Origin of the sequence: Trichocoleus sp. AS-A1 (genome assembly GCF_039962015.1) — a bacterium.
GTDB lineage: Bacteria > Cyanobacteriota > Cyanobacteriia > Cyanobacteriales > FACHB-T130 > FACHB-T130.
Window position 1 is genome coordinate 1 of record NZ_JAMPKG010000031.1, and the last position, 57,671, is coordinate 57,671.

A 57,671-nucleotide genomic window follows, 5' to 3' on the forward strand; every position below is an offset into this window, starting at 1 on the left:
CCGAGCTGCTATGGATAATAATTACATGCTCAAGATTTTGGCTGCTTGTTTAACCCAAATTGATCAGAACTCTCAACCCGCTTGTCAATAGCATTTGAGATGCGCTTGCCCTGTTGGTGATGGTTAGATAGTTGAGTAAGTTATTTAAATTTGCTGCACAAAATTTTAATAAATATAAGAGATTTTGAGTAGAGCATTTTTGTGCCATGCTCCTACAGGAAATGCCGGGTTCCTTACCTCAAACCGGACTTTCCAATTTATAAGATGCCTAGCATTTTTTCTGTGTCTGGCAATGTCACTGATGCCTTTCTAGTTTAAGTTTCACTTTCCTCAGTCTCTATCCATGAGGTTGTCTGTGCTGTTGTTGGCTGTAGCGGAGGCTTTGGGGTAAGTTCTGTTTCTCTTTTAATAACTCTCATTGGCTGCAAAGAAATGGCTGATGCGAGTAGAGCGGGCACTCCCACAAGCGTTGTCATGAGCAACGAAGTCAAAAGCGATTCTCCTGCATTTTTAGGTTTCTGTTCGGAGTGATTTTCTAATAAGATTTCGACCTCTGTCAGATTTTGTTGAGGTATCTTGAAAAGTAGCTGTTTGACTACTTTTCCCAGTAAGATAATGGGTAAAGTAATGAGTGCTGCGGGCAGAACTACCAGCCACACAAGTAAGCCGGAAATTAACCAAAATACAGTCGAATATACCATTTCTGAAAGTTTATGCATTGCCCTAGCCTTGCCCTCCATTGGTTGCCACACAGCTAACTCATGAGGAATCGTTGTTTGGCAGGAATTGCCTTTTTGCCTAAGCTTATAATCGGGTAGTATCGTCGCCGCACTTCGCCTCGTATATTTCAATTTTAAGGGTACGGCAATCAGGTACCCCTACTTTTTGGTTGAGTTGTAAATTGAGAAGTCAGACTTTGACGTACAATACTTCCCGATTCCAAGCTGATTCTGCTTGTCAGAGCGATCGCTCGTTCTCGATCGAAGATGATGTAGACAAAGCCGAAGCTTTCATGCCATTTGTTCGCACTCTTGGGCGTCGTGCCCATGCTGCGAGAAAACTACTATCTTATGGCATGAGTGATTATTGTTGATGGATTTGTATTAAAACCTAATTTAGTTGCTAGAAGCGATCGCAACTTTTGAGAGGATGGGGGATCGTAATCTCGATCGGCGTTGAGGTGGTAGACACGTCCCCATCCCCTAGAATCTATTTAACTTTGTACAACTTAACTTTGTACAACGCCAGAATTTTAGGCTTTTACTGCCAGCGGTAACACCTGATTGAGTTTGCCACTGCGGTAGCCTTCTAAATCGAGGGTGACGTAAATAAAGCCGAATTCTTGAAAGGCGGAAACCAGGGTGGATAAATCGGTGGTAAGAACAAATTCTTTAATTTGTTCTGACGGTAACTCGATTCTGGCGGTATCACCTTCGGAACGAACGCGGAGATTTTTTAATCCTAATTTACGCAGATAGATTTCTGCGCGTCCGACTCGTTGCAGCTTGCTGACGGTGATTTCTTCGCCGTAGGGGAAGCGGGAACTTAGGCAAGGTTGGGCGGGTTTATCCCACCAGGAAAGTCCGAGGTGTTGAGAAAGTTGGCGGACTTCAGCTTTGGTAATGCCTAATTCTGCTAAAGGCGATCGCGCACCCCTCTCTTTTGCCGCTTGAATTCCCGGACGATAATCCCCCAAATCGTCGGCGTTCACGCCATCTACAACATAGGGATAACCCAGTTGAACTGCCAGGGGTTTAAGGTTGTCGTGAAGTTCGCTTTTACAAAAATAGCAACGGTTGACAGGATTCGAGGTGTAATTAGGATTGTCCATTTCGTGCGTTTGTATCACTTGATGGGCAATTCCAATCGCGGCTGCTTGGATTTGGGCGTCTTCGAGTTCTTCCGGGAGGAGGGAGGGAGAAACGGCGGTAACGGCTAAAGCGCGATCGCCCAAAACGTCGTAAGCTATCTTGGCAACCAAGGTACTATCGACGCCCCCAGAATAGGCAATTAATGCCCGATCCATTTCTGCAAAGAGGGTTTTTAGTTGCTCAAGTTTCTGCTTTATCATGGTTTGTTTAAAATCGAATCACAGAGGACGCAAAGGTGCTTCAGGCGCTTCCGGTGCAGAGGAGATGGGGAGAAGTTTTTCATCCTTCCCTCAGTCCTCAGTCCTAAGTCCTCAGCACTCTCCAAATGGTGCAGAGGAGATGGGGAGAAGTTTTTCATCCTTCCCTCAGTCCTCAGTCCTAAGTCCTCAGCACTCTCCAAATGGTGCAGAGGAGATGGGGAGAAGTTTTTCATCCTTCCCTCAGTCCTCAGTCCTAAGTCCTCAGCACTCTCCAAATGGTGCAGAGGAGATGGGGAGAAGTTTTTCATCCTTCCCTCAGTCCTCAGTCCTAAGTCCTCAGCACTCTCCAGATCGTAACGAATTTCAAGCTTTATTCAATTCGTCTGGTGGCTGGATCGGTAAGTGTAAAGTAAAGCAGCTGCCTTGTCCCAGTTCTGAATCTACGGTGATATTGCCGCCATGAAGGAATGCCAGTTTGCGGGATAAAGCTAAGCCGAGACCCGTTCCTTCATATTGACGATTTAAACCACTATCTATCTGTAGGAACGGTTCAAAGAGGTTGGCATGATTGGCTTCGGCGATGCCAATTCCAGTGTCAATCACTGAAAATAAGATGGCGTCTGCGGTTTTTTCCACTTTCAGCGTAACTGAGCCAACTTGTGTAAATTTCACCGCATTAGAGAGCAGGTTGACTAAAATCTGCCTCAAGCGGTGATGGTCGCCTAGGCAGGTGGCGATGTCTGGGGCAATATCTACAATTAATTGCAATCCTTTGTTTTGCGCGCGTTCACGCACGACTGAAATAGACGCCTGACACACTTCCTCCACTAACAAGATTTCTAGGCTGAATTCTTCTCGACCGGCATCAATCATGGATAAATCTAAAAGGTCGTTAATCAGTTCCAATAAATGTTCGCCACCGGATGTAATGGAAGTGAGGTATTCTTGCTGTTTGTCATTGAGCGGTCCCACAATTTGATCGACTAGCAGGCGAGAAAGCCCCAAAATGCTGGTCAGAGGAGTTCGCAGTTCGTGGCTCATAGTAGCGATAAATTCGCTTTTGGAACGATTCGCGGCTTCTGAAAGTTGTTTTTCTTTCTCTAATTCTTGGGTACGTTCTTTGACGAGTTGCTCGCTTGCTTCATAGCTTTGGGCATTGTAAAGCGCGATCGCAACTTGGTTAGCAATCCTTTCGAGCAGATGAATTTCGTCTTCGGTGAAAGTCCGGTAACGGGTTATAGATTGTAACGAAATCCCACCAAAAAGCTGACCGCGAATAAAAATCGGCACTCTCAGCATAGACAGGATTTGTAACTGTTGAATTTGCTCTTGGCGGGTGGAAGAAGAAGGAACCTCTGCGAGTTTGGGAGCATGGAAAACCCGCTGAACCGAATACTCGGAGGCAGGATCTAATACATCGCGGTTTTCCGATAGAGGAAATCTGCGGTTCAACAGAGAAACCACTTGTTCGCTGACTCGCCATTCTTTGAGAATCTTAATTTCCTCTGGTTCTAAGGCAAAGATAGCGACTCGATCAACGCCGAAGAACTCTCCACTTAGATTCACAATTTCCTGCAAAATATATTGTGGATCGAGGCTGGAATTTAAGCTCTGACAGATATTATTTAACAATCGCTCCCGCGTTGCTTGTTGTTGAACTTGAGCGAACAGCTGCGCTTGGTGGATGGCGATCGCGCATTGATCCGCGATCGCACTTACCAAAGCGATTTCATCTTCTGTCCATTGCCGTTCGCTAACACATTGATGCAGGCTAATCCCCCCCACCAAGGATTGCTGATACAACATCGGCATCGTCAGCATGGAGCAAACTTCATACTCTCTGGCTAATTCTTGCAGTTTGAGTGGGATGCGGTCGTCAATTTGGTTGAATATCAGCGGCTCACCTTGAGCAAGGGAGGAATGGTAATAGGAGTAGAAGCCGCAATAGACGCCAATCAGGCTATGCCTTTGAGGGGTAGATTCGCTAGCAAGGCAAGCCTGCATTTGTTGATTGGGATCGGGCAGAAAAATTAGACACCGACTGAGGTTGAGCGCTTCGTGCAGCAAATTGACGGTGGTTTGCAGCACTTCCTCCAGAACCAGCGTTTCTCGCATTGCTTGCACAATGCGGTTGATAATTGCCTCTCGCTGAGCTTGCTGCTGAATTTTGACAATGCGATCGCGCTCGATTCGGTGTTGTTCAAATTCGTGGAGCGATCGCATCAAAATCTCTGGCAGATGTTTCATCTGTTCTGAGCCAACATCGGCGATTTCAGCTTCCGGCGCGATCGCTATCAAAGGAATAAACTGCCCGGATTGTTGGACTAACTCTAATGCTTCTAAGGAGCTTGGGACATCTGTGAGGGGGTGAGAAGGGGAATTTTCTAGTTTTCCCTGCCTCCCAGCCTTCCTATCTGTCATTGAGCTAGCATCCCCGCTCCCCTGGACTGACAACACTGCATCGTAGGTGTTTTGCTGCAATTGTTCTCGACAAGCGGCAGATGTAGCGGCAATTTCGTAAGTAAAATCAATGTCCGCTTCCCGCAGTGGATTTGTAATCAGCCCGACATCCGCGCTTGAAGCTATCACGATCAAGAGGCGGAGGGCATCTGGGGACGGAGCTTGTTGCAGTTGTGGCATCACGAGGCGAAGTACGAGCTGGAAACAAGGAGTAACGGACGAAGGATTAGGGACGGGTTTGCTTCTTTTACTTTCGCGCTTCTTCTAGCTAGTTTGTATCGCGAGGCAGCTCAAAACTCACGTCGCGAAAAAATTATGATAGCGATCGCTAAGAGGAGGACGGTATACACCAAACCATACAAAGCATCGGTTAAAAGCGCCGAGGAAGAAGGCAAAAGACCATAAACCGCCTGATTTTTGAGGTCTAGCCGAGATAAATCTGGCAGTACCACATATAAAGCATTTACGATCCGTTCGATGTCTACATTCCGACTTAATTTTCCCAGCTCTACTAAATCTCGGCTGGAATGTCCCATCAAATACACTGCAAATGTAAACAAGGTCGCTAACAGCGAACTTGTAAAGACGCCAAACATCAACGCGACAGCAGTCAGTAAAGATAGCTTAAAAAACAAGTACAGCGCCGAAATCAGAATGCTACCTAGCGGGTAAGAAATCTTACTTAAACTGAGGATGCCAAGATAAATTGCCGTCATAGCTGCGATCGAGACGCCTAAAACGGCTGATAGCCCCAGATGTTTGCCAATAATAAATTCGGCGCGACTGAGCGGTTTGGGAATTAACACTAAGACAGTGCGCTTTTCGATTTCTTTGTTAATCAATCCAGTCCCGACAAATACAGCAACAATGGTTCCCAGTACATCCATTGCTGCTAATCCAACATCTTTAAGAATTTTATCTTCTGTTGTTGCTGCCACTTCCGGCAATAGTCGCCAAGCCACCACCATTAACAGCGCAAACAAACCGATGATATAGAGAACGCGATCGCGGATGACTTCCCGAAACCCATTCACTGCGATCGCCCAAATTCTCTTTAAACTCTCGATCGCTGCCCGAAACACATTTATTTTCCTCGATTTTACTGTGCTTAAACTCATCGTCCTTCTAAATCATCATTGATGATTTCTCTCAACGATTTATATTTTATCCTTTGCACGAATACAAAATAAATTTTTTGTTACTAATAGTTAATTTTTATGCGATCAACTATCTTCCACGAGCAGCCACTTCCTAGCTCTATTGATAACTTTTAGAGCGAGTCTTCATCATTCATAGCTTTTTAGTTCGCTGATAGGCTGACAATTGACTTGTGCAACCGCAATATTTTGTGCTGCTGTCTGGCTAGGCGTCGTCCTTGCTCCAGTTACTATTGGTTGATAGCTTTGAGTAATTTGACAGTTTTTTTCAACATAATAGGCTTCGGTTTGCGAACGAGGACCTTGCCAAATTGCGCGTAATTGTAAATTGTATCCTGAGTTAATCGAACCAATATTATAGGTATAACGCCACCAAAAATCTTCTTCCACAAGCGGAATTTTTTTTGCGGCTTCTGCCCGAATTGCTTCTATACGCGGTTGAGGTTCTAGCAGCCATCGCTCCACTTCCGACCAAGGTTTATTTTCTAATTCTTGTACGATCAAAGGTTCCATAAATTCTAAAATAACCGTACCTCTAAGAGTCCTTGTTGATTGAGATGCTGATTGGGATACCATCGTGGTTTTCCCAAAATGATCCGACAGCAAGGTAGGATATTGTTCTAACCAATCTTGACTAATAAAATAAAATTGAATCCAGCAGCTAATTACCATATTGCTGCCAATCAAAATAACACTTCTTTGACGAAATTGCAGCGCCGGTACTTTTAATTTAAATCTTTCATCAAAAAAGGTTGGAAACACAGCAATTACTGATGAAAGCGTAGGCCAAACTATTAAAGCAATCGGTGGGATACTCCCAGTCCAATCGCCAAATAAAAACATACAGATTAAGGCACCCGTAATCCAAGGACCAATCGGAATACCCCAAATTTTTATTGGATTCTCTGTTGTAGCCCAGCTCACTCCAATAATTAAAAATAACCAACCGCAATGAGTGATAATATCATGTACTAAGTCAGTTGCAAAAAATGACATCACCCAAGAAAAGAAACTGAGATAAATAAACGTTTTCCAGGAATAAGCACGGGAAGGAGCTAGGGATTTCCATAATACTTTAAAAGTATTAATTAAGTATTTGAAAATAAAAAAATCAAGAATCGATGCCATATTCTTTGTAAGTCTTTATTAAGTTAAGCCTAACTTGATAAATTGGTCGCAACTAAAATTTAAATTCATCTATCAAAAAATGATTAACTCAAAAAATGTTTGTAGTTTAACTAAATTGAGTCCGAATAAATAGAAGCAACACGAATCCCCCAAAACTGTAGATATTAGCCTGAAAAATAGTATTAGTTAAAAGAGGGTTGGAATTAAAAGTAAGAAGTCGAAAATCTTGTAGGTTGAACTTTTCTTGGTTTTGTCTTTCCCCATAAGACGGTGTTTCCAGTAACATTTGTAAAAGTTCTAATCCTTTTAGTTTAACGATAAAGGTGGCAAAGAAGACAACAAAGCCACTTAAGATTAGTTCTGTTACAATATTGGACGACTGAGCAAATGGAAAGAATCGATCAAAAAAGATATAACTGATTAACTGAGATTTCAGCGATCGGGGAAGCCAAGGATGTACGTAAAAGAAAACTACCCAACCCAAAATCGTTGAAAATAAATTAATCGAAATGGCATAGTCAATGCTTCTTCTTTGACTAAGATTTAATTGTCGGTATAAAATGAATGATTCAATCGCAATTCCAACCAACAGCAATAAAAATTGAAATAAAATCGTTTGAAGCGGGAAAACATTTGCAAGCATAAGGTTGTCTCTCTAACACCTGTTTAATTAAGTTTAGACGTAAATTTTGATGTTGTTGATGGCAGCTTGCTCTTTAGTTCTATTATCCTGCCAACTTGGGAATATCAAGAAATCTTTTATGTAAAGAAAGCATATTTGAAATACTCATAAATTAAGTAGAGGGGTGGGTAGTTTAGCGCGAGAAATAACTCAGTAGAAGAGAAAAAAGAACTGATAACTGAATGATGGACAATTGACTCCCTATCCCCTACTACCTATTTCTAGTCTCAACTTTAGCTTTTGTGGAACGGCTACTCTTGATTCTTTTCACTTTACCCTTCTAAGCTGCTATTGTTAACAGTTTGTGACAGCTAAGATTCATGAGAATTATGAGTAGAATGGGGATCGGCATTCGCACGGCTCAAGTGCGTTCTGAGCGTCTCGTCGGTCAGATTCATGTTTACGATGGGGCGGGGAAGGGAAAGTCCCAGGCAGCGCTGGGCGTGGTGTTACGCTCAATTGGGCTGGGAATTAATACTGATTTAGCAACGAGAGTGCTGCTGTTGCAGTTTCTCAAAGGGCCAGGACGCTCCTACGATGAAGATGGGGCGATCGCAGCCTTGCAACAAGGCTTCCCTCACTTGATTGACCAAGTTCGCACAGGGCGGTCAGAATTTTTTGGTGCGGAGGAAATAACGCGCTTTGACCGACAGGAGGCGCAGCGCGGTTGGGATGTGGCAAAAGGCGCGATCGCATCTGACCTCTATTCTGTCCTAGTTCTGGACGAACTGAACCCGTTACTGGACTTGGGTTTGTTGCCAGTGGAGGAAGTGGTTCGGACGCTCAAGCATAAACCGCAGGAGTTGGAAGTAATTGTTACAGGTCGGGCTGCCCCCCAACAACTGCTAGAAATTGCGGATTTGCACTCTGAGATGAAGCCGCACCACCCGATTACCGAAGGTAGGGACGGGGTTTCCCTGCCTTTACAGGGGATAGAAATCTATACGGGTGCTGGTAAAGGCAAGTCTACTAGCGCATTGGGTAAAGCATTGCAGGCGATTGGGCGCGGGATTAGTCAGGATCAGTCGCACCGAGTGCTGATTATGCAGTGGCTCAAAGGTGGGACTGGATATACTGAGGATGCCGCGATCGCAGCTTTGCAACAAAGTTACCCAAACTTAGTCGATCATCAGCGCTGCGGACAAGATGCGATTGTCTGGCGCGGACAACAGCAAGAACTAGATTATGTGGAAGCTGAACGCGGTTGGGAGATTGCTAGGGCAGCGATCGCGTCTGGGCTTTATAAGACAATTATCTTAGACGAACTCAATCCCACAGTTGACTTAGAACTGCTGGATCAACAACCAATCGTAGACGCACTGCTACGCAAACCCCGCGACACGGAAGTGATTATCACGGGGCGCTGTCTAAATCGTCCGGCGTATTTTGACCTTGCCAGCGTCCATTCAGAGATGATTTGCCATAAGCATTACGCTGACAGAGGGGTGGACTTGAAGCGTGGCGTAGATTTTTAGAGTTTCAGCGATCGATCGATACAAATGTAACCTGCTCCCGGCAGGTTTCGTTTGTGTGCTTGCTGTCGCTGTACGGTTTCAACCGCCCGTCCGGAGCATGATGTGAGGCAAATCTCTAGGAGGAATTGTATAAAGAAGTTCACCAATGCAACTATCCATAGGAGTATTCTAGAAAAGAAAATAATTTAGTTAGCACTCGCATGACTTTCGGCAACGAGAGTTAACACCTCCGGAGTCTTCCCATGTTCGTACCCATTTCCCTAGTCATCACGGCATACAACCGGGAACTTTATCTTGCTGCCACGATTGAAAGTATTCTGGCGCAGACTAGGCAAGACTTTGAGCTACTGGTGTGGGATGACGGTTCTACAGATAGAACTGTAGAAATTGCCCGTGACTACGAAGCCCGCGATCGCAGAGTTCGGGTAGTTGCAGCAGAACATCAAGGACGAGTCAGCGCCTTGCAAGCAGCGATCGCGCAGACTACCGGCACCTACATCGGTTTGGTAGATAGTGACGATTTGCTTGCCCCCACAGCAGTGCAAGAGACAGCAACCGTGCTGGAGGCGAACCCGGAGGTAGGTTTTGTCTACACCGACTACATTGACATCGACCAAAGCGGCAAAGTCATCGACTACGGGAAGCGCTGTCGCATCCCCTACTCCAAAGAGCGGCTTTTGCTCGATTTTATGACCTTTCACTTCCGGTTGATGCGTCGCAGTTTCTTCGACCAAGTGGGGGGAATCGAAGAGTCCTTCGACTACGTTGAAGACTACGATCTGTGCCTGAAACTGTCAGAAGTTGCCGAAGTGCGGCATATCAACAAGCCACTTTACTACTATCGTTGCCATCAGGCGAGTGACTCGCACACCTATACCAAGCAACAGGCGAAAAACGCCTGCAAAGCGATCGCACGGGCACTGCAAAGGAGAGGATTAAGCGATCGCTTTTCGGTAAAACTGCATATCCTCAGCCATTTTCCCTTCAACTCCAAAGTCCTATTAGTTCGCAAAAAGCAATCAATTCTCAATTACCAATTCTCGATTACTAATTCTCGATTACCGATTGCCAAAAACATCGCCTCTTGCCTTCTCGCCCTCACCTGTAGCCTTTCGCCAACTTTTGCCCAAGCACAATCAATTACCACCGCACCTGGCGGCACCAACACCAATGTCACCACCTCTGGCAATCAATTTAATATTACTGGTGGAAAACTTTCAGCCGATGGAGGAAATCTTTTCCACAGCTTCAACGAATTCGGCTTAGAACAAAATCAAATTGCCAACTTTCTCTCTAACCCATCCATTCACAATATTTTGGGTCGCGTCACGAGTGGCAACCCTTCTATTATTAACGGACTTATCCAAGTTTCCGGCAGCAACTCCACCAACTTATACTTGATGAACCCGGCTGGCATTGTGTTTGGTTCGGGTGCCAGTTTGAACGTACCAGGAAGCTTTACCGCCACCACCGCCACCGGAATTGGGATTGGTGACAATTGGTTCAATGCCTTCGATCCTAATAACTACGCCAACTTGGTAGGCACGCCCAATCTCTTTGCCTTTACCACATCCCAGCCGGGTAGCATTATCAACGCTGGGAATTTAACGGTGGGAGAGGGAAAAAATCTCACTCTCATCGGCGGTACTGTCGTCAACACCGGAGAACTCAAAGCACCAGGGGGTAATATCACCGTAGCCGCCGTACCGGGCAACAAGACGGTGCAGATATCGCAAGCGGGAAATGTGCTGAGTTTAGAAATTAAGCCATCCGCCTTACCCTCTACCTTCAACGCCCAGCTACCAAATCCTCCCTCCCTACCGCAATTACTCACGGGTGGAGGCGTCGCTAATGCCACCAAAATGACCGTCAACAGTGCGGGACAAGTGGTGCTAAGCGGATCGGGTATTACCATTCCCACAGAACCGGGAACTGCAATTGTCTCTGGGAAGCTGGATACCTCCAATACTCAAGCTGGTATTGGTGGCGCAGTAGCTGTATTGGGTAATCAAGTTGGTTTAGTTGGGAACGCCAGCGTGAATGCCTCCGGAGATGCAGGCGGCGGTCAAGTATTGATTGGCGGAGATTATCTGGGTAAAGGCAGCGTACCCAACGCTGCTTTCACCTTTGTCGGCGCAGATGTGACCCTCAATGCCGATGCCATTACTAATGGCAATGGCGGTAAAGTCATTGTCTGGTCAGATCAAGCCACTCGTACCTATGGCACCATTAGTGCCCGTGGCGGCGCACAAGGCGGTAACGGCGGGTTTATCGAAACTTCTGGTAAAGTTTACCTGGATGTCACCAAAGCTGCGGATGCCAGCGCCCCTAAAGGTCTTCCCGGCACTTGGTTGCTCGATCCCTCGAATATCACTATTATCAATGGCGGCGGTTATAGCGGTAGCTTGGACAGCTTTTCACCAAATTTCACGGCTACTACCGACAATTCCACGGTTAGTAATGGCGCAATCAACAACGCCCTTAGTATCGGCAATAGCGTCATCATCTCCACCAATAATCCTTATGGCACCCAGGTGGGGAATATTACTCAGAATGCTGATGCAACGATTGGCGGGGGATATGCTTTTGGGGGTCCTGTCACTCTTACTCTTGCGGCAGCCAATGATATTACCCTCAATGGCTCAATTGGCGGTAATGGCTACGCGCTAAATGTCGTGCTTCAAGGTCAAGGAGGTGCGGGAACTAGAGCAAACAATGTAACAATTAATGCTCCCATTAACACGAATCGCGGTAACTTCAGTAGCCTGAGCAACACTTTCAACAGTAGCGCTACTACCATTACCACCCAAGGTGGGAATATCAACATTGATGCTACTGGCAACATTACTACAGGCTTCCTCAACGCCAGTGCTACTTTTTCTACTTTTTTTAATGGTGGAAATATTGACCTGATAACGAGTGCAGGTGGCAAGATCGCAATTGGAGGCGATCTCAATTCCTCTGGCGGTGCTTATGGTTCTGGATACGATATCACTCTCACTGGCGATGTCTTGCTCAGTAACAATGCCACATTCACCACAATCGGTGGTACTGGTTATGGTTATGGTTCTGGTTATGGGGACGGTGACATCGAAATCACCGGAACGGTCAATGGCACGGGTGCAGGCGGTCAAAATCTGACGCTGAATGCAGACACGGGTAACATTACATTCGGAAACGCTGTCGGCAACATTACACCTATTGGCAATTTGAGCGTCAATAGTGCCTCCAATGTCACCCTGAATGGCAACGTCACCACAAGCAGCGGCAGCATCATCAGTTTCAATACTCCCGTGACGCTGAATAACAATGCAACCCTAACCGCAGACGAGATTAACTTTAATGGGGCAGTCAGCGGTGCGGGACACCAAATTGGACTGGCACCCGCAACAGCATCGAAAAATATTCAGGTTGGGAATGCGACTCCTGTAACCGATAGTTTGAATCTGACCGCCGCAAAGTTGGGACAATTGCAAGATGGCTTTAGCTCTATTACAATTGGACGCCTTGACGGCAGTGGTGCCATTACAATCGACAGTGCAGGTGTCACCTTCAAAGATCCTCTCACCGTTCAAGCACCCTCTGGCTCAGTGGCGGTTAATGGAGCCATTACAGGCACGGGGGACGCCTCCATCACCCTTGATGCTGGATTAACCACCCTCAACGCAGATATCGCTACCGCCGATCAAAACATTACTATCAACGGCGATACGCTTCTGGGTAAAGACATCACCCTCAGTACCGGCGCTCAAGCGGGTGGTGATATTGCTCTCGGTGGTAAGACAAACGGAACGGGCGCAGGGGGGCAAAACCTCACTTTAACTGCCGGTACCGCCAACATTCAAATCGCTGATGCAGTGGGCAACAGCACTTCCATCGGAGCTTTAACTGCTAACACCAGTGGCTTCACTAGCTTGGATGGCAGCGTCAATACAGCCAGCGTGACGATACAGGGGAGTAGCGTCATCGGCGGGAATGTCACCACCAGTGGAATTCAAAACTATGGCGGCGATGTTTACCTCGTCGGTCAAAACCCGATAGAACTCAGTAGTAGCGCTGGCTCGATTACCTTTGGCGGTATCCTCGCTAATAGCGGCAATGGTACCGACCTAACTATCAGTGTCAGCAGTGATGTCACTTTCCAGGATGCAGTGGGAGGAAATGGTTATTTTCTAGATAATCTGACAGTAAATAGCGGCAACAATGTCATCGCAAAAGATATTACGGCTACCGGGATCAAAATAACAGCGAACAATAGTATCAGTACAGGTTCGCTCAATACTAGCAAGACGACGGGAAATGGGGGAGCGATCGCTCTTACTGCTAAAAACAACCTTGCCACTGCTAACATCGACTCTCATTCTGATAATGGGGTTGGCGGAAATATTACCCTCATCAGCCAAACAGCCGCGATAAAAACCGGAAATTTAACCGCATCAGGCACCACGAAAGGCGGGAATATCTTTGTATCTGCCATTGACAGCATTACAACGCTGGGAATTAATTCCAGCGCTAGCTTCGGAGATGCTGGTAATGTCATCCTTGACCCCGAAAACGACATTCAAATTAGCTTCATTAATGCCCAAGGCGGAACGGGAGGCAAAGGGGGCATCGTTGACATTACCACCGAAAGTCTGTTTCGAGCTACGGGCACCTTCACTGACCAAAATGGGCAAAAAGCAAGTATTTCCGCCGCTGGGGGTGCTGGTGAAGGTTCCATCATCCTGCGCCACGGAGGCGGTTCCAAAAACGTTCCCTTCGTTGTCGGCAACGCTAGTAATAACGGCACAGCCGGAGTATTAACAACTGGGTCAGGCAATACAATTGCTTCAGGATCTTTCCCCGGCAGCTATACTCAGGGCAAGATTCAGCTCATTACTGCCGATCAAGCCGATCAACCTGATACACCGTCTTCACCGAGCCCCCTGCCAGAGGAAATCAAGCCTCCACAGGAAACGCTAACGCCCCAATTGTCGGTGTCTGCCAGTTCGGCTCTCGCGGAAGTTGACACCTTGTTCGCTGACCTAGACGAACCGTTCACGCGCCAGTTTGAGCAATATTTTAGTGGAAGTGCGGATACTCCGATTAGAACCCTCACCGAAGCCCGCGATATTCTTCAAAACATTGAAAAATCGACTGGGGTAAAACCGGCACTTATCTACATCACTTTTGTTCCTGCCACGGCGGCACCTCCTTCAGCTACCGATAAGACTCTATTACCTGCAACATCGCCAGAATCAGACATCCTTTGGCAGTTTAATCCCCAAGGCTTTGCCCTCAGTCAAGCATCCCCGCAACCCGCCGCTACTCCCGCTACCAGTCTTCCCGCCCAAGACAATGACCAACTCGAATTAGTTGTCATCACTGCCAAGGGTCAACCAATTCGCAAACGGGTGCAGGGGACAACACGCGAAGAAGTTCTCACAGTCGCTAAACAATTCCGCAGCGAAGTTACTAACCTTAAAAAACTCAATGGCTACCTGGCACCATCTCAGGAACTTTATCAGTGGATGGTGGCACCTTTAGAAGCCGATTTACAAGCTAGAGGTATCCAAAACCTAGTATTTCTGATGGATACAGGTTTGCGATCGCTGCCAATGGCTGCCCTCCACAATGGTCAACAGTTCCTGGTGGAAAACTACAGCATCGGCATGATGCCCAGTCTCAGCCTCACCGATACCCGCTACGTGAATATCAAAAACACTCAAGTTTTGGCAATGGGCGCGTCAAAGTTTACCGAACTGAATTCCTTACCAGCCGTGCCGATTGAATTATCTATCATCACTCCGACGCTGTGGTCGGGGAAATCTTTCCTCAACGAGAAATTTACGCTAGGAAATCTCAAGGCACAGCGTCAGCAACAGCCTTATGGAATTATCCACCTGGCGACGCATGGCGAATTTAAACCTGGGAAAATCGAAAACTCCTACATTCAGTTATGGGATACCAAGCTACGACTCAACCAGCTGCGCCAATTGGGCTGGAATGACCCGCCAGTGGAATTGTTGGTACTGAGTGCCTGTCGCACCGCACTGGGAGATGAACAAGCAGAGTTAGGCTTTGGGGGCATAGCAGTGCTGGCAGGGGTGAAATCAGTTGTAGCCAGTTTATGGTATGTCAGCGACGAGGGAACTCAAGGATTGATGGCGGATTTCTATGCCCAATTGAAGAAAGCCCCGATCAAGTCAGAAGCTTTACGGCAAGCGCAGATAGCAATGCTCAAGGGGCAGGTACGCTTGGAGGCGGGCGAACTGCGCCTCCCCACAGGAAACATCAAGCTGCCACCCGAACTCGCCAACCGGGGCGACACGCAGCTAACGCATCCTTACTACTGGGCAGCTTTCACGATGATTGGCAATCCTTGGTAAGAGGAGTAAGGGGTAAGGACTGAGGACTGAGGGCTGAGGACTGAGGACTGAGGGCTGAGGGCTGAGGCAGAGAAAATCGTACTTGCATTCAGCCCTTCGCATTCGTAACTGATTTGGAAACTCTATTTTTTTCTACGTTTCTATGCTTCCTATAGCCCAGACAGCGCACGACTAAGCGAATCCGCGCCGCTATCGGCTTCGCCAGAGGTTACGGGTTCGCCCTCCATGCACTGGTATTCTCATGGAAAACACAAGGAAGGCGACAATCAAACCCGGTGACTTCGCCCGTCAACAGGTAACTGTGAAGTGTTGTTTGTTTTAGAAGCCGCTGGTTCCCCTTTCAGCTTTTTGAAGCTTAGTTATAAAATACTTTCACGCAATGGCAAAATTAGCACTTGCTAATTTAAGTATTGCTACCAAGCTTTAAATTGGTGGTTTCGGCTATTTTAGGAACAGTCTCCAACGTATATCAAACTTAGTTGCGCTTCAACCTGAGGCGTGCCGACAGAAACAGGGGTAAACAGTGCCTAGTGGAAAAATCCACTGCCAGGAACGACTCCCCCATAACCAGGTGACTACACAAAATTGTTGTTTTGAGGAATGCTGCCGTGGAGTCGGGAAAGATTTTGGGCTTTTTCATCGAGGAGGCAAAAGAACACCTCGAAACCCTGGAAAAAGGGCTACTGGATTTGCGAGGCGTAATGGCAGATCAAGAAAGGATTAATGAAATGTTTCGCGCCGCCCATTCTGTCAAGGGAGGGGCAGCGATGCTGGGCTTCAACAGTATTCAAAAAGTTTCCCATCGGTTTGAGGATTGTTTCAAGCTCCTCAAGGAACATCCAGTCAATATCGATAACGATCTGGAGTCCATGTTTTTAGAAGGGTATGACACCCTTAAGCACTTAGTTGACCAGCTTCAGGGGCCATTTGGTCTCCGAGAAGAGGAAGGCGAGAAAATCGTACAAGCAGCAGAACCTAATTTTGTTAAGTTACAGGCACACCTTAACCACCTGCTTGGGGCGGCAGGAAGCGCTCCAGAAGCGAGCAAAACGTCAACTCCAGATATTTCTGCTCAGGTGACTGGGGTGCTAAAACAAATGTTGCCGCTGTTTAAACAAGCAGAAACACCCGCAAATCGTCAACAACTTTGCGCTTTGTGCAGTCGTCTCGTGCAGATGAGTGCTGAAATAAAAACCTGGCAAGTGCTGGTAAGAACTGCAAATCGAGCGATCGCTAATCCCAAAAATACTTATGCCACCTTGGCACCGATTGTAATTAAGGAACTCAAGCAGGCTAGCGATCTGTTGCCACACGGAAAAACTGACGCGATCGCGCCGAGTGCCAGTTTGCGGCTGTTGGCAGCTTCCCCTGAAGCAACTACAGCCCCAATTCCGCCGGCAAAGGTGGCAGTTGGGGAAGGGCCACCCAGCCCAACGGAGTCAAAACCCACTCCGACATCCATCAAACAAATCGCCGTGCCTGTAGAACCTAGGGCGGCGGCAAAGGTTTTGGCTCAAGTGTTTAATAAAGAGCAACTGCTGCTGCTAGCAAAGTTACTCCACCAAGCTTCTCGCTGATTCTCTCTACCACAAAACGCGGCTGTTGCACAAAGCAAGCGGCTACTTTTCCTTTGCTCAACCAGCTACAGAATCAATCGATGGGGCAGTACCCGAAGCACTGCCCCATCGTTTTTTTTGCAATTAGACGAACATTTATCATTAAGCTGTCTTTTGCAATTCAAAAAATAGGTATAAAAACTGCTTTTTCCTTTTACTTTAATTTTTGATTAGGTCAAAACTTTCAGTATGTTTGCGTGTAAAAAATAACGAATACTGACTGGCGAATAACCGATTAATCCTTAGGAATAGTCCTTGTGGTTAATTCCAGAGAACAACTAGCAACAATTTAGCTTTTTGGACATTAAGAAAAGACAAGTATTATTTAAATATTTAAAAATATATACAGAAATCTAAATATCCTATTCGATTTTTTAACCGAGTTTTAGGGAAATAACTCCTTTTAGGCCAGAAATTCTCATTACTTGTTAAAACTGATACCAATACAAACTCAAAACCCTTAGCTACAGTGATTAGAGTGTAACTTTTAGAAAAAATAAGCATCTATCTATTTGTAGACAAACTTGTTAATCTGGTGGCTTCAAAGACTTAAATAAAATAGTCTGAAAGTTACGACTCAGGGTGTATGCAGCTCCACAGCTAGAAAGGCTATACCAGAGTAGAGACAAAAGGGTGTATCCAGTCCAACGGCTGAACGAGTTAACAAAGATTGCCATAATAAAAACTCCAGGTACTCAGCCAGTGCCTTGATTGAAAGCTATGCGAAGTTTACAAGCGAATCAGCAAGGCGCTGCCCAATCAGCGCCCAGGATGGATACCCTCCCTCAGGCACTTCTGAGCGAACTAGCAGTTGGCGTCTTGGTGATGGGAGCGCAGGGAGAAATACGCTTTACGAATCAGGCGACACTGGACTTGCTGGATTTAACAGCAGACCAGATGCTGGATCAAACGCCGCTCGATCCCGCTTGGCACGTCATCCAGGAGAATGGAACGCCATTTCAGATGAAACTCCACACGGCACCAGTCCGGGCAAAGCAAGCATTGTTGCTGCTTTCGACCCGACAATCGCTGCGAAACCTGGTGCTAGGGGTTTATAGACCGACAAAGCGCGATCGCATTTGGATATCTGTTAACACCGAACCGCAGTTAGATCCAGATGGTTGCGTCGAGCAAGTCGTCTGCACGCTGAGTGAAATCACCAACCACAAGGCAAGCGAACAATTTTCAAAAATCAATGAATGTTTTTCGGGTCTTGGTTCCGACCCGGATGAGAATATTAACCGCATCACGGCATCCGCAGGGGAATTACTAGGCGGTGCTTGGGCAGTCTACAATCGACTGCATCAAGGCTTACTGTGGTCTTGGGGTCAATGGCAGACGCCGTCGGAGTTCCTAAATGTAGGCGATCCGGACGGACATCTCTGTTATGACGTGATTCAGCAGGGAAGCAACCAGCCCTATGTCGTTCAGGATTTACCCAACACCCCCTACGCACACAGAGATCCTTGGGTCATTCCTTACCAACTGCAAACCTACGTTGGACAAGCAGTTAGATGCGCGGGTGAATATATCGGCTCTCTTTGCGTGGTCTATCAGAACCAGTTTGTTCCCACAGAATCTGACAAGAAGCTGATCGGGATTATGGCTGCGGCGATCGGTGTAGAAGAGGAACGCAAGAGGGAAGCAGTGGTGTGGGCGCAAAACGAAGGGAAATGGCGATCGCTACTGCAAAACAGCTCCAATTTGATCACAATCTTGGAAGCCGATGGCACCATCAAATACGCAAGTCCTGCCATTGAGGGCATTTTAGGATACAAGCAAAAAGAATTAATTGGCAAAAATACCTTTGACCTTGTTCACCCAGAGGATGTTTCTTTAGTCAAAAACGATTTTCAAGGCGTCCTCGAAAATTCAACAACTGCTTTATCCATTGAGTTCCGATTTCAGCACAAAGATGGCTCGTGGCGTTATATCGAAGCAACCCACAGCAATCTGGTTATGGATGCACCAGGGGTTCGCATTGTTGTGAACTCTCGTGACATTACCGATCGCAAACTGGCTGAGACAGCTTTAATTCAATCGGAAGCGCAACTGAGAGACAAAGCAGCTCAGTTAGAACAAGCCTTATACGAACTGCAACAAACTCAAAGTCAACTGGTACAAACAGAAAAAATGTCCAGTTTGGGGCAGTTAGTCGCTGGTGTTGCTCACGAAATTAACAACCCGGTTTCTTTTATCTACGGTAATCTTCCCTACGCGACGGAGTATACTCAAGACCTGCTGCACCTCGTTCACCTCTACCAGCAGGAATATCCACAACCAACACCTGCCATTCAAGAAGCAGCAGAAGCACTGGACATAGATTTCCTCAGTGAAGACCTTCCAAAACTGATGAATTCAATGCAAGTGGGAGCTGAACGCATTCGCCAAATTGTGTTGAGTTTGAGGAATTTCTCTCGGCTAGATAAAGCGGCAAGGGAGCCTTTCGATCTCCACAATGGAATCGATAACACTTTACTTTTGTTACAACATCGCTTGAAGCCGAAAGCAGGACGCACCGAGATCCAGATAGTTAAAGAGTATGACAACCTGCCTCGTGTCGATTGTTATGCTGGGCAAATCAATCAGGTATTTATGAATATTCTGAGTAATGCGATTGATGCCGTAGAAGAGTCAATCATTAATGGTGAATGGTCAGTTGCCAGTAGAAAAACAACTGACATTCCTACTATCCGGATTCGCACCGAACTGGCAAATGACAATAAGGTGGTCATTCAGATTACTGATAATGGCCCTGGCATTCCATCTGAAGTGCAGCAACATATATTTGACCCTTTCTTTACTACCAAACCAGTCGGTCAAGGTACTGGCTTGGGGTTGTCAATCAGCTACCAGGTTGTTGTAGAAAAACACGGCGGCGTCTTGAAGTGTCAGTCGGCACCGGGAGAAGGAACGGAATTCTGTATCGAGCTGCCCGTAAATCTTCCCCAGCCGGAAGGAGTGTAAAAATTAGCGAATGGCACTTACTTAAGCATAAAAAGCTTAAACAGAAAAAGTAATTTGTTGGTTGGGTTTCACTATGATTCACCCAATTACTCGCTAAACTTACTAGATGTTAGTTTTCGTGCCTCAACCCAACCTCCGGGCTTATTATAGGCTAATTAACTAAACCTCTAGTTTTGGGGATAAAAAGAAGGAAATGTAGAGACGCGCAGTTGCGCGTCTTTAGCTCGTTGAAGTGTCAAGCAAAAGTGGAAAAGCCCAAATCTGGCGGGACATCTTGAATACGTCCCGACCCTATCGCTTGCAGGGCTGCTTTGAGCGAAACATCACCTGTATAGAGGGCACGACCCACAATCACACCGCTAACTCCCAAAGGTTCGAGTGTTAGTAAACTCAACAAGTCAGTAATCGAACTAACACCGCCAGAGGCAATAATGGGGATGGAAATAGCGTTGGCGAGTTCTCTTAATGCCTCTAAATTAGGGCCAGAAAGCGTGCCATCTCGATGAATATCGGTGTAGATAATGGCAGCAACCCCTAATTGTTGCATTTGCTTAGCCAAGTCGATTGCCGCAACTTCAGACGTTTCTAACCAGCCTCTTGTGGCAACCTGTCCATTCCGGGCGTCAATTCCTACGATAATTTGCCCTGGAAATTCCTGGCAAAGTTCTTCGACCAACTGGGGTTGTTCTACGGCTATGGTTCCCAAGATTACCTGCTTCACACCCATGTTTAGCAGCTGAGAGACTGAGCTTTTGTCGCGCAAGCCGCCCCCTACTTGGATTTCTCCCGGCACTGCCTGTAAAATCGCCTCGATTGCCTGCCGGTTGACCAGTTGACCCGCCTTAGCACCGTCGAGGTCTACGATATGCAACCGGGTTGCCCCCTGTTCTACCCACTGTTTAGCAATATTAGCGGGGTTGTTATCAAAAACTTGCGATCGCGCGTAGTCTCCCTGATATAACCGTACGCACCGACCTTCTAGCAAATCAATCGCTGGAATTACATTCATCTTCAGCTATTCAAATAATCAAATGAGTAGAGTGGACAGCGCCCCCCTACTCAGTCCAGACTATCAGCTAACAGCTATCAGCTAGCAGCTAATTGTTGTGGTGGCAGCCCAAACAACTCTTCGAGATAATCAGGCGTCAGAGTTTGGTTCCAGTGACGCAGCTGCACCATGAGTCGGGCAAATGTGAAAACTAATTCCACTGCGTACAAGGCATAGCCAATTTGCAAGACATCGTTGCCTTTCGGGCGTTCGCCCTGGTGATGTTTGAGAAGACCCATTAAATTTTTAGTGGTGCCCTGCAAGCGGGTGAGATAGAAATCTCCAAACGCCCAACGGCTAATCCCCCAGAACTTTGCTAGGTGATTGATTTCGTCTTGCATGGGTTGCGCGATCGCTTGTTGCAATGCCCCCGTCGAATGAGCCATTAACCAGAGATATACAGACGTTGCTCCCCACTCAGTTGCGATCCGGGCGATCGCGTGTTTATAAACATCTTCTCGCAGATTTCCCCTCGATTCATAGCCTTTTACTGAGTTCGGATAGGCTTGGATTTTTTCACCCGTTAATTGTTGATAAATTTTGCTAAAAGTAGGACGGTGTTGCCGTTCTTCTTTCTCCCGTATTCCGACTTCTAACACCGAGCCATCCACTGCAAAGGTACCGCCCACAAATCGCGCCATTGGAAAGTGGGCTGCCTGCAAATAATTCCAGCTTTCCATCGCATAAGCGCGAATCGGCGTTTCAATCTCTACCGCATTTGCAACTGTTGCAATAAATAATTCGGGAGCAACACCGATAATTTGATTAGAAGTAATTGCTTGCCAATCAATCGTTTCCCAGCGGCGCTGATGAGGATTTTTAAACTGTCTCGGTAAGTCTGACAGGTTCTGCTGGAGAATCTCCAACGATAGATAGCGCTCAATCAGATAATTAATGCGCGATCGCGTTTGTAAATAATGCGGCTGGGGATATTGATTTCCAGCTAGATCGACCGACCGCTCTTTAATGCTAGAATTATTCATAGATTCAGTTCTTCCTTATTGCTTTGACCTTGATTATTAAGTACCTATTCAACCTTCTATTTAGTATCTTTGTAACAGCATTCTGATATTCAAAAGCTTATATTTTTGATAAAAATTGATACTTACAGGACAAATTTAGTATCGAAGAGCAATCCGGATTTTTTTTAAATTTTGTGACACATAAAAAATTGACATACTCCGAAAGTCTTAAATTAGCGATCGCTTAGCGATTGCCAATTACTTTAATAGGCGATAGATGCCATTTTCCTTAAACTGCTGCTTTTTGGTAAAAACGGAGAACAGTTTGTGACAGTTTAAGCAGCGACCTCCTAGGGAATAGCGGACAATTAGCAATGAGTACCCAGTAAAAAAGGGTGGACAGTGCCCACCCTTCTGACTTTATTCACCCTTATGAGGACGGTGCTAGTTCCTCCAAAATCGTAAATCTCACATGATTTAGAGATAATTCTCCAATAGAAACGGACTGCTTATTGACTCTTTCCCCATGACTCATCAAGCTTTCAAAGGTGATACCTTTGCCCATTTCAGCGTGATACCAAGCTAAACCCATGAAAAACCGCGATGGATAGGGGCCTTTTTCGACCACATCATCCGGATTGGATTCCATCGGCAACCAACCAAATCCAGGCAGGTAGAACTCCATCCAGACATGATTAAAATCAGGTTGCAGGGGCAAATTCATCAATTCAGGATGGGGAGGGCACTTGTAGCGACCTACCGTGCGGCAGGCAATGCCATTCAGCCGCGCCAGGGCAAGTAAAACCCCCAGGTACTCACCGCAGGAACCAACACCCCTTTCTAAGGCGACATCTGGCGGGTCAATGTAGGGCTTAATCCCGTAGGAAAGACGGTCATAGACATAGTTGCGAATTTTGAAAATTTTCCGCAGCATATTCGTTTCGCTGCCAATCGCTTCCTTGGCGGCCTTGAGGATGATATCGGTGTCCATTGCCAAATCATCATCATCCGTCAGATATTTGCTGCGTAACTCAGGCGGGAGGTCGGGAAGTTTTTCGGCATCTCTGGGCGTCAGGCGATATTTGATGCTCCAGACTTCTATCAGGGCTTTCCAGCCAAATATATGGCGATCGCCGGTTTTGAGACTGTTAAATTTAAATACAGCCACCCGCTGTCCGTCTTGAATTTCTTCCGTGAAAGGCAATCCGACGGCTTCAATTTTTCTGATCTTCTGCCGATGAGTCTCCGAGGGTAGAGCAATTCGCCACTCCACATTTTCTAAATCCACCTCGTCGAGGGGGGAAAGTTCCTCGACGTAGGAAATTTCCATCAGATAACCATTCGAGAGAGCGTAGCGTTCAGCCTCGTTGTAGTAAAAATACAACGGGTGAATAAACGTGCGATCGCGGTACTGTAATTCGTAATTCGGGTCGGCGTTCGGGTTATCGCGCAGGTAAGGCTCCTCACCTGCATAAGCTACGTAGAGAATATCTTTCCCCGTTTGAGGATCTGTGTAAAAAGCTAACCCTGTCGGGCATTCAAAAGGCGTCAGTACGCTGAATTTGATCTCACCCGTAGCTCGGTCAAGGCAGTAAACTGTTTGCTCAATGCTATCGGAAACCCAGAGTTCCTCACCCTTGACTGTGATATTTTCTACCCCTACTCCAGGGGCATAAAATCGGGTAATTTCTTGACCTGTCTCACGACTAAGAACAAGAATATATCCCGCCTTCTGGGAAGTCACGTAAACAGTTGATTCCCAAACAGCAACCCCATTGGCTGGGTAGGGCAATGTGACAAAAGACTGAGGCGTCAAATCAGTGGTAGAGATGCCATTAATGGCGTTTGGACAAAAGAAAACACCATTTTCCTGGGTACACCAGAGAGTATCTTCCCAAAGAGCTAACCCAGTCACGCCCAGAAAATCTGGCAGATGATTGGCATTGAGTATAGTAGTGTTGTCACTCTTCGGATCGATTTGCAGCAGATACCCGTTAGTGGCGTCAATGGCGATAAGTGTATCTTTCTGAGAAGCAATGCCATGTATGGCAGCAGCTGCAATCGGTCTAATTGTCCGATGCCAAGGATTTTCTTTGAGTGGTAGAGCCGCTGAATCAGGAATCATCTCAAATCTCAGTGAAGTTTATGTAGAAGTGGATACCCAGGGAGGCAGAGGGGTTTGAAAGTTGGGATTTGGGATTATGAGGATTTAGTCAATCTAGAATAGCGATCGCCACTCTCAAATTGGTTTGACCCTAGTCTTAGCCCAAGTTACCAAAAATGCAACCAAGACAACTGCTTTATACGAACTTGAGTACGATCTTATTTGTCTGTGTCAGCCGGGAACTCTAACAACGGTTAGGACTTCTTTAATTAATGACCCAACTAAGGATTGAGCCGACCCATTGCCTTTAGATGCCCCCTCTGGGGATTCTTGCAGAAGGGCAGACTTCATGACTCGATGTCCGAATAGAAAAACAAATTTTCCGTACATGAGTTTGATATATAATTATGGACACGCGATCGGACGAGCTTGCTGCTCCAAAGCGATATCAATCTAGCGATTGGTTGTTAAACAGAACCTTGAAAAGCGTAAGAGTGCAGAGCCATCCACAACTGTCTGGATGGGCAAAATCTTCAGGCACTCCGCTTGAAAAGGTTTGGAAATTGAAAGAGACCGGATTCATGAGGTCTACACAAGAAACTACAGTGCCGCAAAAATTAGGGGTCGATTGCGATACGCTCCCTAAAGGAGAAACCCTCGGCAAAATTCAACCCAATTTCAATTTTTTAAGTAGACTCGTTGAAGTAAAAATCCCACAGCTTAAGTTCTGGGGAGTGTCAACAGAAAACAGTTCTAGCATGATTTGGATGAAACGCTACTCACAGATTACAACACTGGCTGTTTCCTTAACGCTCGGACTGGTTCTGAACGTGCCTTCCCAGGCACAGGCACAGCCTGCCTCACTCAGCCGCAGCCTACTACCCGATACTTTAAACTTCAAGCCGCCAGAGCGAGGCACCCCTGATGGCAGAGAACAAGGTGCAACCCGCTATCCCACCATTTGCACGCAAGGTCTCACTGCCTTAAGACCCTTGGATGTTGGGTTAACGGTTGCAGAGTATCCAACCTTCTCATGGTATATGTCTACAACGTCGGCTCGGTCAGCGGAATTTGTGCTGAGAGATGCAAGCGACCGAGAAGTCTACAAAGCAAATTTTGCAATCGCAGGAAAACCTGGCATTTACAGCCTCAACCTTCCTCCATCCGCCAATTTACCACCCTTGGCGCAGGACAAGGAATATCATTGGGACGTCTCGGTGATTTGTGATGCTAACGACCGGGAGAAAGATATTGTCGTCGGGGGTGCGATCAAGCGCATCGCACCCGATTCAGCCTTGGTCAGACAAATCCAGCGAGCCACTTTACAAGAGCGCGTTGGTCTCTATGCACAAGCTCGCCTTTGGCATGAGACACTCGCTACCCTGCTGGAGCTACGCCGGTTGAATCCTAATGATTCTACTCTGGCATCTGACTTGAAAAAGCTGTTACTGTCAGTTGAACTGAACAAGGTTGCGAGCGAACCTCTAGTTCAGAGCGCAGCTAGTCGAAGAACAACTGGCTCAAACTAAAACAACCAGTCTTTAGGTTGTTATATCTGCTAAAAATTAGGAATATTTGACCCACTCGTTCAGAGTTTTCAACCCCAAAATGCGACTTGATGAAGGCAGAAAGCCGAGTTCGGATCGTGAAGAAAACGATTTACGGGTTGGGTAGTCAGTCAATCTAGGGCGGGACAATCAAATCTTGTTGGTTGAACCGCACCTATCTATTCAAAACTCAAAATTCTTTGGAGCAGTTCTGCTATGGACTGGATGAAGTCCCCTAGGTTAAAACGAGCCTTAGCTATCTCTATGGAAGTGGCACTGCTCACGGGTTTCTCAACTCTGATAGGGACACCACCAACACTACTCGCCCAAGGAATGCCCGATCGGTGGATAGTTGCTGGATATAATCCACCTAAAACCGTTGGGGCACCAGGGCGCAGAGAAGGGGGCGGAACTCGCAGTCCTGGAAGTTGTCCAGTGGCAGGCAAGCCGCTCACCGCGCTGATCCCTGCCAATAATATTGGGCTTACAGTAGCAGCATATCCGAGCTTTTCATTCTACGTCCCTCCAGTGCCCGCCCAAGCCTCGCCACTGGCACTAGAGTTCGTACTGAAGGATGAAAAAAACGATCGAGAGATTTATACAACAACCTTCATGACTACGGGGAAGGGGGGTATTGTCAGCATCAGTCTTCCAACTTATGCTGGATTACCACCCTTGGAAGTGGGTAAGAATTATCAATGGATCTTGTCGATGGTTTGCGATTCCGAACAGCGATCGCTTGATGTTTTTGTACAAGGTTCGATTCAGCGGGTTCCACAAACCGCGCAGCTTGATAATCAGTTGAGGGTGGCTACACCGAATAAGCGCCCAGATGTTTATGCAGAGGCGGGGATGTGGTTTGATGCCTTAACTACTCTGGCAGAACTGCGCCGCTCCAATCCGAACAATTCCGCTTATTCTGCTGAGTGGGAACAACTCTTGAAGGCAGTTGGACTGGACAACATTGCCAAAGAGCCTTTGCTTCCCAGTATGACGACATCTGCTAGCCAAACGACACCCTTTCAGCGATTGAGAGAAAATCAATAGTTTTGAATGAACTGCTCCCTCACTTTAAGGATGAAAATATACTTAATTTCTCATCCTTGAAGACTCAGCAGGCAATGGGGCAGGGAAAAAGCCTATGCCCCTACCACTTAGCACTGCAATTTTCTGTAAATACGAAATGAACGGCTAGAGGACAGGATAAAGCTGAAGGCTGGATATCTAAACTCCACAAGTGTCCCGGCTTATATCAATTCACTTTATTGGGGCTGTACTTTAATTCTCGCAGCCCTTTTTTCTAGCGATCGCATAGTAGCGTGGATGCACGAGAGGGATGCACTCTCTTTGCAGGGATTGGTGTCTCTGATGTACCATCTTTTGTGAAATGGTACTATAACCTTTTACCTTAATATCGCCTAAAATAGATTGCTGAAAGTGGCTACTGGCAAGACTTGTACCATCCAAAATCGGCAATTCAAAATCTCAAATCCTATAGAGGGACGCATCACACTTTTACCCTCTCGCCATTATTACCTCGTACTCTCAGCAGGATATTCTGGATAGCAGGCTGGGGGAGAAAATTAGCAATTTCGTCCTGGTTTAGCCCAAACTGGGTAAAGCTGTCGGAAAAATACGTTCCCTGGCTGAATAATAGTGCCGCAGGTGATATCGATCCGTTTGTCTTGGGGATCGCGAATCCAGTCTGAAATGAGAGTGCGCGTGCAATCAGGTGCAAAAGTCATTGATTGGGCGTTTGAGTGTGGTAGCAAACCGATCTTGTTCGTGAGCAAATTAGCTCGCCTTCCGAAGGCACAATGTAACTAGCAAAGAGGCGACGCCATTGACAGATGATGGCATAATGAAAACATAAAATTGAGTCTTCAGATAGATGCAATTTTGGTGAAAACCGCAAAATCATGCCGCTCGTTTGCTTGCAAAAGTAACATTCTCGCTCCTAAAAGCGAGAATGTTACTTTTGGAGAGAGAAAAGGAAAAAAGTTGAATTAAGTAAAGAAAATACGGATTGGATACAAAAAAATTGTATTAATTGAAGTTTTTAGACAATTCAACCCGTGGAGAACACAGCTACCATGCGTTCAAAATTTCAATGGTTTTGGTGTGGAGTGTTAATTGAGGGTGCGATCGCTTGTGTCTCTGCCAGCGGTGCTAATGCCAAAACACTACCGGCAACGCCCGATCTGAATGGATTGAATTTTCATCGCGAAATGGAAACGATGAAAGCGTTTTCCAGCGACGAGAGAGCAAAAAAAGAACCCGCTAGGCGTTCAGTTGCCCCGTCAAAGGGCATACAGCAAAAGCGCGTGGGAGTTGTTCAGCCTGAGCCAGAGAGGTCTGAAAATAGGCGGCTGCAAGCGCAGACTCTACCTGCTTCACCGCAGAACCAACCACAGCTAAATCAACCCCTGCAACCCCAATCCGATCCTAACCGCGATCGCTTTCCGCAGCCTGCACCCCTCCCAGAACCTCTGCCGGAAGAGTCACCGTCGCCCGTACTGACGCCGCCGACACCAGCACCCGATTCTGCACCGTCCTCAGCCACGCTTGAGGTGAAAAAGATTCAAGTCACTGGCAGCACCATCTTTGGGGCAGAACAGTTGAACTCGATTACTCAAACTGTAGAGGGGCGGACTGTCACCCTAGAAGAACTCAGAAACGTTGCCGATGCGATTACCCAGTTGTACCTCAATCAAGGCTTCATCACCTCAAGAGCCATCCTGGTAGACCAAGCCATTACGGATGGTGTCGTCCAGATTCGCGTCATTGAAGGCAGCCTAGAAGAGATTAGGGTAGAAGGAACGCGCCGGTTGAATTCAAATTACGTCCGATCGCGCGTGCGTTTGGGGGCTGGCAAACCGCTCAATACGGGCAAGCTAGAAGATCAATTAAGGCTATTGCGCGTCGATCCCCTATTTAAAAATGTAGAAGCCAGCCTCCGCTCTGGGAGCGGGGTGGGTCAAAGTATTCTCGTCGTTCGCGTTACCGAAGCCAACCCCTTTTATGGCAGCTTCGGCGTCGATAACTACTCACCTCCCAGCGTTGGTTCAGAACGATTGGGCGTCAATCTGGGTTATCGCAACATCACCGGCATTGGAGATGAAATTTTTGGCTCCTATTACCATACGACCACAGGCGGCGCTGATGTTCTTGACTTAAACTATCGGGTGCCGCTCAACCCCATGAACGGCACCTTGCAACTGAGATATGCTCCCAACCGAAATAGAGTCACCCAAGCCCCTTTTGAAGTTTTCGACATTCGGGGAGAATCACAGCTTTATGAAATTAGTTATCGACAGCCGTTAATCCGCTCACCGCGTGAAGAATTTGCCCTTTCTTTAGGCTTTACTCACCAGAATGGTCAGACTTTTACTTTTGCAGGGCCAACCCCGTTTGGTTTTGGCCCCGACGAAGAAGGTCGGAGCCGCACCAGCGTGATTAAATTTGGGCAAGACTATCTGCGTCGGGATGTTAAGGGTGCTTGGGCATTGCGATCGCTTTTTAGTCTTGGCACTGGCTTATTGGATGCCACCATCAATCCCGACCCCATACCCGATGGTCGGTTCTTAAGCTGGCTGGGCCAAGTGCAGCGAGTTCAAGTCCTGAATAACAATAATTTCTTAATTGTGCAAGGAGATATTCAGCTATCAACCAGTGGCTTATTACCCTCCCAACAGTTTGTAATTGGCGGCGGTCAATCGTTGCGCGGCTACCGACAAAATGTGCGTGCTGGTGACAATGGAGTGCGACTTTCAATTGAAGATCGCATTACCGTTCAGCGAGATGAAGCCGGTGCCGCCACATTGCAGTTTGCTCCTTTTGTGGATGTGGGTTGGGTGTGGAATGTGTCTGATAATCCCAACGATGCCACGTTACAGGATGAGAGATTTTTAGCAGGTGCTGGCTTAGGGCTAATCTGGCAACCTCTGCCCAAGCTAAATATACGACTAGACTATGGCATTCCACTGGTTGATATTGAAGACCGTGGCGAAAATGCCCAAGATCGGGGATTTTATTTCAGCGTTAACTATCAATTTTAGAAAGAATTAAAAATTAAAAATTGAAGAACTCCTCATTTTTAATTTTTAATTCTGCATTTTGCATGGATTACCACGGGTTGCCAATCATCGTAAAAGCTGCCCAATAATAAGGATGAGATAAATTTTGATTCTCCAGCTTCGCGAGTTCGGGCGTTAGAACCACATCCCCTCTGGGAGTTTGCAGTTTACCTCCCTGTATTCGCACTTGCCCCTTCAGCATCGCTACCTGTGCTTGCCGCAGTGCCTCCACTCTCACGGAGGCTTTTTTCAATTCTTGGTAAAATTCCGTCATCAGTCCCAAGGTGCCTTGGTCGCTGACGTACCAAAGACTTGCCAGCGCTGATTTGACTCCTGCCTGCACCGCTAACCCAGCAAAACCCAGCTCCGCCTGCTCATCACCCAGCGCAGTGCGGCAGGCACTCAAGACTAACAAATCTACCGGCGGGTCATTCCACTCAAGCTGTGGCAGTTGGTTTAAGGACAGCTTCGTGTCCCATAGCTGAATGTAGGAGTTACTCGGATCTCCTGGTTCAAATTCTGCATGGGTTGCCAGGTGAACAATTCTAAACGGTTGTAGACGGCGCTGAGTCTTGAGATTCTTGAGAGTGAAAGCATTGTTGAGGAAGGATTTACCAGGCCACAACTCAGGTGTAATGATTGATAACTCGGTTGGCACAGCGGGAAGCGGGTCTTGGTCGGGAAATTCCGATGCTCCCATTGCCAAAACTTGAGAGTTTTTTAGGTTGCGTTGGAGAGTGTCCGTTAGGCTAAGACTGGGGATCAAGCTGACGCTGTATTTCTCCACCAGAAATTGTTGACCATCATATAAAGCTGCAAATGGTACAGAACGCAACCCACTATCGGGCACGAATACGAGATTTTGGATGCCTCTAGCTTGTAAATCGCCTTCTAGCGGAGCGATTAGCCACTGATACAGTTGCTTGGCTGAGGTCAGGTAGGTGGGAGTGCGTCTGATCCGAATGACTTCCTTGCGAAATTGCTCGGCGACTTTGAGAACTTGCGTTCGCGAAGCGTATGCGCCTTGCGCTCCTAGCACGGCTCCCGATAACCGCTTGCGGATGGGTGGACCCTCTGCCGTTACCAGCACTACTTCCAGCTCGTCGTGAGTGCTGACATCTGTAGAGGCTGGGGTTTCTTGCCCCTGCTGAGTGTTGAGTGAGAGAGATTTTTCATTCCCCTGGACTCTCCTACTTTCCTGCACTTCTGCTGCAATGGTTTTGGGAACAAAAGCAACATACATCAGCGCCGGCCTGACTCCCGTTTTTGTTTCAATTCTTGCGAGAGTCTGACGAGCATCAAGCAGAGAATTAACACGAGTGGGAAGATTATTAAGACCGAAATATTCGGCAAATTGACGGGTAAAAATTTCTTCGCGTTCGGTCACGACCGTGTCAATTTCAATGGCCGGGATATCCGGTGGGAGTTCTGTGGGTGGCTCCTCTTCTGGGTCGTCGATTAAGATTGTGGGATCGATTATTTGATCGGGATCGGCAGTAATTAATTGAATATTTCCCTGAGTGTCTGGCCCAGGAAAAGATTGGAAGGTCGAAATCGTGAATTGCCCATTGTTCAGCGCTCCGGCTGTCCCGTTTGTTGTTGGATTTCCAACTAAAAAAGGAACTAAATTATTGCCGCCACCGTGCTGGATAGCGATCGCGCCTCCTCCAATTCCTCCGGACGTAGAGATACTGGCAGAGATCCCATCTTGGTCTAGAAAAGTGCCCGTAGCTTTGAAAAATTGACCAGTTGCAATGTTAACGTTTCCCCCCACGCCATTCGTTCCCCCTTGGGCATTGATGGAGGCAACTTGAATATCTCCAAGCGGATCGAGGGTGACAGATCCCCCATTCCCAATTGCTGAACTAGAGTTGATGACTCCAGCGTTGATTTCGTTCAGAGCCAAAAGCGCGATCGCACCCCCGTTTCCAGCGTTGGACGAGGAATTGATAGAACCAGCAATATTAATTGTCCCTGTCGGACTATTTTTAGGTGCAACAATATTGTTAATTTTGTCAAGTGCCGAAAGAGTAATTGCACCTCCATTCCCAAGATTTGATGAAGAATTTAAAAAACTTTTAATGTTAATTGAACCTGCTGTACTCGTTAGAAAAATATTGCCGCCATTACCTGAATCAGAAGTTGTCAAAATCCCGTCTAAGGGCGAACTCAGGATATTAATATCCTTAAAAGCGGACATCGTTACAGAACCCCCATGTGCCCCTAAAAAAGTGGCAGAGGTATCGATTTTTCCGAGGACTGTAATGTTGTTAGCAGAAGCCAAATTCACAGAACTCCCCAGGGAGGGCAAGGAAGTTTTAGAAGTGGCTCCCTGCACCACGACATCACCAGCGTCTACCTGGATGTTAGCTCCAGACAGTTTCACCTCCCCAGTGCCGCTAACCGTTACTTTTGTCGCATTGTTAGCGCCTCCACCTGTGAGTAACTGCGGCAAAGAGAGAGGAGAAGCGATGGAGAGGGGGAGAGAAGGCGAGAGAGGTTGAATCTCTAAACTCAGCAGGTTTCCCGCCTGAGAAAGGCGAACCATCTTTTCACCTGGTACAGATGCAACCGCGATCTTCCCCCCAGGTGCCGAGAGATTACCGACGGAGACAACCGTGCCACCGAGTAGATTGAGATCCTGCCCATCTTTAACGGCTAGCTGTGCCTCGTTGACAATCGCTCCGGGAGTTTGAGGGGTGGCGAAGGCAAAGGTATTCGGCGTCCCTACCAGCGCCGCATAGCTATTAGAACCGATGGCATTAAACCATCCTGAGTCAAGTTTAATTCCAGTCGCTGTGGTAGCGGTGAAGCTTCCAGGTACGTTCAAACTGGCTCCTGCGCCAAAAACGATCCCAGCGGGGTTCATCAAGAAGAGGTTGGAATTGCCGCCAGAGACTTGGAGAAGCCCATTAATGACTGAAGGATCGCCCCCCGTAACGCGCCCCAGGATATTTTGAATGGAGGGGCTAGAAATGAAGTTGGCAATCTCACCTTGGCTAAGACCAAATTGGGTGAAGCTGTGGAACAAATTGGTCTTATCAGCGGATGTCGTGCCGCCTTGGATGTCATATTGGGTTCCATTGGGCTTCACAATGGTGCCGGTGCCGTCAGTCGCCGGGACGATCGATTGTGCCTGCACGCTCAGAAAGCAAACGGATATTCCCAACGCCAGATGTGGAAGGGCAAAAAGCAAAAAGGCGATAGATTTTGACCTTTTCCTTTTGACTTTTCCCTTTTGTCGTGCTAACAACAAATTAATTCTTTTGACAATTGATTTCATAAGGCCGCTCCTGAAAGGAAACACGTTCCTCAAGTCTTTAGATTTTTCAACGCTAGCTTTTGGGGCAACTTTTGCGCTAGAGGCAGTGTTGAAATGGCTACAGGCTTTTGTTTATAGTGTTTGGACAGTGTAAAGGGAGAAGTCCTCGCTCTGCGGTAAATTGCCGTATCGTCCTGTCCGTCAAAACTAATTAGGAAGGATATAAAAAGAATGGATTTCACCACCACTCAATCAATGAACAGGAGTTTGAGCGCCAACTCATCGCTTTTAGGAGATAAGCTAGTGAATTAGCCAGCTCCAGCCTGCCCATCTGGAGAAAGCTCAAGTCGGGCGGTAACACGGACAGAGCAATTACCGATCGGATTTTCCGGTTTCTTCCCAAGTGCCGGACTATCCACAAATTGCGTAAAGCAAAGCGATCGCTTCTATCGAATCGCTTCCGGGTGCCAAAGAAAGTAAAAAATAAATAGTAGAAACATTCTTTGTTTGGGAAGCGGTACACCCCGCCCCGCTTTCCCCCAACCCTCAAAAGGGAAGGGTGTCCAGCGGAAATTTTTATGACTGACGCTTTTGCCCTTAGATGGCACCGCACCCTGATTGTTCCTGCCACGCTGCTGGCTCTTTGTCTGACCACTATATCAGCCAGAGCGCAAAATAAGGTGTACAGCCCAATTCCTGTACCGGCAAACAACGAAGTTTCCGACACGCTGACTGAAAAAGATATTCCGACTGGTGAGGGAGGTTTTGCTCGTGATTACGTGGTGAGTCTGGATGCTGGAGATCAGGTAGCGGTTGACTTGATCTCTGATAGTTTTGACACGATTGTGACGCTGATGTCGTCGGATGGCGCTACTGTGGCGGAAAATGATGACGGTCCCGACGGCAGCACTAACTCGCTTTTATTTTCCCGCATTACCGAGCCGGGTGATTATATTATTCGGGTTCGGGCTTTTGGGGAAACAAGTGGCGGTTCTTTTAAGCTCAAGGTAACGCGCCTAAAACCAATGTGAGTAGAAAGCAGAAGTTTTGAGTTAGTTGAATTATAAGTGTTGAGTTTTAAATTTAAAAAAACACTCAATACTTATAATTCATGAGTCTCAAATCCGCTCAAAATTCAGGCTAATTTCTCAGGCAAATCTTAAAATACTTATCCGATCGAAGTTTAGCCAAACCATTAGAAATTCTTATCAGTTAGTAGCGGTAATGAGTCATCAGAGAATAGAGGGAAGGATTATGGAGAGATGGGTACATCTGAATTTTCGATGCGTTTGCCCTGTTTTCCAACCCAAGAGCGATCGCTAGTTATCTTGCCCCTAATCTTCTAAGTGCAAGGAACTAACAGAAATCCAAAATTTAGGGGAGACTAATTAACTTTGGTTCTGTGAAATTAGATTTTACAGGGTAGTCAAGGGAATCATCAATTCCGATATCGTCAATATTTATATTTATGAATTGAGGAAATCCATGAAATCACCTCTTAGAATCGACTCTTTGTTTTTTGCAGGAATTGGAATTTTTACTTTAGCCTGGTTTGTTTGCCATACCGAGAGTTATGTTCTGCCTTATCCTTTAATTGATACAAAATTACCTCTAGGCTTTTTAGAAGAAAAATTCTCCAGTATCCAATTAGGAATGGGCAAAGATGAAATTTTAAAAATCTTACCTGCTCCCGAACATAGCCTCGATCGGGAGAATTGGAGTTATGGTGTGGATGGTGCAGCTCTTTGGGGTGATTTTGCTTGGATTTCGTTTGAAATGTCTTTTGATAAAGAAGGCAAAGTAATAGGGAAAAAACGCTACATTAATCATGATTAACTGAATATATACCCCCTTTAAATAAATACACAGAGCGCTTTTCTCAACCATTCGATAGCTGGGGTTAATGTGTTACGGCACTATTTCAGCGAGGCGTTGCTGAAGTAGTTGAGGAAATTGGGCGTAGTATTTTTGATTGAGTGGGGAAGGATGAGGGAGTGGCAGTAGCATCACTGAACGTTGATGTATATTGCCTTGTGTGTCCTTCGCCTGAAGCGTAACTTGAATGCTGGCAGAGTAGCGATCGCTTCTTGCAAAAAACTGCTTCAATTCATCCTTAGCCGCATAAGGGGCAAACCAATTAAATGCTTCATTTCCCAAAGTGATAATTTTATCCCCTTGCCAATGCAATACCAATAATCGCTCTAAAAAGGGGCGAAATCGTTTTTTCACAGCCTCAGCGTATGCTTTGTTACCCGGTGGTTTGTAAGGCACGGTATTTGTCAGTAAAACGCGATCGAGGACAACTTGTAAATCGGTATCCTTATTGGGTTCGGTGGCTGCGATCGCACTGTACAAACCCCGACGCACAAAGCCACCGGCAGCACCGCAAAGCGGTTGACGTGCCCGTACTTCATCTTTTCCCAAATCGCGGGCAAAAAAGCATAGCTTGCTCTCTAGATTGCCTGCATAGAGAATTGGCTGCGTAGGCTCCAAACTCGCTGCCAGATACACAGGTTCATCAACGGGAAATGTTTCCCGTTGCGCTTCCTGCTGGATATCTGCAATTAACTGTTTAATGTCTGACATAACGTTTTATCTTACTTAAGATAGATGCAATAAATTATGTTTGTAAACACCAAATCTATTGAATGATACGATGTTGGCAATTTAAGAGACTATCCTATACAACGTCTAGATTAAAAGGCAAATTAAAAGCTACAGTGTTTTAACGACTAAGTTTTAACGACTAATTACGATTTGGAGTTTCCTATGGCGATAGAAACCACCCTAGATGAAGCTTCCATTAAGCAAAGCTTGGAGCAATTTCTGCTAGTGTTGTCTATTTCCTTGAGTGTGGCGACACTCTCGCGAATTTTCAGTTGGTTACGCCAAATTCCTTACACATTGCTGCTGGTAATTGTCGGGTTATTTTTAGCATTTGTAGATGTGCGGTTGGTGAATCTGTCGCCAGAATTAATTCTAGAGATTTTTTTGCCTCCCCTACTATTTGAAGCTGCTTGGAATATCCGTTGGCGAGACTTGAAAGATGATATATTTCCCGTCACTTTGTTTGCCATTGTCGGTGTCATCATCTCGGTTGTTGGTATTGCATTTCCTCTCAATTGGCTGACTGGACTTCCTCTTACAACTGCCCTCCTTGTCGGTGCTTGTTTATCTGCTACCGATCCCGTTTCCGTAGTAGCTTTGTTTCGGGAACTGGGTGCTGGCAAACGCTTAACAATGTTGATGGAGGGAGAGAGTTTATTTAATGATGGCGTGGCGGTGGTGGCGTTTACGTTGCTAGTGGGAATCCCCCTAGGAACCAATGAGTTTGCACTAGACACTACAGTTGCTAGTTTTTTAGTATTTGTTGGTGTTGGGATTGGAATTGGCAGCTTAGTTGGTTTTGGAATTTCCTACCTTACGCAACGTTTTGACTTGCCATTAGTAGAACAATCACTCACTCTTGTTTCTGCTTACGGCACTTATTTGATAACAGAAGAGTTGGGTGGTTCTGGGGTAATTGGGGTTGTCACGGTTGGTGTGATTTTGGGTAACTTTGGCTCTCGCATTGGCATGAACCCGCGCACCCGGTTATTGGTATCTGAATTTTGGGAATTTTTAGCATTTTTTGTCAATTCCATCGTTTTTCTTTTAATTGGCGATCAAATCCACTACTCGCGTCTAGTAGAGAATTTTAGTCTGATTGCGGTGACAATTGGGGCGGTATTGGTAACGCGAGCAATTGCCATCTATGGACTCAGTGCTTTGAGCAATTGGCTAGTTAAATCTCAAATAGGTTGGCGAGATCAAACAATACTTTGGTGGGGTGGTTTAAGAGGCTCAGTTTCAATTGCCTTGGCGGTAAGTGTACCCATTATCTTACCAGGAAGAGAGGAAATTATTGATATGGTGTTCGGCGTTGTGTTGTTTACTCTGTTAGTTCAAGGTTTGACAACTCAGTGGTTTTTGGAAAGATTAGGACTGATTGGAGATCAGCCGCTACGCCAGCAATATTCAGAGGCAATTGCCCGTCGCGTTGCCTTAAATCGAGTGTTGAATTATTTATTGGAAGCTGGCAAAGAATTAGAAATCGATCAGGAGTTTTATCGTTACGAGTTAAATCTGGTTCAAGGACAACTCAAGAGTATTGAGGAGGAAATTGAGAAGTTGCAAAATCAATATCCTCAGTTGCGAGCGCTTAATATGCAACAATTGCGAGAAAAACTCTTAGATATTGAAGCCGACACCTACGCTGAACTGATCCGTGCAGGACGTTTGAATAATCGACTCTCACCCGTCATGCAGGAAATTTTAACTGAATCAACAGAGGATGAAAGGGGCTAAATTGGGGGTGCGATCGCACCCTAAAAGAAAATCCTCTCTTTTCTAATTGCTCTATGATTACGATCGGGGGGCAATTCGTTTTTTTAATATATATTGTTGCTGTTTCTTGATACTCGTCACACCCATTTACTTTTTTCCCGCTTCACTAATCGCTTTTCTTCTAGCAATCCTACTTGAGTTGTGAGATGCTAGGCGGGGAGTATCGCCGCGAAGCCGACAATTAAGAAAGCTTAATTTGAACTTCAAATTTTTAATAACTTCGCCGTCTCTTGCGGCGTAACCAAAGTATTTGCACACAAAATTCCCGAAGCAGCAACAGCGGGAACGCCAATTCCTGGCATCGTACTATCTCCCACACGATACAATCCAGAAATCGGCGTTTGTGTGCCAGGAAATGTCCCTTGACCTGCTGCAATTGCAGGGCCATAAGTTCCCTGATAGCGGCGTAAGTAATAAGCGTGAGTTAATGGTGTACCAATAAGTTCTAATACAACGCGATCGCGTATATCCGGAATCACCCTCTCTAACGCACGGAATAGAGATTGCGATCGCTCTTTTTTCCTCTCCTCATACCCTTCATCTCGTTGCCATCCCTCATAAGGTTCTAATGTGTAGGCGTGAACTACATGATGTCCCTCTGGTGCAAGATTAGCATCCCACACCGAAGGGATAGAAATCATGCAAGTATTCCCCGGTTCAGTAATATCTTTACTCGCATCGTGAACTACCACATGATGTCCCGTCAGATTTTCCAAACCCTCAGCGCGGATGCCTAAATGTAAGTGCATAAAGCTGTCAACCGCTGGCGTTTCTAAAGATTGTTGACGATAAGACAGCGGCAAATCTTCTGGGCGCAATAACTTAGTATAAGTATCCCAAAGGGTAGCATTAGAAATTACAACAGGCGCATTAATAACTTCACCATTCTTTAACTTAATGCCTGTCACTTTGCCCGATTGGATTAGTATTTGCTCAACATGAGAATTTAATTTTAATTCGCCACCCCAACGCTTTAAACCGCGCACTAAAGCATCAACAATTGCGCCACTTCCTCCAACGGGATACTCGACACCAGCGCGAGAACGTTCTCCCAACATAAATGCCACTTCTGGGGCAATTGTTCCGTGCGCCTTAAGTCCAGAAAGTAGAAAACATTCCAAGTCAATTAAGCGCCGCACCCAAGGATCTCGTACCTCTCGATCCATCACATTACCAACAGAACCTTGGACGGTTTTTAGATGCGGTAGCAGTTTCAATACAGATGGTAAATATTTCCCCAAAACCACTGGTATTATCTGCCAATCTGCCCTTAAAGCAATAGTAGGAATCTCCCGCAGGGATTCGTAAAGAGGTAGCAGACGTTTTTCAAATTGTTCTAATTCTCTTGCACCTTGAGGCGTGATTTCAGCAACAGTTTGGCAATATCGTTCAGCATCGCTGTAAACGGGAAAGGTGCCTTCAGGAAAATGGTAATGTCCTAGGGGATCGTAGGGAACCGCTTGCAACGATTCTCCCAAAAGTTCTAACACTTGCTGTAATGGATTTAGACCGCTTCCAGGGGTGAGTCCGCAATAAAATGAGGGGCCAGAGTCAAAATGGAATCCCTGCCGAGAGAAACTGTGTGCAGCGCCACCAGCGATCGCGTGACTTTCGCACACTAGCACTCGTTTTCCGTAACGGGCAAGTAACGCCCCTGCGGTTAAACCGCCAATTCCGCTACCGATAACAATTACATCTAAACTCATGTTATGACAATCTCATTTAATTTATGAACACTATCTTTTTTAAACGAACCGCCTTAGCGTTAGCGAAGCCGTGCGCGTTAGCGCTTTAGACGCTGAGAACGCAGAGGAAGAGAAAAGAGATTATTCTTTAAATAAATTGGATTTATTTAGGGAGATTTATTGGATAATTATATTAATAGCTTGTGGAGCTAATCTTTATGGTACAGCACAACCCGGAAACTAGATTACCAACAAGTGCTGAACTTCCTTGTTCGGATGATACACCTGTGGATAACGAAGACCAGAATTTTATCCCGAATTTTCTATTATTCTTGCTGGAGTTCATTTGGGGTAATCGCCTTGACTGGTATTTTGGTGTAGATATGGGCATCTATCACACGACAGGCGTGAATCCAAGAGTACCCGTGGTGCCAGATGGATTTCTAAGTTTGGGAGTGGAACGGAGGAAAAACAATGGTTCTCGCTCCAGCTATGTTCTCTGGGAAGAAAATAATATTGCCCCCATTTTTGTCTTAGAAATTGTCTCTCACACTTATGGGGGAGAATACGATACAAAAATGGCAATTTATGCCAATTTAGGAGTGTTGTATTATGTAATTTATAATCCGAATTTCTGGCGGCGCGACCAGGAACAACCTTTTGAAGTTTACCGTTTAGTAAATGGGCAATATCAGTTACAAATCGGAGAACCATTCTGGATGCCAGAAATCGGTTTAGGAATTGGGCGATTTGTGGCTCAAGTCGGAGGCATACAGCGCGAGGTATTGTACTGGTACGATGCCCAAGGTGTGAGGTATCAGACAGGGGAGGAATTAGCTGAAATTGAGCGGAATCAGCGGGAGTTAGCACAACAGCAAGCTGAGTCGGAACGACAACGCTCAAATGAGCTGGCAGAGTTATTAGAGAGATATCGCGATCGCTTTGGTGACTTAACCCAAGGGTAAGGATACGGAATTGCTATCGAGCGCGATTGCTAAATCCATAGTTACCAGATAAGAGATAATCAAACCGAAGTGGACTGAGATTAGATTGAAAAAGTGGCTCTTGTAGAAGACCACTTTCAAGATTACTCTGACCGTAAAATAAGAATGAACCCGTATCGTGGTGATGGAACGAGAAATTTATATCAGAGAAGCTTTTCCAGAGGAAGATTCTCTAATTGCTCAACATTTTTATCAAATGTGGCTGGATAATCATGTTCCTTCTGATTCTATTGAGTCTGACTGGCTCAACATTACGCTCCAGTTTATAGAAGGCGCTCGAAAAGAGGGATGCTACAAAGCTTTTGTGGCGGAGATTAATGGAAGAGCGATCGCTTCAGCAAGTTGTCAGCTGTTTGCTGGTCTTTACCCGCATATCCTCAAACCGGAATCTCGCAAATATGGATACATCTGGGGAGTTTACGTTGAACCGCCTCACCGCAGACAGGGACTTGCCAAGAAACTTACGCTTTGTGCAATCGACCATCTAAAATCGCTTAACTGCACAAGGGTTATCCTACACGCCTCCCCACCAGGTAAGCCAGTCTACTCTAGTCTTGGCTTTAGCGAAAGTAATGAGATGCGGTTGGATTTGCTGTAATTAAAGAGACGTATGCTTACGCAGCGGCACACGATCTCTACCCTATCTCCTCTGAAAAAGGGTGTAGAAAATTCCAGCGGTGTTTGCGAAAAATAACAACCCTGACCGACTTTCACCTCAGAACGTGGTTGGGATCTGGCAGAAGATGGGCACTGGCTCATTTCGATGACGGAGGCGGTCTATTTTAACTGTCTCAGCAATTGCAATGCCTTTTGAGAGTCAGCGGTTAATCCTTGCTCGGAGAAAAGTCGCGCAGATGCTTGTAAATCCTCAATTGCGCCTCTAGCATCGCCGGTTTCGTAGCGCAGCAGCCCCCGGTTGCCATAAGCTTTAGCAAAGTTGGGAGAAATAGCGATCGCCTCGGTATAGTCGGCAATGGCTGCTTGAGGATTACCAATTTGCTGACGAGCGATCGCTCGATTGTAGTAAGCTGCTGCATTGTTGGGATCGCGCTGGATGGCTTGGTCATAATCCGCGATCGCTTCCTTGATATTTCCCAGCCGCCGCCGGACAATCCCGCGATTGTAATAAGCTTCTACTAGATTAGGGTTCAGACCCAGAGCCTTCGTAAAATCAGCGATCGCTTCCTGGGTTTCTCCCAGTTGAACGCGAGCATTCCCCCGATTCACGTAGGCGGTGGCATCCCTAGGCTGAAGCTGAATCGCTTTGCTGTAGTCCTCAACGGCTCCTCTAGGATTTCCTAGGGCACTGCGGGCGTTCCCCCGGTTGTAATAAGCGATCGCATTTTTCTGGTCGAGATTCAGCGCCTTAGTGTAGTCCTCAATTGCTTCCCGATACTTTTTTTGGTCGGCATAAACTACACCCCGGTTGAGGTAGGCATCGGCATTCTGGGGATTTCGCTTCAGCAACTCCGTATAATCTGCGATCGCTCCCTGATTATCTCCTAGCTTCCGCCTTGCCAACCCTCGGCTGTAGTAGGCTTTAGTCAGGTTGGCATCCTGGCGAATTGCAGCGGTGAAATCATTGAAAGCGCCGCTATAGTTTTCTTGGTTATACTTCTCCATCCCCCGATTGAATAATTCCTCTGCACTCGACTGAGCCACTATAAGAGTGCTAGGGAAAGAGTGCTGAGGAAAGAGTAGGGGCTGAGCCTGTGCATAGATAGCTGTCGTCCCTCCACTAAGTAAGGCGGCAGTTCCTATAACGGTGATAGCTTTATATCCGTAGTGCATCGCTTCATTACTAGAAATTACGGAATTAAGTAACTGGGTGACAATAAACATAACTCAATAAGCCCGTTCATCGTTGATTGTGCATGGTAATTTTCAATTTTCCATGAGCGATAAACAGTCCTATCCGTTAAGTTTATTTATCCCAATCTACTTAGACGCTCATCAAGTAAAAGCTCACAAACGTTAGCTGAAAACCTTCCTAACTCTACTCAGTCCTCAGCCCTAACTCTACTCAGTCCTCAGTCCTCAGCCCTCAGTCCTAACTCTACGCAGTCCTCAGTCTTAACTCTACTTAGCCCTAACTCTACTCAGTCCTCAGCCCTCAGTCCTCAGTCCTAACTCTACTTAGCCCTCACCACTCTGAAAGCTGTAGATTTTCTGGGTTTCTAACTGATGGCAAACTGACGAAGGCAGGGTACTTGCGGGGAAGTTCTGCCGGTCTAGCTGGATTTGTAAGCCTGTCAGGGGGTCTATTCCCGTCGAAACCATAAATTCTAGATATTGCAACTGAGGCCACGCACTCAAAGCATCCAGAATTTGCGCGATCGCTCGCACATAAGGATGTCCTGTCTGCTGATACCAATCCGGTGACGCCAGATTGGGTTGGTCAAAACCTAAGTGAACGGTTAACGATGGCGTGCCGAACAGAGCGATCCCAACAGGTCGCGTTTCTTCCTGCAACAACAAATCGTGAGTTTTTGCCAAATGCCGTAGTTTCTCTAATCGTTCGTAGCGCTTTGTGACTGACTCCGGCTCATCCTGCCAGTGCAGCGCTACGGTGATTAAATACGTTTGCAACAGCATATGACCCAGCTTTTTCGCTTTGGTCGCTAGATAGATGGAATTATAATCATTCGCCTCAATCAACAGCGGCACCCGATCCACCACCTCTAAGCCATAACCTTTTAAACCTGCAATCTTGCGGGGATTATTCGTGATCAGGCGAATTTTTTTCACTCCCAAATCGTTGAGAATTTGCGCCCCCACCCCGTAATCCCGCAAGTCAGCAGGGAAACCTAAGCGCTCGTTTGCTTCGACGGTATCCAGCCCCATGTCTTGCAACGAGTATGCTTTCAATTTATTAACCAGCCCAATTCCCCGTCCTTCTTGGCGCAGGTAAACCACAACCCCCGACCCGGCATTCTGAATCATTTTTAGCGCCGCTTGCAACTGCATTCGGCAGTCGCAGCGCATAGAACCCAAAGCGTCACCCGTGAGGCATTCCGAGTGCATCCGCACCATCACTGAGTGGTCTGAGAACTCGGCTGGGTCTCCCTTGACAATTGCGACGTGTTCGGATTGATCCAGGCTGTTGCGGTAGGCGTAAATTTGAAAATTCCCAAACTGAGTCGGCAGTTCAGCAATCGTCTCGCGGCAGACAAACCGTTCGTGGTTGAGGCGGTAACTAATTAAGTCAGCAATGCTAATAATTTTCAGTTGGTGAGTCTTGGCGTACTCGATTAACTCTGGCAACCGCGCCATCGACCCATCGGGATTTTGAATTTCACAGATCACCCCAGCCGGGTACAATCCCGCCAATCTTGCCAAATCAACACCGGCTTCTGTATGACCGGCTCGTTTCAGGACGCCTCCTTCCCTCGCCCGCAAGGGGAAAATGTGACCGGGACGGCGCAAGTCATTCGGCTGGGTTGCTGGGTTAAGGGCGACTTGTATCGTCACCGCCCTATCCTCCGCTGAGATGCCGGTACGAACTCCCATATTCGGTGCGGCGTCGATGCTGACGGTGAAAGCAGTTTGGTTGCTGTCGGTGTTGTTGCTCACCATCAACGGCAGATCCAGTTCGTCCAAGCGATCGCCTGTCAGCGCCAGACAAATCAAACCCCTTGCATTTACCGCCATAAAATTAATCATGTCGGGCGTGGCGAACTGAGCCGCGCCAATCAAGTCGCCTTCGTTTTCCCGGCTCTCATCATCTACTACCACGACCACCCGCCCAGCCTTCAGGTCTGCCAAGGCGGCGTCAATCGCGTCAAATTTAAACGGTTGGGTTGAAGAAGCGCGATTTTGCGCGTCTTTGCTTTGAGACAATTCCACAGATTAATTAGCGCAATAAACCATAGATCCAGTATCTCTTTTTGAGAGTAGCCTGTGGGCAGCCCCCAGCGGCGCGATCGCGCGAATTCGACGGCGACGCTCAAATTGATACTTATCGTCTGTGGAATAATAGGCATCTGAAGCATCATCCTTTCTCCTAATGGTGACAAATCCTGAGCTAGAAAAATTTGGCGATCAAGTTCGGCAGTTGAGAAAGGCTCGCGGCCTTTCTCAGGAAAAACTGGCAGAACTAACAGATTTACACCGCACATACATTGGTGGTATTGAGCGGGGTGAGAGAAATGTTGCCTTAGTCAATATCGTCAGATTAGCAAGAGCTTTGCGTGTGTCACCAAGTGAATTGCTTAAAGAAATTGAATGAATAACTCTCCCTACGAAGGGCTTTTAGTTCAAGAGTGGCAAGCCAAGACTCTAGAGCTGATAGACCAACACCCACTTGACCCTAATGAAATTTATGAAGTTGTAATTCAAGTATGGAGTGAAATTTTTCAATCAAGTATAACCAGTAGGGGATATAAAATTGGAGTAGACTTTTTTCCAAGTCCGCAAGTTTTAGGGTCGTTTTTACACGATCTCATACCATTAGAATTTGCCTATAGATATCCGCAAATCTGGCGCATTCAGTCAAATAAATACGAAAAAGACTTGGTTTATGTACCTGATGACTACTTCTCGATAGAGATTAAAACATCCTCTAGCAAGCGAAATACATATGGTGATCGTAGCTATACTCAAAAAAGCTCCACTGTAAATCCAGGAACTAAAACAAAATCAGGTTATTACCTTGTAATTAACTTCCAAAAATTAATTATTAGTTTATTAAACCCACAAATCAATTTAGTTAGATTTGGATGGCTGGATCTTGATGACTGGAAAGGACAAAAGTCACAAACTGGTCAGCAAGCCAATCTAAGACCTGAAGTAGAGCGTTACAAACTGTTAAAAATACCGCTCCAGACATAACTCCTCATCTGAATTTGAAGAATTATCTAAAGACAAAGACAATTGCGCTTTACTGGCTTTATTTCTACTTAGAAAATTATCAATCCTATTGGCAGCAACTTCACAGTATTCTTTTTGAATCTCGAAACCAATAACGGGGCGTTGTAAACTTAAAGCAGTAACGGCAGTAGTACCCGATCCCATAAATGGATCTAAAACAATCTCGTTTAAATTGGATGCAGACTTTATTATTCGCTCAATTACAGCAATTGGAAATTGCGCTGGATGAGAAGTGCGTTCTTTTGAGGCTCTATTTTGACCAGATGTAACTTTAGGAAATTCCCATACATCAGTAGGATTTTTACCTAAAACATTTACTTTAATTTTACCGTTCTTTTTTTGATTTGGATATTTTACATTTGGATCTCGAACATCATCAAGATTAAAAGTATATTTATCGGGATTCTTGACATACCACAAAAATTTCTCGTTTCTTGGTGAAAAAAACTTAGTTCCTGCCACTCCAGCACCATAGTTCCAAACAACTTCTTGAATTAAATAGAAGGGAATCCTATTCCAAAGAAGATATGAAATAGGAATCGCTTTAGCACGAGTTGGAATGGACAAATAGCCCAAGTTTAGCCAAAAGGCACCACTTGACGATGTAATATGGTGAACCTTAACTATCCACTTTTCACACCAATTTAAATATTCATCTAGTGGTAGCGGTTTTTCATACTCTTTCCCAATGTTATAGGGCGGGCTTGTGACTGTTAAAGCAATGCATTCCTTTGGCAATTTTTGCATTGCTTCCAAACAATCAATGTTATAAATCAGGCAGTTTGGAGCCTGAAAGTACGGTTTGCCCAAAAGTCTAGTCACATCAGTCGAAAACATAAGATGCCGCCACAAAAATATTCAATTCAATGATACTTATAGTGTTCACAATAGAAAACGTTTTGTCAAGTGTGTCATGATATTGATTTATAACGCTAATTAGACCACGCAGCACCGCCCAAAATATCAATTGGAGCGGTGCTTTTCTATAAGGATAAATTCCCAAAAGAGTCGGTCACTCCCCGAACAGTTGCTCTAGCCAACCTTGCATTCCCCGCAGCTAACCTTGTAACCCTAAATGATGACGCTGATATTTCTACCACCAAATCTTGGTTTTAATACTACAATGCAGCAAAAGTCGCTTTCAGCCATCAGCTTTTAGCAGGACTGAGGAATAAGCAATGACAAAGAAATTCTATTCAGCAACCATTAGGGACATGGCAATGCCGTATCCTGATCGCTCAGTACTGACTTTGGTTGACTGCGCTTTGCTGACCGCTGAGCGTTTAAAATTTAAACTTTTTAGGGAACAAGCATCATGGGTGATTTAGGGCGCGTGCCTGTTGGAATTGTTGGCGCGTCAGGCTATGGTGGTGTGCAACTTGTAAGACTCTTGATGGAGCATCCAGGAGTCGAACTGGTTTACCTAGGTGGTGAGAGTAGCGCTGGAAAGTCCTTTTCTGACCTTTACCCCCATTTAGGTCATCGTGTTGACTTAAAGATAGAACCGCTTGATTTAGATACCATTGCCAACCGCTGTCAAGCCGTTTTTCTCTCTTTGCCCAATGGTCTTGCCTATCAGATGGCACCGACGCTAGTGGCGAAGGGGTGCAAAGTGCTGGATTTATCCGCCGATTACCGATTTTCCAACCCGGAAACCTATCAAGCTTGGTACGGGGGAGAACGTCAAGACCGAGAACTCGCAACTACGGCGGTTTACGGCTTACCGGAACTATACCGCGATCGCATTGCCGACGCCCAGTTAGTGGGTTGCGCTGGTTGCTACCCCACCGCCAGTTTGCTAGCACTCTCGCCGCTACTCAAGCAAGGGTTAGTCTTACCAGAAACTGCGATTATCGACGCCAAATCTGGCACCTCCGGCGGTGGACGGCAAGCGAAAACCAATTTATTGCTGGCTGAGGCAGATAATACGCTAGGAGCTTACGGTGTTGGCGGACGGCACCGACATACCCCCGAAATTGAGCAAGTTTGTAGCGATCTCGCCGGTCACGAAGTTACAGTGCAGTTTACCCCTCACTTGATTCCAATGGTGCGCGGGATTCTCGCAACCGTTTATGCCAACTTGCGCGATCCGGGGTTAGTGCGAGAAGACTTAATTACCATCTTTTCAGCTTTCTACCGTGCTTCGCCTTTTGTGAAAATATTACCAGGCGGCATCTACCCTCAAACGAAATGGGCTTGCGGGACTAATCTTTGCTATATCGGCATCGAAGTTGATCCCCGCACGGATCGGGTCATTGTCATGTCAGCGATTGATAATTTAATCAAAGGTCAAGCTGGTCAAGCTCTCCAATGTCTCAATTTGATGCTGGGTATGGAAGAAACCCTAGGTTTACCTCAACTCGGTTTTTACCCGTAGCGATCGCCTTTTAGATTTTTGGGTGTTGAGTTGGATGGCTGAGGGATCGTTTTTTCGGAGTCGTCGAATGAGCGGCTGGTGTTGGCAATCAGAGGGGCTTACTGAAGTTAGCTGCGACGAGAAAAAATTTGACGCGATCGCGCGACTCAGTCGCAGCCCAATAAAATATTGGATCGCTAGGTACATACCAAAAACCCGTTTTCTAGTCTAGAAAACGGGTATCTAAAATAATTGGCTGGCAAACAGCGATCGCTGGTCGTAGTATTTATTCACCCCTAATTCCTGGTGTAGGGGCATGGCACAAACACGCCCCTACAAAATGTGAATGAGTTTATGTGAAAAAATACTCCAAATGCTTTGATTACGGCACTAATTGAAATGAGCCGAAAAACTTTTGAACATCCTTGGTATTTGAACCAAGCGTACTGACTTGATACAGCCGCTTGTTCACCAGAAAAATCCGACATTGACCAATAGAACCGTCCGAATCTTTATACTTAATTTCTCTGCCGGGACTTCCATGCAGTGAAATTGGGCGCTGAGCGATTAACTTCGCGCCATCCGTTATATAACCCTCAGTCGCCGCATCCAAGAGTTCTTTAGCCTCTAGCCGATCGATCTCGTTGGCAAAGTCAGCATAGGAGACTAAAAAGACACCATCCGGCGTAGCGGCTGTAAACAAATGCTGCTCAACGTCGCCTTCTTCAGCTTTTTCGGTATGTGTTTCTTCCTCTGGGGTTCCCGGCATTAGCACCACAAAGCCTCCTTCAGAGGAAGAAAACTCCTGCCAATCCTCTTGAGCGTCTGGCGTCGTTTCAGCAGCGCCGATGAGCTGACAGTTATTACAGGGTTGGATTTGAAGTAATGGTCTAACTGCTTCGGCGCGGACGGCTGCTGACACGGACAGGGGAGCAAATAGGGTGGCGATCGCCAGGATTTTTAGTTTCATGTTGAGTTGTGCAAAAGTCGGTCAATCCTTTTATAGACAACAGACAAATTGACTGAATTCCTGAACGAGCCACCCGATTATCTGGCACAAACTGCCCGAATTAATCCGCTTTAGCGGGGGCCTAGCCCAATCGTAGCCGCATAGACGGCGCGATCGCCTAATTCATCTTCAATTCGCAGCAGTCGGTTGTACTTCGCCACCCGTTCACTGCGACAAAGCGAACCTGTTTTAATTTGTCCGGCTCTCGTGGCTACGGCTAAATCGGCAATCGTGGTGTCTTCAGTTTCGCCGGAGCGATGGCTGATGATTGACCGGAATCCGTTGCGAGTAGCCAGTTCAATCGTTTCCAGGGTTTCCGTAAGAGAACCAATTTGATTGAGTTTAATCAGGATCGAGTTCGCTGCGGCTTGCTCGATGCCTTTTTGCAGGCGGATGGGGTTGGTGACAAACAAATCGTCGCCGATGAGTTGAACGCGATCGCCCATTTTCTCTGTTAAGAGTTTCCAGTTTTCCCAGTCTTCTTCGTGCAGTCCGTCCTCAATTGAGACAATCGGATACTGTCCCACCAACTTACCCAGATACTCAATAAAGTCAGCCGGGGAATGGGAGGAGCCATCGTAGACATACTGCCCTTCTTTATAGAACTCACTGGCAGCAACATCTAGCGCCAGCGCCACGTCTTCTCCGGGTTTATAGCCAGCCTTCTCAATCGCCGCCACCAATAGTTCCAAAGCTGCTTGATTGGATTCTAAATTAGGAGCAAAACCGCCTTCATCGCCAACGCCAGTCAGCAAGTTTTTGTCCTTTAAAACTTTGCTGAGAGCCGCAAACACCTCGGCACCCCATCGCAGCGCTTCTTTAAATGAAGACGCGCCGACCGGCACAATCATAAACTCTTGGAAATCCACGTTATTATCCGCGTGGGCACCGCCATTGATCACGTTCATCAACGGCACCGGCAGCACATTCGATAAGGGACTCCCAAGATAGCGATAGAGCGGCAATTCCAGAGCCGCCGCACCTGCTTTGGCGGTTGCCAGGGAGACGGCGAGGATGGCATTTGCTCCCAAATTCGATTTATTTTCCGAGCCATCCAGCTCAATCATCGTGCGGTCAACCAAAACCTGATCGAGCGCATCCATCTCCAACAACTCAGGAGCAATTTTCTCCTCAACATTCTGGACGGCTTGGAGGACGCCTTTGCCACCGTAGCGGCTGGCATCCTCATCCCGCAATTCGTGGGCTTCAAAAGTCCCTGTAGAAGCGCCGCTGGGAACCTGAGCCAATCCCATCACACCGTTGATCAGATAGACTTCGGCTTCCACTGTGGGACGCCCCCGCGAGTCGAGAATTTCACGAGCCACAATGGCGTCGATGGCAGTATCTGGCGTGTTAATCATTCCGTTTCACCCTTCAGTAGCAAAATTGCAAGTGTCTCACACATCAGCAAACCTTAGATAGGCTTTTTAGCCAGCTGGTTATAGCGGTGGTCATCCCTTGTCGAAAACACCTAGCGTGGCTGAATGTAATATGGTTTCTATGGTGGCGTGGGTTGTTGTGTAAAGATCCCGATCGGGGATTGAAATAGAATACGTCCTGAGCGGACACTCAAACGTCATATTAAAAAGGAATTCGGGATCAAAACGATGCGAATGCTACATACGATGTTGCGAGTCGGCAACCTAGAAGAGTCTTTGAAATTTTACTGCGACGTGCTGGGCATGAAGTTACTGCGTCGCAAAGATTATCCGGATGGGAAGTTCACGCTGGCATTTGTGGGTTACGGTGACGAATCTGACCATACAGTTGTGGAATTAACTTACAACTGGGGCGTAGAGCAGTATAACCTGGGAGATGCCTACGGTCATATAGCTCTTGGCGTTGATGATATTTACGCCACCTGTAACGAAATTAAGGCGCGTGGCGGCAAGGTGTCGCGGGAACCGGGGCCAATGAAGCATGGTTCGACGGTGATTGCCTTTGTGGAAGATCCGAATGGCTACAAGATTGAGCTAATTCAGCTAGGAACTCAGGGATCTGCCCAAAAGCAGGAAACGGCTGAAGCAGCAAGTCGGTAGGTTTTAAAAGTAAGCGATCGCATATTTCTAAACATTTGAGACGTGCGATCGCAGATTTCCTTTTAACGCCGATCAAGTTAGAATTTTTGATCCCAAATTCCTTTTTAATATCAAGACCGTGAGGCGTAATTTTGAAGCCGATAGCCCCCTTAATGTGGAGGCTACAAATTACCATTGCACAAATGAAAGTAAAAATACCTAAAAATCCAACCCCTATTAGAGGCAAGGATTTTCAGGTTGCTGGTTCCTAATAATTGAAATTGCAGATACCAGCAGATAAACGCTTGATAACCCACACCTTTATCTCGCGGCAGAACCTCTGTAAATTCGTTCCGCTTGCTCCGGAGATAACAGCATTGAGGGAATTCGCTCAGGATTAGGCTCTACAGATTCATCCTGATTGGTGGAAAGTTGGCTGTAGAGTGGCAGATATTCCTGACGAATCGGATCGTATCCCCAAACATCCCCCGTTTCAATGTGATAAATCCAGGCGTGGAGAGACAGTTTGCCTCGGTGAAGTTTAGCGCGAATCACTGGATAAGTCCGCAGATTTTCAATTTGCGTTAACACGTTCTCAGCAATCGTGGCTTCCAGAAGTTCTTCACCTGAAAGGTCTGTGTAGTTCTCTTTAATTAGCCGACGTGTCGCTTCTGCGTGCTTTAACCAGTCGTGAACCAAGGGCATTTCTGCCGCCAAACCGTCCAATTTTAACAGTCCCTTCATTGCACCGCAGTGAGAGTGACCGCAGACAACAATTTGCTGGATATCTAAAGCATGAACAGCGTATTCAACTGTTGCGCCTTCGCCGCCATTCGTTGCACCAAACGGCGGAATCAGGTTGCCAGCATTGCGGATGACAAACAGTTCGCCGACAGCTGCTTGAGTAATCAAATTTGGATCGATGCGAGAATCAGAGCAGGCGATGAACAGCACCCTCGGTTTCTGACCGTGAGCGAGTTGCTCGAACAATTCCTGGTGTTCGCTGAAGTAGTTGCTTTGAAACTCACGCAGCCCTCTAATCAGTTTCTTCATATAAAGCCAATTTTTGCTCTAGCGATCGCGATCCCTTCCCTCTAAATCATAGGAGAGCGCGAGACACAGGTCGGCGCTACGCGATCGCACTTCCTCTCATATAGCAGCACGCCCGCAAGATCGTTCACACTCAAGAAAGACCTTGCTTAACATTACTTAATTTTATCCCCATTCTGTTGCGTTCTATTCCTGAACTATGACTACAGCCACGAAACCGTCAACCCGTAAAGCTTGGGCAAATGCGATCGCCCAACCTGCACAAGAATTTCCCCTGACTCCCCTCCCCCTCCTTTCCGGCAACATACCGGAAGGTTTGCGCGGCACCCTCTACCGCAACGGCCCAGCCCGCTTAGAGCGTGGCGGCATCCGGGTGGGACACTGGTTTGATGGGGATGGTGCGATTCTAGGGGTGCATTTCAGCGATGCTGGTGCCTCTGGTGTCTATCGCTACGTTCAATCAGAGGGATACCAAGAGGAAGCTAAAGCGAATCAATTGCTCTATGGCAACTATGGCATGACCGCACCAGGCCCCATCTGGAATCAATGGTTCAAACCGATTAAAAATGCCGCCAATACCTCGGTACTCGCTTTGCCGGATAAACTGCTGGCACTGTGGGAAGGCGGCAAACCCCACGCCCTCGACCTGCAAACCTTGGAAACTTGGGGATTAGAGAATTTATCGGAACTGAGTGACGGATTACATTATTCCGCTCATCCCAAGCGCGACGCCCAGACTGGGGAAATTTTTAACTTTGGGGTTTCACCCGGACGGAATGCAACGCTGAATATTTATAAAAGTGACTCCACAGGCAAGATTCTGCAAAAGGCGGTAGTTCAACTAGATGGCATCCCAATGGTGCATGATTTTGTCCTTGCTGGGCAGTATTTAGTCTTTTTCGTGCCGCCAGTGCGAGTGAACGTGCTGCCGTTGCTAACAGGCATAACCAGCTATAGCGATGCGCTGGAGTGGCAACCAAACCTCGGTACTCAGTTTTTGGTTTTTGACCGCGAAACCCTGTCGTTGGTGAGTCGTGGCGAAACTGAACCCTGGTATCAGTGGCACTTTGCGAATGGCTATGTGGATGCCAGCGGATCGGTGATTGTGGATGTTGTCCGCTACGAAGACTTTCAGACCAATCAGTATCTCAAGGAAGTCGCGACGGGTGAAACCCGGACTCCTGCCAAGAGTACGCTGTGGCAAATCCATCTCAACCCGGCAATCAGTCAGGTAACAAGCATCCAAGAAGTTTTAGATCGGCACTGTGAGTTCCCGGTTGTGCCACAGCATCTGGTCGGTCAAGCTTCGCCCCAAACCTATCTATCGGTACATCGGCAAGGTGTAGAGATTAGCCAAGATCAATTTGGCGCGATCGCTCGTTTTGACTCCAAAACTGACACCCTAGAGGAAGCCGATTTGGGTGAGAATCGTTATCCCTCAGAACCCATCTATGCTCCGGATGCCCTGAATCCCGAACAGGGTTGGGTGTTAACGGTGGTGTATGACGGCAACACCGATACCAGCGAAGTCTGGGTTATGAATAGCGATCGCCTTTCGGAGCAACCTGCGTGTCGTTTGGGATTACCTAGTACAATCCCCCCTAGCTTCCACGGCACCTGGAAACCAGCTTAGGGTTCTATCAACGTTATTTTGAAGTCTTATATTGTCTCTGTAGGGGCACTCTTGCTTGCGCCCCTACAGACCCTCAATGCGCGAAATCTCGCCTTTTTTATCATCCGGCGACTCCTTCATCAACCCAGAGGGCGATCGCCCGCTTCGCTGATTTTCAGGGTTACATCTACAATTTTTTTGCTAAGTAATTAGCTAATTTTTCAAAACTAAGGCAAAGTAGACGAATTCAAAAAGATAATATAAAAAGCCCGCTTTATTCAAGAAAACGGGCTTTTTATATTTGGCGATTATTTGGCTGATGTTGACTGTTTTAATCCTCACAGAAAATAGAAAAACCGACCTGTAGAACTAGGGGAAGCTGGGTTGCGCTTCTATGTCAAATCAAGATGAAACAACCCCCTCAAAGCGGCTTCAGAATTTCCTCTTCCTCTTCGTCCGCTACCGCGATGGGCACTGTCCTGCCTTGAATCATGAGTAAATAAGTGTTTTTGGGTTGAATCTGCTTGGTGCAAATTTTCCGAGCGATCCCGAAGGTTTGGTAAATTCACCGCGAAGCCAGTAACTAATAGGCTTGATAAGAAGAGGGAGCTGTAAAGGCGCATAGTAGATGTCTCGTCAGAGCTTCTATTGCCTGATTCGGACTCTCTGATGCATAATCAGGATAAAATTGCAAAACAATTTGAATAACTGAGTTTAGGATGCTGTAATTTATTGCGGAATTCGTAGAATAAACGTCCTACTTTGTTCCCGCAATTTTTTACAAGCGTCAGAAAATATAGGCTTGCCTGAAGATTCAAGAACGCTGACTCACCGCTGCTTGGGTTATAGGTGCTTGGATCGTGGGTGCTTGGGCACCGTGAGAGCGATCGCTCTCGAACTTTGGCAACGCTTACGGGCAGTTCTGGCAGTTTTAGATGTAAAGACGCGATAGCTGTATTCTCCAGATAGGTACTATAGATATACAGTTCCGATTATTTTCATTGATTTGTTGTAGCCGTCCATGACCACTTCTCCCCGCCGGTATCACATCACCACCTTTGGCTGCCAGATGAACAAAGCCGACTCAGAGCGTATGGCTGGCATCTTGGAAAATATGGGCTTTGAATGGTCAGAAGAACCTGAAAATGCAAACCTGATCCTCTACAACACCTGCACCATTCGGGATAACGCCGAGCAAAAAGTTTATTCCTATCTAGGCAGACAGGCGAAGCGCAAGCACGAACAACCAGATTTGACACTGGTAGTTGCGGGTTGCGTCGCTCAGCAGGAAGGGGAAGCACTGTTGCGGCGGGTGCCAGAATTAGACTTAGTCATGGGACCACAACACGCCAATCGCCTCCAAGATTTGCTGGAACAAGTTTTCAACGGCAATCAGGTAGTGGCGACTGAGGCAGTTCATATCATTGAAGACATCACCAAGCCGCGCCGCGACAGTAAAGTGACAGCTTGGGTGAATGTAATTTACGGCTGCAATGAACGCTGTACGTACTGCGTGGTTCCCAGCGTTCGCGGCGTCGAGCAATCGCGGACTCCAGAAGCGATTCGCGCCGAAATGGAGGAAATAGCGCGTCAAGGATATAAGGAAATCACCCTATTGGGGCAAAATATCGACGCCTACGGGCGGGATTTGCCCGGAATCACGGCAGAAGGGCGTCACCAGAATACGCTCACAGACTTGCTTTATTACGTTCATGATGTGCCGGGAATTGACCGGATTCGCTTTGCAACCAGCCATCCTCGCTATTTCACCGAACGGTTAATTCGAGCTTGTGCCGAATTGCCCAACGTGTGCGAACATTTCCACATTCCCTTCCAGTCAGGAGATAACGAGATTCTGAAGGCAATGGCGCGGGGTTATACCCATGAGAAATATCGCCGCATCATTGACACGATTCGCCGGTATATGCCAGATGCCTCGATTAGTGCGGATGCGATTGTCGGCTTTCCGGGAGAAACCGAGGAACAGTTTGAGAATACGCTGCGACTGGTGGAAGATATTGGTTTTGACCTGTTAAATACGGCTGCTTATTCTCCGCGTCCGGGAACGCCAGCAGCCCTGTGGGAGAATCAGCTGAGCGAACAGGTAAAAAGCGATCGCCTTCAACGTCTCAATCATTTAGTTTCAATTAAAGCGGCTCAAGCGTCCCAGCGTTACTTCGGTCGCATCGAAGAAGTCTTGGTAGAAGATCAAAATACCAAAGATCCCACCCAGGTGATGGGACGTACGCGGGGCAACCGTCTCACCTTCTTTACCGGCAACATTGCCGAACTCAAAGGTCAAGTGGTGAAAGTCAAAATCACCGAAGTTCGCGCGTTTAGTTTGACTGGGGAACCATTGGAAGTGCATCAGCCAGTGCCGGTATAAGATTTTTAGGTGGCTCAGAGGATTTCGCGGTGCTAGCATCTGCTATGAAAACATTTATCACCTTGTGGAAACTTGAAGTAAGCTCCCGCCTCCCACTCCTCCGGCGAGACTTGCAAGAAGCGGTTTATCTTCCCCCTCGCATTGCTTACACTTTATACAACGCGCTGATATTGGTGTATTGGACGGCAATTGCTACGGGAAGCATTGCTTGGTTGACTTGCCGCTTTACTTACTTACTCGGTGTTAGCACTCGTCAACTGATTCTTCCTAAACAGGAACCGCTTCAGCTCAAGGGTAAAAAACCCCCGGTTCAGGCGATTCAGACTGGCACCGCCACGGCACCCCTCCCCACCGCTAAACCAAGCATCCAGGCTTCCACCGCCACAACCCCAGTCCCCACGGCAATACCCACCATTCAGGCTCCCCCAGGCCTGACGCCAGTCGCTAGCGCACCTCTAGCCGTGGAAAAAATCGCACTTAGCGAGTTGACCACTACGGCGGCTCAAAAGGTCAAAGCAGCGAATCCCGATCGGGTCGTCCTGGCTCGACCTTGGGGCAGAGGATGGCGGATTGCCGTGCTGGAGCCGGAAGAAGCGATGACTGTCCAACGTCCCTGGAAACTCGTTGTCCGCTCCTGAGCGAGGCAAATAACACTGGCATCATAACAAAGAGGGTTGAGGGAGTTTCCGTATCGGAGTTCGTCTCACGCCTCTAGGCTGTAGTAAACTATCGGCGGTGTGCAGTGTCAGGAATATCCGAAATGAATAAAATGCGGGTGGGATTGCTGTTTGGGGGTTGTTCGGGAGAACATGAAGTTTCGCTAAGTTCGGCACGGGCGATCGCGCAAGCTTTGAGTGCCCAACAAAACAGCGCTAAGTACGAACTCCTGCCTTTCTACATCCACAAAGATGGACGTTGGCAAGCCGGGGAAGTGGCTCAACAAGTTTTAGCATCTGGAAGACCGCCGGAATCCCAACTCGCCTCAGAAAATTCTCAGCAACCGTTACCCAGTCCCGAAAACGTAACTCGTTGGCAATTTCCCCCCGAAGCTGCTGAGGTAGATGTCTGGTTTCCCATCCTCCACGGCCCGAATGGGGAAGATGGCACCGTTCAGGGGATGCTGAAATTAATGCAAGTGCCTTTTGTTGGGACTGGGGTTTTAGGTTCTGCGATGGGAATGGACAAAATTGCCATGAAAATGGCATTCGCCAATGCAGGATTGCCTCAAGTGAAATACATCACCGTTAATCGCTCGCAAGTGTGGTCGAATCCCTGTGTTTTCCCCAAGCTTTGCGAACAAATTGAAGCTACACTCGGTTATCCCTGTTTTGTGAAACCGGCGAATTTAGGTTCATCGGTGGGAATTTCCAAAGTGCGATCGCGTGCTGAGTTAGAAACCGCCCTCGATAACGCTGCCAGCTACGACCGTCGCTTAATTGTGGAAGCAGGCGTGGTGGCGCGGGAGTTAGAATGTGCCGTTTTGGGGAATGACAATCCCAAAGCTTCTGTCGTTGGAGAAATTACCTTTGACAGTGATTTTTACGACTACGAAACGAAGTACACCGAGGGACGCGCGGATTTAGCGATCCCAGCGAGAGTGCCAGATGCCGTTGCCACTCAAATCCAAGAAATGGCTCTTCAAGCGTTTGCCGCAGTTGATGGGGCTGGTTTGGGGCGGGTGGACTTTTTCTACGTTGAAGCCACTGGCGAAGTCTTGATTAATGAAATTAATACCATGCCTGGTTTCACGGCAACGAGTATGTATCCCCAACTTTGGGGGGCGACGGGTGTTGCTTTCCCAGAATTAGTCGATCAACTGATTCAATTAGCCTTAGAACGTCATAACGGGTAGATCGGCAGCAATTCATTTAAACTTTTAACGCAAAGGTAGGCGAAGGAAACCGCAAAGGAACGCCAAGAGGGATTTGGGTGAGATGCTCAATTTGGCAGTGTCAACGCGGTGGGAATTTACTTAAAGTTGATCTTCGTATCCTTTTGCGTAAACCTTTGCGCCCTTTGCGTTAAAAAGCCTTCTAGTCTAATCTGTGTTTTGTATCAGTTTGTAAAATCTAAAGGAGATAAACTTGGAACGGACATTTGTCATGGTCAAGCCTGATGGTGTACAGCGCAACCTCGCGGGTGAGGTCATCCGGCGCTTTGAAGCCAAAGGTTTTACTCTGGTTGGCTTAAAGTTGATGAGTGTGAGCCGGGAACTGGCAGAGCAGCACTATGACGTACACCGAGAAAGACCGTTTTTTGCGGGTTTGGTCGAGTTTATCACCTCTGGCCCAGTAGTCGCGACGGTATGGGAAGCCGATGGAGTGGTCGCAGCCGCTAGAAAAATGATTGGGGCGACTAACCCACTGACCGCTG

The 57,671-nt window shown here is 46.8% G+C and carries 43 protein-coding genes (1 of these 43 running past the window's edge); 22 read left to right on the forward strand and 21 right to left on the reverse strand.

Translation table 11 applies throughout. The annotated features are described in order from the left end of the window. Window positions 1-314: 314 nt before the first annotated feature. A complete protein-coding gene (locus NC994_RS20770; RefSeq protein ID WP_190413238.1) occupies window positions 315-719 on the reverse strand; it encodes a hypothetical protein in 405 nt (134 codons plus the stop codon). 197 nt (window positions 720-916) lie between these two features. Here NC994_RS20770 and NC994_RS20775 point away from each other — a divergent pair, with 197 nt between their 5' ends. Then, window positions 917-1,093: a hypothetical protein gene (locus NC994_RS20775; protein ID WP_190413240.1), complete on the forward strand. Its 177-nt coding sequence runs from the start codon at window positions 917-919 to the stop codon at window positions 1,091-1,093. A 159-nt stretch (window positions 1,094-1,252) separates the two neighbouring features. On the opposite strand, the gene larE is transcribed toward NC994_RS20775, so the two are convergent. The 5 genes from larE to fraC form a co-directional block, all read right to left on the reverse strand. Further along, the gene (larE, locus tag NC994_RS20780; RefSeq protein ID WP_190432182.1) at window positions 1,253-2,071 is read right to left on the reverse strand and encodes an ATP-dependent sacrificial sulfur transferase LarE; all 819 of its coding nucleotides are present in this window, start codon (window positions 2,069-2,071) and stop codon (window positions 1,253-1,255) included. 363 nt (window positions 2,072-2,434) lie between these two features. Continuing rightward, on the reverse strand, window positions 2,435-4,711 hold the full coding sequence (locus NC994_RS20785) for a GAF domain-containing protein (protein ID WP_190432191.1): 2,277 nt from the start codon (window positions 4,709-4,711) through the stop codon (window positions 2,435-2,437). A gap of 110 nt (window positions 4,712-4,821) precedes the next feature. Continuing rightward, window positions 4,822-5,649 (reverse strand): ABC transporter permease, encoded by an 828-nt coding sequence (locus tag NC994_RS20790; protein WP_190430431.1) that lies wholly within the window; start codon window positions 5,647-5,649, stop codon window positions 4,822-4,824. 168 nt (window positions 5,650-5,817) lie between these two features. Beyond that, window positions 5,818-6,816 (reverse strand): DUF5357 family protein, encoded by a 999-nt coding sequence (locus tag NC994_RS20795; RefSeq protein WP_190432193.1) that lies wholly within the window; start codon window positions 6,814-6,816, stop codon window positions 5,818-5,820. 106 nt (window positions 6,817-6,922) lie between these two features. After that, complete coding sequence (gene fraC, locus NC994_RS20800) at window positions 6,923-7,459, reverse strand: filament integrity protein FraC (protein ID WP_190430429.1); 537 nt, start codon at window positions 7,457-7,459, stop codon at window positions 6,923-6,925. Between the two features lie 368 nt (window positions 7,460-7,827). On the opposite strand from fraC, the gene NC994_RS20805 reads away from it, so the two are divergent. The 3 genes from NC994_RS20805 (at window position 7,828) to NC994_RS20815 (ending at window position 16,918) form a co-directional block, all read left to right on the forward strand. Next, window positions 7,828-8,973 (forward strand): cob(I)yrinic acid a,c-diamide adenosyltransferase, encoded by a 1,146-nt coding sequence (locus NC994_RS20805; RefSeq protein WP_190432195.1) that lies wholly within the window; start codon window positions 7,828-7,830, stop codon window positions 8,971-8,973. A gap of 242 nt (window positions 8,974-9,215) precedes the next feature. Beyond that, window positions 9,216-15,341 (forward strand): CHAT domain-containing protein, encoded by a 6,126-nt coding sequence (locus NC994_RS20810; RefSeq protein WP_190432197.1) that lies wholly within the window; start codon window positions 9,216-9,218, stop codon window positions 15,339-15,341. 593 nt (window positions 15,342-15,934) lie between these two features. After that, complete coding sequence (locus tag NC994_RS20815) at window positions 15,935-16,918, forward strand: Hpt domain-containing protein (RefSeq protein WP_206753511.1); 984 nt, start codon at window positions 15,935-15,937, stop codon at window positions 16,916-16,918. 566 nt (window positions 16,919-17,484) lie between these two features. On the opposite strand, the gene NC994_RS20820 is transcribed toward NC994_RS20815, so the two are convergent. Continuing rightward, complete coding sequence (locus NC994_RS20820) at window positions 17,485-17,634, reverse strand: hypothetical protein (protein WP_190413262.1); 150 nt, start codon at window positions 17,632-17,634, stop codon at window positions 17,485-17,487. 43 nt (window positions 17,635-17,677) lie between these two features. On the opposite strand from NC994_RS20820, the gene NC994_RS20825 reads away from it, so the two are divergent. Next, a complete protein-coding gene (locus tag NC994_RS20825; RefSeq protein WP_190432199.1) occupies window positions 17,678-19,924 on the forward strand; it encodes a PAS domain S-box protein in 2,247 nt (748 codons plus the stop codon). A 235-nt stretch (window positions 19,925-20,159) separates the two neighbouring features. Here NC994_RS20825 and hisA read toward each other — a convergent pair whose 3' ends face one another. The 3 genes from hisA to NC994_RS20840 all read right to left on the reverse strand — a co-directional run bounded on the left by hisA (window position 20,160) and on the right by NC994_RS20840 (window position 24,059). Next, window positions 20,160-20,933, reverse strand: a complete 774-nt coding sequence (gene hisA, locus NC994_RS20830; RefSeq protein ID WP_190432201.1) for a 1-(5-phosphoribosyl)-5-[(5-phosphoribosylamino)methylideneamino]imidazole-4-carboxamide isomerase — start codon at window positions 20,931-20,933, stop codon at window positions 20,160-20,162. 77 nt (window positions 20,934-21,010) lie between these two features. Beyond that, window positions 21,011-21,955, reverse strand: coding sequence for a hypothetical protein (locus NC994_RS20835; RefSeq protein WP_190432202.1), 945 nt, complete (start codon window positions 21,953-21,955; stop codon window positions 21,011-21,013). A 409-nt stretch (window positions 21,956-22,364) separates the two neighbouring features. Continuing rightward, complete coding sequence (locus NC994_RS20840) at window positions 22,365-24,059, reverse strand: transglutaminase domain-containing protein (protein WP_190432203.1); 1,695 nt, start codon at window positions 24,057-24,059, stop codon at window positions 22,365-22,367. 560 nt (window positions 24,060-24,619) lie between these two features. Here NC994_RS20840 and NC994_RS20845 point away from each other — a divergent pair. Together NC994_RS20845 and NC994_RS20850 are read left to right on the forward strand one after the other, a co-directional pair. Continuing rightward, entirely contained in the window at window positions 24,620-25,567 is a 948-nt protein-coding gene (locus tag NC994_RS20845) for a DUF928 domain-containing protein (protein WP_190413274.1), read from the forward strand. A gap of 234 nt (window positions 25,568-25,801) precedes the next feature. Then, window positions 25,802-26,632, forward strand: coding sequence for a DUF928 domain-containing protein (locus NC994_RS20850; protein ID WP_190432206.1), 831 nt, complete (start codon window positions 25,802-25,804; stop codon window positions 26,630-26,632). 536 nt (window positions 26,633-27,168) lie between these two features. On the opposite strand, the gene NC994_RS20855 is transcribed toward NC994_RS20850, so the two are convergent. Next, window positions 27,169-27,330 (reverse strand): hypothetical protein, encoded by a 162-nt coding sequence (locus NC994_RS20855; protein ID WP_190432207.1) that lies wholly within the window; start codon window positions 27,328-27,330, stop codon window positions 27,169-27,171. A gap of 348 nt (window positions 27,331-27,678) precedes the next feature. Between NC994_RS20855 and NC994_RS20860 the strand changes: the two genes are divergently transcribed. Then, on the forward strand, window positions 27,679-29,643 hold the full coding sequence (locus NC994_RS20860) for a ShlB/FhaC/HecB family hemolysin secretion/activation protein (RefSeq protein WP_242030362.1): 1,965 nt from the start codon (window positions 27,679-27,681) through the stop codon (window positions 29,641-29,643). A 67-nt stretch (window positions 29,644-29,710) separates the two neighbouring features. Here NC994_RS20860 and NC994_RS20865 read toward each other — a convergent pair whose 3' ends face one another. Beyond that, window positions 29,711-32,944 (reverse strand): CHAT domain-containing protein, encoded by a 3,234-nt coding sequence (locus NC994_RS20865; RefSeq protein WP_190432209.1) that lies wholly within the window; start codon window positions 32,942-32,944, stop codon window positions 29,711-29,713. A 557-nt stretch (window positions 32,945-33,501) separates the two neighbouring features. Between NC994_RS20865 and NC994_RS20870 the strand changes: the two genes are divergently transcribed. Continuing rightward, entirely contained in the window at window positions 33,502-33,954 is a 453-nt protein-coding gene (locus NC994_RS20870; RefSeq protein WP_190413280.1) for a PPC domain-containing protein, read from the forward strand. A gap of 454 nt (window positions 33,955-34,408) precedes the next feature. Next, a complete protein-coding gene (locus NC994_RS20875; RefSeq protein WP_199299425.1) occupies window positions 34,409-34,759 on the forward strand; it encodes a hypothetical protein in 351 nt (116 codons plus the stop codon). A gap of 72 nt (window positions 34,760-34,831) precedes the next feature. Here the strand turns inward: NC994_RS20875 and NC994_RS20880 are convergent, their stop codons facing one another. Continuing rightward, complete coding sequence (locus NC994_RS20880) at window positions 34,832-35,509, reverse strand: uracil-DNA glycosylase family protein (protein ID WP_190432211.1); 678 nt, start codon at window positions 35,507-35,509, stop codon at window positions 34,832-34,834. Between the two features lie 183 nt (window positions 35,510-35,692). Here NC994_RS20880 and NC994_RS20885 point away from each other — a divergent pair, with 183 nt between their 5' ends. Beyond that, window positions 35,693-37,270, forward strand: a complete 1,578-nt coding sequence (locus NC994_RS20885; RefSeq protein ID WP_190432213.1) for a Na+/H+ antiporter — start codon at window positions 35,693-35,695, stop codon at window positions 37,268-37,270. Between the two features lie 242 nt (window positions 37,271-37,512). Here the strand turns inward: NC994_RS20885 and NC994_RS20890 are convergent, their stop codons facing one another. Next, entirely contained in the window at window positions 37,513-39,015 is a 1,503-nt protein-coding gene (locus NC994_RS20890) for an NAD(P)/FAD-dependent oxidoreductase (RefSeq protein WP_190432215.1), read from the reverse strand. Between the two features lie 197 nt (window positions 39,016-39,212). Here NC994_RS20890 and NC994_RS20895 point away from each other — a divergent pair, with 197 nt between their 5' ends. After that, window positions 39,213-39,959: a Uma2 family endonuclease gene (locus NC994_RS20895; RefSeq protein ID WP_190413288.1), complete on the forward strand. Its 747-nt coding sequence runs from the start codon at window positions 39,213-39,215 to the stop codon at window positions 39,957-39,959. A 163-nt stretch (window positions 39,960-40,122) separates the two neighbouring features. Next, on the forward strand, window positions 40,123-40,596 hold the full coding sequence (locus NC994_RS20900) for a GNAT family N-acetyltransferase (RefSeq protein ID WP_190432217.1): 474 nt from the start codon (window positions 40,123-40,125) through the stop codon (window positions 40,594-40,596). Window positions 40,597-40,775: 179 nt separating this feature from the next. On the opposite strand, the gene NC994_RS20905 is transcribed toward NC994_RS20900, so the two are convergent. Together NC994_RS20905 and ribBA are read right to left on the reverse strand one after the other, a co-directional pair. Next, window positions 40,776-41,840: a tetratricopeptide repeat protein gene (locus NC994_RS20905; RefSeq protein WP_190432219.1), complete on the reverse strand. Its 1,065-nt coding sequence runs from the start codon at window positions 41,838-41,840 to the stop codon at window positions 40,776-40,778. A 294-nt stretch (window positions 41,841-42,134) separates the two neighbouring features. Then, on the reverse strand, window positions 42,135-43,844 hold the full coding sequence (gene ribBA / locus NC994_RS20910) for a bifunctional 3,4-dihydroxy-2-butanone-4-phosphate synthase/GTP cyclohydrolase II (RefSeq protein WP_347276545.1): 1,710 nt from the start codon (window positions 43,842-43,844) through the stop codon (window positions 42,135-42,137). A 160-nt stretch (window positions 43,845-44,004) separates the two neighbouring features. On the opposite strand from ribBA, the gene NC994_RS20915 reads away from it, so the two are divergent. Together NC994_RS20915 and NC994_RS20920 are read left to right on the forward strand one after the other, a co-directional pair. After that, entirely contained in the window at window positions 44,005-44,226 is a 222-nt protein-coding gene (locus NC994_RS20915) for a helix-turn-helix transcriptional regulator (protein WP_190432221.1), read from the forward strand. Then, a complete protein-coding gene (locus NC994_RS20920; RefSeq protein ID WP_190432229.1) occupies window positions 44,223-44,828 on the forward strand; it encodes a ScaI family restriction endonuclease in 606 nt (201 codons plus the stop codon). The genes NC994_RS20915 and NC994_RS20920 overlap by 4 nt, the downstream gene beginning before the upstream one ends. Here the strand turns inward: NC994_RS20920 and NC994_RS20925 are convergent. After that, entirely contained in the window at window positions 44,805-45,704 is a 900-nt protein-coding gene (locus tag NC994_RS20925; protein ID WP_190432231.1) for a site-specific DNA-methyltransferase, read from the reverse strand. The genes NC994_RS20920 and NC994_RS20925 overlap by 24 nt on opposite strands. 478 nt (window positions 45,705-46,182) lie before the next feature. On the opposite strand from NC994_RS20925, the gene argC reads away from it, so the two are divergent. Continuing rightward, window positions 46,183-47,244, forward strand: coding sequence for an N-acetyl-gamma-glutamyl-phosphate reductase (gene argC / locus NC994_RS20930; protein ID WP_190413299.1), 1,062 nt, complete (start codon window positions 46,183-46,185; stop codon window positions 47,242-47,244). Here argC and NC994_RS20935 read toward each other — a convergent pair. From NC994_RS20935 to eno, 3 genes are all read right to left on the reverse strand, one after another. Continuing rightward, complete coding sequence (locus tag NC994_RS20935; protein WP_190432232.1) at window positions 47,218-47,430, reverse strand: hypothetical protein; 213 nt, start codon at window positions 47,428-47,430, stop codon at window positions 47,218-47,220. The genes argC and NC994_RS20935 overlap by 27 nt on opposite strands. A 175-nt stretch (window positions 47,431-47,605) precedes the next feature. Beyond that, window positions 47,606-48,193, reverse strand: a complete 588-nt coding sequence (locus NC994_RS20940; RefSeq protein ID WP_190432235.1) for a hypothetical protein — start codon at window positions 48,191-48,193, stop codon at window positions 47,606-47,608. Between the two features lie 110 nt (window positions 48,194-48,303). After that, window positions 48,304-49,593, reverse strand: coding sequence for a phosphopyruvate hydratase (gene eno / locus NC994_RS20945; protein ID WP_190432237.1), 1,290 nt, complete (start codon window positions 49,591-49,593; stop codon window positions 48,304-48,306). 246 nt (window positions 49,594-49,839) lie between these two features. On the opposite strand from eno, the gene gloA reads away from it, so the two are divergent. Next, window positions 49,840-50,271, forward strand: a complete 432-nt coding sequence (gloA, locus tag NC994_RS20950; RefSeq protein ID WP_190432239.1) for a lactoylglutathione lyase — start codon at window positions 49,840-49,842, stop codon at window positions 50,269-50,271. Between the two features lie 300 nt (window positions 50,272-50,571). On the opposite strand, the gene NC994_RS20955 is transcribed toward gloA, so the two are convergent. Next, window positions 50,572-51,303: a carbonic anhydrase gene (locus tag NC994_RS20955; RefSeq protein WP_190432241.1), complete on the reverse strand. Its 732-nt coding sequence runs from the start codon at window positions 51,301-51,303 to the stop codon at window positions 50,572-50,574. Window positions 51,304-51,499: 196 nt separating this feature from the next. Here NC994_RS20955 and NC994_RS20960 point away from each other — a divergent pair, with 196 nt between their 5' ends. The 5 genes from NC994_RS20960 to ndk all read left to right on the forward strand — a co-directional run. Further along, window positions 51,500-52,933 carry a carotenoid oxygenase family protein gene (locus tag NC994_RS20960; protein ID WP_190432243.1) on the forward strand — a complete coding sequence of 478 codons (1,434 nt, stop codon included), beginning with the start codon at window positions 51,500-51,502 and terminating at the stop codon, window positions 52,931-52,933. Window positions 52,934-53,933: 1,000 nt separating this feature from the next. Further along, the gene (miaB, locus tag NC994_RS20965) at window positions 53,934-55,298 is read left to right on the forward strand and encodes a tRNA (N6-isopentenyl adenosine(37)-C2)-methylthiotransferase MiaB (RefSeq protein WP_190432248.1); all 1,365 of its coding nucleotides are present in this window, start codon (window positions 53,934-53,936) and stop codon (window positions 55,296-55,298) included. 44 nt (window positions 55,299-55,342) lie between these two features. Beyond that, a complete protein-coding gene (locus NC994_RS20970) occupies window positions 55,343-55,936 on the forward strand; it encodes a hypothetical protein (protein WP_190432250.1) in 594 nt (197 codons plus the stop codon). 122 nt (window positions 55,937-56,058) lie between these two features. Continuing rightward, window positions 56,059-57,150 (forward strand): D-alanine--D-alanine ligase family protein, encoded by a 1,092-nt coding sequence (locus tag NC994_RS20975; RefSeq protein WP_190432252.1) that lies wholly within the window; start codon window positions 56,059-56,061, stop codon window positions 57,148-57,150. A 250-nt stretch (window positions 57,151-57,400) separates the two neighbouring features. Then, a protein-coding gene (gene ndk, locus NC994_RS20980) for a nucleoside-diphosphate kinase (RefSeq protein ID WP_348225606.1) crosses the window boundary here: on the forward strand, window positions 57,401-57,671 show its 5' portion. It continues 161 nt past the right edge of the window; the window shows 271 of its 432 coding nt (coding positions 1-271); its start codon is at window positions 57,401-57,403; its stop codon lies beyond the right edge, outside the window.

Bases quoted from the DNA above. Each gene is read 5' to 3' on its own strand.
- NC994_RS20770 (WP_190413238.1), bottom strand. From the start codon at position 719: ATGCATAAACTTTCAGAAATGGTATATTCGACTGTATTTTGGTTAATT.
- larE (WP_190432182.1), bottom strand. From the start codon at position 2,071: ATGATAAAGCAGAAACTTGAGCAACTAAAAACCCTCTTTGCAGAAATG.
- NC994_RS20785 (WP_190432191.1), bottom strand. From the start codon at position 4,711: ATGCCACAACTGCAACAAGCTCCGTCCCCAGATGCCCTCCGCCTCTTG.
- NC994_RS20790 (WP_190430431.1), bottom strand. From the start codon at position 5,649: ATGAGTTTAAGCACAGTAAAATCGAGGAAAATAAATGTGTTTCGGGCA.
- NC994_RS20795 (WP_190432193.1), bottom strand. From the start codon at position 6,816: ATGGCATCGATTCTTGATTTTTTTATTTTCAAATACTTAATTAATACT.
- fraC (WP_190430429.1), bottom strand. From the start codon at position 7,459: ATGCTTGCAAATGTTTTCCCGCTTCAAACGATTTTATTTCAATTTTTA.
- NC994_RS20805 (WP_190432195.1), top strand. From the start codon at position 7,828: ATGAGTAGAATGGGGATCGGCATTCGCACGGCTCAAGTGCGTTCTGAG.
- NC994_RS20810 (WP_190432197.1), top strand. From the start codon at position 9,216: ATGTTCGTACCCATTTCCCTAGTCATCACGGCATACAACCGGGAACTT.
- NC994_RS20820 (WP_190413262.1), bottom strand. From the start codon at position 17,634: ATGGCAATCTTTGTTAACTCGTTCAGCCGTTGGACTGGATACACCCTT.
- NC994_RS20825 (WP_190432199.1), top strand. From the start codon at position 17,678: ATGCGAAGTTTACAAGCGAATCAGCAAGGCGCTGCCCAATCAGCGCCC.
- hisA (WP_190432201.1), bottom strand. From the start codon at position 20,933: ATGAATGTAATTCCAGCGATTGATTTGCTAGAAGGTCGGTGCGTACGG.
- NC994_RS20835 (WP_190432202.1), bottom strand. From the start codon at position 21,955: ATGAATAATTCTAGCATTAAAGAGCGGTCGGTCGATCTAGCTGGAAAT.
- NC994_RS20840 (WP_190432203.1), bottom strand. From the start codon at position 24,059: ATGATTCCTGATTCAGCGGCTCTACCACTCAAAGAAAATCCTTGGCAT.
- NC994_RS20845 (WP_190413274.1), top strand. From the start codon at position 24,620: ATGAGGTCTACACAAGAAACTACAGTGCCGCAAAAATTAGGGGTCGAT.
- NC994_RS20850 (WP_190432206.1), top strand. From the start codon at position 25,802: ATGGACTGGATGAAGTCCCCTAGGTTAAAACGAGCCTTAGCTATCTCT.
- NC994_RS20855 (WP_190432207.1), bottom strand. From the start codon at position 27,330: ATGACTTTTGCACCTGATTGCACGCGCACTCTCATTTCAGACTGGATT.
- NC994_RS20860 (WP_242030362.1), top strand. From the start codon at position 27,679: ATGCGTTCAAAATTTCAATGGTTTTGGTGTGGAGTGTTAATTGAGGGT.
- NC994_RS20865 (WP_190432209.1), bottom strand. From the start codon at position 32,944: ATGAAATCAATTGTCAAAAGAATTAATTTGTTGTTAGCACGACAAAAG.
- NC994_RS20870 (WP_190413280.1), top strand. From the start codon at position 33,502: ATGACTGACGCTTTTGCCCTTAGATGGCACCGCACCCTGATTGTTCCT.
- NC994_RS20875 (WP_199299425.1), top strand. From the start codon at position 34,409: ATGAAATCACCTCTTAGAATCGACTCTTTGTTTTTTGCAGGAATTGGA.
- NC994_RS20880 (WP_190432211.1), bottom strand. From the start codon at position 35,509: ATGTCAGACATTAAACAGTTAATTGCAGATATCCAGCAGGAAGCGCAA.
- NC994_RS20885 (WP_190432213.1), top strand. From the start codon at position 35,693: ATGGCGATAGAAACCACCCTAGATGAAGCTTCCATTAAGCAAAGCTTG.
- NC994_RS20890 (WP_190432215.1), bottom strand. From the start codon at position 39,015: ATGAGTTTAGATGTAATTGTTATCGGTAGCGGAATTGGCGGTTTAACC.
- NC994_RS20895 (WP_190413288.1), top strand. From the start codon at position 39,213: ATGGTACAGCACAACCCGGAAACTAGATTACCAACAAGTGCTGAACTT.
- NC994_RS20900 (WP_190432217.1), top strand. From the start codon at position 40,123: ATGGAACGAGAAATTTATATCAGAGAAGCTTTTCCAGAGGAAGATTCT.
- NC994_RS20905 (WP_190432219.1), bottom strand. From the start codon at position 41,840: ATGTTTATTGTCACCCAGTTACTTAATTCCGTAATTTCTAGTAATGAA.
- NC994_RS20915 (WP_190432221.1), top strand. From the start codon at position 44,005: ATGGTGACAAATCCTGAGCTAGAAAAATTTGGCGATCAAGTTCGGCAG.
- NC994_RS20920 (WP_190432229.1), top strand. From the start codon at position 44,223: ATGAATAACTCTCCCTACGAAGGGCTTTTAGTTCAAGAGTGGCAAGCC.
- NC994_RS20925 (WP_190432231.1), bottom strand. From the start codon at position 45,704: ATGTTTTCGACTGATGTGACTAGACTTTTGGGCAAACCGTACTTTCAG.
- argC (WP_190413299.1), top strand. From the start codon at position 46,183: ATGGGTGATTTAGGGCGCGTGCCTGTTGGAATTGTTGGCGCGTCAGGC.
- NC994_RS20935 (WP_190432232.1), bottom strand. From the start codon at position 47,430: ATGTACCTAGCGATCCAATATTTTATTGGGCTGCGACTGAGTCGCGCG.
- NC994_RS20940 (WP_190432235.1), bottom strand. From the start codon at position 48,193: ATGAAACTAAAAATCCTGGCGATCGCCACCCTATTTGCTCCCCTGTCC.
- eno (WP_190432237.1), bottom strand. From the start codon at position 49,593: ATGATTAACACGCCAGATACTGCCATCGACGCCATTGTGGCTCGTGAA.
- gloA (WP_190432239.1), top strand. From the start codon at position 49,840: ATGCGAATGCTACATACGATGTTGCGAGTCGGCAACCTAGAAGAGTCT.
- NC994_RS20955 (WP_190432241.1), bottom strand. From the start codon at position 51,303: ATGAAGAAACTGATTAGAGGGCTGCGTGAGTTTCAAAGCAACTACTTC.
- NC994_RS20960 (WP_190432243.1), top strand. From the start codon at position 51,500: ATGACTACAGCCACGAAACCGTCAACCCGTAAAGCTTGGGCAAATGCG.
- miaB (WP_190432248.1), top strand. From the start codon at position 53,934: ATGACCACTTCTCCCCGCCGGTATCACATCACCACCTTTGGCTGCCAG.
- NC994_RS20970 (WP_190432250.1), top strand. From the start codon at position 55,343: ATGAAAACATTTATCACCTTGTGGAAACTTGAAGTAAGCTCCCGCCTC.
- NC994_RS20975 (WP_190432252.1), top strand. From the start codon at position 56,059: ATGAATAAAATGCGGGTGGGATTGCTGTTTGGGGGTTGTTCGGGAGAA.